The following is a 57,671-nucleotide window of genomic DNA, read 5'->3' on the forward strand; positions in this document are numbered from 1 at the left end:
GCCCGGTTACATTCCGAACCCGGAAGCTAAGCCTTACAGCGCCGATGGTACTGCAGGGGGGACCCTGTGGGAGAGTAGGACACCGCCGAACAAATATTAAAAAAGGCCCACACCTTACGGTGTGGGCCTTTTTGTTTTCTCAGACCAGATGAGGCTTGCCCCTCCGAGAGGGACATGCCTTACAGACGTCCCGCCGCTTTCAAGGCCAGATAGGCGTCCGCCAGCGCCGGCGCCAGGTCGTCCGGGGTCGTATCGACGATCGTTACTCCGTGACGGCGCAGCTGCTCGGCTGTGCGTTGCCGTTCTGCCTGGGCCTGTGCCGCTGCGGCGGCCTCGTACACGGCCTCTGGGTTTCCGCGTGCTTTGGTCATGCCGGCGATGTGCGGATCCGCGACCGATGCCACGAGGACCGTATGGCGCTGGGTGAGCTGGGGGAGTACAGGAAGCAGACCTTCTTCGACCGGCGCCGCGTCCAGGCTTGTCAGAAGGACGATCAGGGCGCGGCGCGGCGCCGTACGCAGTGCCGTGGCCGTGAGGCCGCGCGCGTCGGTTTCGATGAGTTCGGGTTCCAGGGTGGCCATCGCGTTGACCAGGGACGGGAGGACGTCTCCCGCCGTGCGGCCCTGGACGAGGGTGCGTACGCGGCGGTCGTATGCCAGGAGGTCCACGCGGTCGCCCGCTCGGGACGCGAGGGCGGCCAGGAGGAGGGCCGCGTCCATGGAGGCGTCCAGCCGGGGAGCGTCGCCCACACGTCCTGCTGAGGTTCTGCCGGTATCCAGGACCAGCAGGATGTGGCGATCTCGTTCGGGACGCCAGGTGCGGATGGCGACCGTGGACTGACGGGCTGTGGCGCGCCAGTCGATGGAGCGGGTGTCGTCACCGGGGACGTACTCGCGGAGGCTGTCGAACTCGGTGCCTTCGCCTCGGGTCAGGACGCTTGTTCGGCCGTCGAGTTCGCGTAGGCGGGCCAGTTTGGAGGGCAGGTGCTTGCGGCTGGTGAACGGGGGCAGGACCCGTACGGTCCAGGGAACCTTGTGGCTGCCCTGGCGGGCGAACAGGCCGAGCGGACCGTACGAGCGGATGGTGACGCGGTCAGCCTGGCGATCGCCCCGGCGCGTGGGGCGCAAACGGGTTGTGACGCGGCGGCGTTCGCCCGCGGGAATGGTGAGCTGGTGACGGGAGGCGGCCACCTCCGTGCCGGGCTGCCAACTGCTCGGAGGCCAGGCGTCGCGGAGGTGGGCGCGCAGGGGGCGGTTGGACGGGTTGGTGACGGTGAGAGTGACGTCCGCCGTTTCGCCCAGGCGTGCCGAAGTGTCGCCGGAGCGGGTCAGGCCGAGGCGGCGTACGGGCGCGGCGAGGGCGAAGTCGCAGGCGCACGCCAGGGCGAGCGGGGCGTTCACGGCGAGGATGCCCGCCCAGCTGGGTTCCCAGATGCCGACGGGGAGGGAGCCGAGAGCCGCGAGGAGCGCGGCGCGTCCGGTGAGTGCCATCAGCGGGGGACAGGGACGTGGGTGAGGATCGCGTTGATGACCGAGTCGGCGGTCACGCCTTCCATCTCGGCCTCCGGTCGGAGCTGGACGCGGTGGCGGAGGGTCGGCAGGGCGAGGGCCTTCACGTCGTCGGGGATGACGTAGTCCCGGCCGGTGAGCCAGGCCCAGGCGCGTGACGTCGCGAGGAGGGCCGTGGCGCCGCGCGGTGAGACCCCGAGGGTGAGAGAAGGGGATTCGCGGGTGGCGCGGCAGATGTCGACGACGTAGGCGGTGATCTCGGGGGAGACCGTGGTTTTGGCGACCGAGGCGCGGGCGGCTTCCAGATCGGCGGCGTTCGCTACGGGGCGTACGCCGGCGGCGCGCAGGTCGCGCGGATTGAAGCCTTCCGCGTGGCGGGTGAGGACGTTGATCTCGTCCTGGCGGGACGGGAGCGGGATCGTGAGCTTGAGGAGGAAACGGTCCAGCTGGGCCTCGGGGAGCGGGTATGTGCCCTCGTACTCGACGGGGTTCTGGGTCGCGGCGACCAGGAACGGCTCCGGCAGTGGACGTGGGGTGCCGTCGACGGTGACCTGACGTTCCTCCATGGCTTCCAGCAGGGACGACTGGGTCTTGGGCGGGGTGCGGTTGATCTCGTCGGCGAGGAGCAGGTTGGTGAAGACCGGGCCTGGCTGGAAGGAGAACTCGGCGGTGCGGGCGTCATAGACGAGAGACCCGGTGACGTCGCTCGGCATCAGGTCAGGGGTGAACTGGACGCGCTTGGTGTCGAGTTCGAGGGCGGACGCCAGGGTGCGGACGAGGAGTGTCTTGGCGACGCCGGGGACTCCTTCGAGGAGGACGTGGCCGCGGCAGAGCAGGGCGACGACAAGGCCGGTCACCGCGGGGTCCTGGCCGACCACGGCCTTGGCGATCTCGGCGCGCAGGGCTTCCAGGGAGGAGCGGGCGGCGCCCGGGTCCCCGGCGTACCCGGCGTTGTCAGTGGTCGGGTCCATCATGGACGGCGTACCTCTCTTTCGAGGGCGTCGAGTTGGTCGGCGAGGGCGGTCAGGCTTGCGTCGTCGCCGGGTGGTGGGCCGAAGAGGAGGGCGTGCAGGGCCTGTCCGTCTGCGTTGTCGAGGTGGGCGGACAGGGAGGGGAGCAGGGCCTCGGGCGTGTGCGCCTGGGCGAGGGGGACGCCTACGAGGGAGGCGAGGCGGGTGCGGGTGGTGGAGCGCAGGGCGGCGGACGCGCGGTCGCGGGCGTTGGCCTTGCGGTAGAGGCGGGCTCGTCCTTCGACGGTTTCGGAGGCGCGGATCGCGACGGGAAGGCGTTCGGGTACGAGGGGGCCGAGTCGGCGTGCCCTCCACAGGGCGGCCAGGGCGCCGGCGACGAAGAGCTGGAGTGTGCCCCAGAGCCAGCCCGAGGGGAGCAGGTCGAGGAAGCCGCGCTCGCCGTTTTCAGTGAGGGCGTCGTCGGACAGCGAGGGGAGGTACCAGACCAGATGGGGACGCGAGCCGAGGAGTTGGAGGGCGAGCGAGGCGTTGCCGTGCTCGTCGAGGCTGTCGTTGTAGAGGATGTCGCGGGCGCCGAGCACGATGGTGTCGCCGCCTCCCTGAGGTGCCGGCAGACGTACCAGGCTGGGCAGGCCGTCGCTGGGGTAGCAGGTGTCGGCGTCCGGGTCGGCCGTGCGGTAGCGGATGCCTCCCGTGTCGGCGGTACCCGCTCGGCGGGCTGCCGGGAGGTCGCAGCGCGGGGAGAGCGTCGAGTCGAGGCTTCGTGCCCGGTCGGCGCTCACACCGGGGGCGAGGGTACCGATGGAGGGGGTGTCGGGGGCGAGCAGGATCGTACGGCCGCCGGAGCTCCGGGTCGCCGCGTGGAGCTGGGTCTGTTGGCGGTCCGTCAGCAGGTCGGGGACGGCGACCAGGAGGGTGGTGTCGGGGCCGGCCGCGGCGCGGGCCTCGTCGAGGGTGGTGACCATGCGCGTGGACACACCCCGGTCGTCGAGGAGTTCGGCGATCGCGCGGCTGCCGTAGGGGTCGGCCGAGCGCGGGTCGAGCATGCCGTGCTGGGAGGTGGAGCGGACCGAGGCGATGGCGACGGCCGCCGCCAGGAGGAGGACCAGCGCGAGTACGACACCTCGCGCGCGGGTCCACACCTGGCGGGCGGTGGGCGAGGAGGAGGTGGAGTCCTCGGTGGTCGGGAGCGTGACCTCGGTGGTCATTCGGCGGCTCCCCGGCGTGCGCTGTCGGCCGTCTCGGTCGTCCTGGCCGTGCTGTGGGCGCTGTTGGTCAGCACGGGCTTGGTGCGCTCCAACTCGTCGTCGAGGGCAGTGAGACGGCGGTATGTTCCTTCCTCCGCCGACCTGCCACCGTATGTGACGTCGTCGAAGTCCCGGGCGGCCGCGCGCAGTCGTTCCGCGTGGGCGGGGAGCGCGCGGCCGGCTTCGGAGGCGGCCTCGTCGGCGGTGCGGCCGGGGCGTACGTCGAGCAGGGCGCGTTCCTCCAGGGAGCGCACGACGGCGCGCATGCGTTCCTGGACGGCCTGGTTCCAGTGGCCCTGCGCGGCGTGCGCCTCGGCGGTCGCGCGGTGCTCGGCGGCGCTGCGGGGGCGGTCGTCGAAGAGCGTGGCGGACGATGTGGGGGTGCGCTGGGGGGTCCCCAGGCGCCACCAGAGTGCGCCGAGGAGCGCGAGAACCACCAGGACGATGACGACGAGGCCGAGCGTGCCGCCGGGGGTGGCGGCGGACGCGGCGCCGAACAGCTTGTCGAGCCATTCCCAGAACGCGTCCAGGGCGCGCTGGAACCAGCTGGGGTCGTTCTCGTGGTACATCCGCTTCGACAGCTCCCGCCTGGCCGCCTCGCGGGCGGGGTCACGCGGTGTGGTGAGCGGCGGCGCGTCGTCGGACATCGGCAGCGCCAGGACCGCTGTGCGAACTCCCCCCGTCATGCCGTCAGCTCCCTGGAGTCGTGCCCGGCGAGTCGGTGCCGTAGGCGTTGATGCCGGCGGCGCGTGCCAGGTCGAGGTCGAGGGCCTCACGGCGGATGCGCTGGTCGATGTAGAGCAGCACGGTGACGCCCGCGGTGATGGGGAACGTGAGCATCGACCCGATCACCGAGCCGACTCCGCTGACGATGAGGAACGTCCAGCCGACCTCCCCGGTGCTGTCGAGGAAGCCGGAGAGGCCGCCTCCGCTGAGTGCCCCGGCGATGAAGGTGAACGGGATCACGATGATCGACGCGAGGATGTTGGCGATGAGCGCGGCGAGCAGTTGGATGCCGAAGACCCGCCACCAGGAGCCGCGCACCAGCTTCGCGGAGCGGCTCATCGACTTCAGGATTCCCTGCTTCTCCAGCATCAGGGCGGGCGAGGCGAGCGAGAAGCGGATCATCAGCCACAGGGCGACGATGCCGGCTGCGATTCCGCCGAGGACCGCAAGCGCGGCGCCTCCACCGCTTTCGCCCGCGGCGGCCACGAGGGCGCCGGGCAGGATGCCGACGCTGACGAGGGCGATGGCGATGAGGGGCAGCAGGAGGGTCAGGCCGAACAGCCTGGCCAGCTGGGGCCGGGCCTCGCGCCAGGCCTCCGCCGTGGTCACGGGCTTGCCGAGCACCGCGCGGCTGGTCACGGACGTGAGCAGGGCGGTGGCCACGATGGTGCCGAGCAGACTGATGAGCAGGACGACGGCCGAGCTGATCAGGGTGGTGCCCAGGGCGCGGGTCAGTTCGTCGAGCGAGGCGCTGGGGTCGTTGAGGGCCTCGGAGCCGGCGGTGTCGTTGAGGACGAGGCCCTGGAACAGGATGACCGCGATCTCCGTGACGACGGCGACAGTCAGCGAGATGCCGAGGACCGTGCGCCAGTAGGTGCGCATGGTGGAGACCGCGCCGTCGAGGATCTCGCCGACGCCGAGGGGGCGCAGCGGGATCACGCCGGGCTTGGCGGCGGGCGGGGGACCGCCCCATGCTCCGCCCCAGCCTCCGGGACCGCCGTATCCGGGCGGGCCCCAGCCGCCGTGACCGCCGCCCTGGCCTCCGTAGCCTCCGGGGCCGCCGGGCTGCTGGCCGCCCCAGCCCGGGCCGGGGGGAGGGGGTGGCGGAGCCTGGCCGGGGCTTTGCGGGCTGGGAGCGGACCACTGGCCGGGAGGAGGCTGGTCCTTGGACCACTTCGACGGGGGCTCCGACGGGTTCGAGCCACTCTGGTCCGGCTGCTCCGGGGGCTGGGCGGCGGCGGAGCCGGCGGGTTCCTGGCCGTCCGAGGGGGCGGATCCGGGCGAGGCCCAGCCCGGAGTGTCTTTCATCGTCGCTCCTTCACGATGCCCTTCCGCGGTCGCGGTGGCAGGTTGGCGCCCATCGTGCCACGGTGCGTCCGTCAAGTGACCAGGGGTGGTGCGGGCTGTGCACCTTCAATTGTCCGCCCGGTAGGGGGCAGACTGGACGGATGGCTGATCAGCAGGCGCAATCCAGCGACGACAACCGGCCGACGGAGATCCCCGCGATCCGTTGGGACGAGCCACCCGAAGGCCCCGTTCTGGTCCTGCTCGACCAGACCCGGCTGCCGGCCGAGGAGGTCGAGCTGGTGTGCACGGACGCGCCCGCGCTGGTGGAGGCGATCCGTACCCTCGCGGTCCGCGGGGCGCCGCTGCTGGGCATCGCGGGGGCGTACGGCGTCGCGCTCGCCGCCGCGCGTGGGTTCGACGTGGAGGATGCGGCCGCCGGGCTGGCGGGTGCCCGGCCGACCGCGGTGAACCTTGCTGTGGGTGTGCGCCGGGCCCGGGACGCGTACCGGGCCGCGCTCGCCCAGGGCGGGGACCAGAAGCGGGGCGCGGAGGCCGCGCTCACGGCGGCGCGGACGCTGCACCAGGAGGATGCCGAGGCGAGTGCCCGCATGGCCGGGCACGGGCTGGCGCTGCTCGACGAGTTGCTGCCGGGTGGCGGGCACAGGGTGCTCACGCACTGCAACACCGGTTCGCTGGTGTCGGGCGGGGAGGGCACGGCGTTCGCGGTGGCCCTCGCGGCGCACCGGGAGGGGCGGCTGCGCCGGCTGTGGGTGGACGAGACGCGGCCGTTGCTGCAGGGCGCCCGTCTGACGGCGTACGAAGCGGCGCGCAGCGGGATGGCGTACACGCTTCTCACGGACAATGCGGCGGGTTCGCTGTTCGCGGCGGGGGAGGTGGACGCGGTGCTGGTCGGAGCGGACCGGATCGCGGCCGACGGCTCGGTGGCGAACAAGGTGGGGACGTATCCGCTCGCGGTGCTGGCCCGGTATCACCATGTGCCGTTCATCGTGGTGGCGCCGGTGACGACGGTGGATCCGGACACCCCCGATGGCGCGTCCATCGAGGTGGAACAGCGGGCCGGGCACGAGGTGACGGAGATAGCGGCGCCCCAGGTGCCGGTGGCGGGAGCGGAGGCGGGCGGTGGGATTCCTGTGGCACCCCTGGGAACCCAGGCGTACAACCCGGCGTTCGACGTGACCCCGCCGGAGCTGGTGACGGCGATCGTCACCGAGGAGGGCGCTGTGTCGCCCGTGACCGCCGAGGCACTTGCCGAGCTGTGTGGCAGGTCACGCCAGGTAACGATCGAGTCAAGGGGATGATGCCGCGCTGACCGACGACGAAGGCCCCTCCACCTGCGACTATCCGCACGGAGGGGCCGTGACGTCCAAGCGCAGCTCCTGGCCAAGGCCGCTACGCCGACCTCAGCGGTACCCTCCGAGCCGGAGGGGTCATGGACATGCGAGCCGCTGCTAGAGCAACCCGTCGACAGCTGAGCCGGTTGCGGGGCCGATGGGGGATGCTGCTGCTCATCGCCAGTCAGCTCTACCTGTCGCGAGGGTTCTGGGCCCAGGCAGCGCACGGCAACCCCATCGCGCTGGGCAGCATGACCCTCGCAGCGGCCATCCTGGGATGGGCCATCTTGTACCGGATTCGGTGGGCCGAACGGTCACCGGAGCCCCCGACCCTTTCTGCCGACCAGGTGAGCGGCGAGTAGGTCCGGTGCGGGGCCGATGCCCCCTGCTTGGGCATGGAGGCTCCGTCGATCGTGTGGGCAGACTGACCAGGCGGACACCACCTGACGTCCGTTACTGACATCAACATCCACGCACACGGGCAGACACCGGCGGTTGCCTACGGCTAACGTCACAGGTCCGTGACCTCCCTCACCACCCGCTTCGGTCGCGTTATGAGAATGGGATGATGTCATTCATGAAGGGACGAGTCCTTGTCGTCGACGACGACACCGCACTGGCCGAGATGCTCGGCATCGTGCTGCGTGGTGAAGGTTTTGAGCCGTCTTTCGTAGCCGACGGCGACAAGGCGCTGGCGGCGTTCCGGGAGAGCAAGCCCGATCTGGTGCTGCTCGACCTGATGCTTCCCGGCCGGGACGGCATCGAGGTGTGCCGCCTGATCAGGGCCGAGTCCGGGGTGCCGATCGTGATGCTCACGGCCAAGAGCGACACGGTGGACGTGGTGGTCGGGCTGGAGTCCGGTGCCGATGACTACATCGTGAAGCCGTTCAAGCCGAAGGAGCTCGTGGCCCGTATCCGGGCGCGGCTGCGCAGGTCGGAGGAGCCGGCGCCGGAGCAGCTCGCCATCGGCGACCTCGTCATCGACGTGGCCGGGCACTCCGTGAAGCGGGACGGGCAGTCGATCGCGCTGACGCCGCTGGAGTTCGACCTGCTGGTCGCGCTGGCCCGCAAGCCGTGGCAGGTGTTCACGCGCGAGGTCCTGCTGGAGCAGGTCTGGGGCTACCGCCACGCGGCGGACACCCGTCTGGTCAACGTCCACGTGCAGAGGTTGCGGTCGAAGGTGGAGAAGGACCCGGAGCGGCCGGAGATCGTGGTGACCGTCCGGGGCGTCGGGTACAAGGCGGGGCCGAGCTGACATGAGCGGAGACAGTGCCGCTTCGGCGCCCGGCCAGCCGGGGACCCGCGCCGGGCGGCCTGTCGGCCGGAAGACGGCGGGGGCCGGCTGGGGGCGCCTCCTCGACGGCGGGCTGCTGCAGGGCGGGATCCACGGCAGCCCGGTTCTGCGTCTGTTCCTGCGCTGGGTGCGCCGTCCGCTGTTGCCGGTGATGCGGTTGTGGCGGCGCAACATCCAGCTCAGGGTGGTAGTGACGACCCTGCTGATGTCGCTGGGCGTGGTCCTGCTGCTGGGCTTCGTCGTCATCGGACAGGTGCGCAACGGACTGCTGGACGCCAAGGTGAAGGCGTCGCAGAGCCAGGCCACGGGCGGCTTCACGGCCGCCGCTCAGCGGGCCGACAGCGCGGCGACCGCGGCCGGGAACGACAGCCCCGCCCCGGACGGCGAAGCGGTGAGGAACGTCAGCGAATGGATGAGCACCCTCGTGAAGTCGCTCTCCAGTGGCGGCCAGGGCGCGTTCGACGTCGTGACGCTCAGCAGCAGCGGAGCCGGTGACGCCCGTGGGTTCGGTCCCCGTGCCTCCGGCGGGGTGGAGCCGACCCTCAGCGTGCCCGAGGACCTGCGCGATCGTGTGGACGACGGCGCGGGCGCGGCACAGAGCTACACGCGCGTCGTGTACGAGGTCGGCACCGGCAAGGAGTCGCAGCCCGCGCTGGTCATCGGCAAGCAGGTCAACGATCCGTACGGCAACCCGTACGAGCTGTACTACCTCTTCCCGCTCAGCCAGGAGGAGAAGTCGCTGAGCCTGGTCAAGGGGACGCTGGCGACGGCGGGACTGTTCGTCGTCGTGCTTCTGGGGGCCATCGCCTGGCTGGTGGTGCGCCAGGTCGTCACGCCCGTGCGGATGGCGGCCGGGATCGCCGAGCGGCTGTCCGCGGGCCGCCTTCAGGAACGTATGAAGGTCACCGGTGAGGACGACATCGCGCGGCTCGGTGAGGCCTTCAACAAGATGGCGCAGAACCTGCAGCTGAAGATCAACCAGCTGGAGGACCTGTCGCGGATGCAGCGGCGGTTCGTCTCCGATGTGTCGCATGAGCTGCGCACCCCGCTGACCACGGTCCGTATGGCCGCCGACGTCATCCACGAGGCGCGCGTCGACTTCGATCCGGTGACGGCGCGGTCGGCGGAGCTGCTCGCCGACCAGCTGGACCGGTTCGAGTCACTGCTCGCGGACCTGCTGGAGATCAGCCGGTTCGACGCGGGCGCGGCGGCCCTGGAGGCCGAGCCGATCGACCTCAGGGAGGTCGTGAGGCGGGTCGTCAGCGGTGCCGAACCGCTCGCCGAGCGCAAGGGCACGCGGATACGGGTCGTCGGCGATCAGCAGCCCATCGTGGCCGAGGCGGATGCCCGGCGCGTGGAGCGGGTGCTGCGCAATCTCGTCGTCAACGCCGTGGAGCACGGGGAGGGCAGGGACGTCGTGGTCAAGCTGGCCTCGGCGGGCGGCGCCGTGGCGGTCGCCGTACGTGACTACGGGGTCGGGCTCAAGCCGGGCGAGGCGACCCGGGTGTTCAGCCGCTTCTGGCGTGCGGACCCGGCACGCGCGCGTACCACCGGTGGTACGGGTCTGGGGCTGTCCATCGCCCTGGAGGACGCGCGGTTGCACGGTGGCTGGCTGCAGGCGTGGGGTGAGCCGGGCGGCGGTTCCCAGTTCCGGCTGACGCTGCCGCGGACCGCGGACGAGCCGCTGCGCGGATCCCCGATACCCCTCGAACCCAAGGACTCGCGGCGCAACCGGGGACTCGGCGAAGCCGGTCCGTCCCGTGGTGGTGGCAGCAAGCTCGCCACTGTCCCGCTGCAGTCCTCCGGGGAGAACGTCCAGGTGAGGGCGTCCATAGGGCTGCGGTCGACGGGGGCGACGCCCACCGTGGACCTGACGGCGCTGCCCGGCGACGGGGCACGTGTCGTGCCCCGGCCCACCGGGCCCGTCGACCGGCCGGCGGACCCGGCCGAGGGGACGGCGGGGGACAGCGAGGAACAGCCGCCGCAGGGCGGTGCGCAGGGACACGAGCAGGGGGAGGCATTCCGTGGGCGCTGACCGCGAGAAGCGCGGCCGTCGGCGGGGGATGCGCGTGGGGGTGTACGTCGGCTGCGGTGCCGTACTGCTGTCCGGGTGCGCCTCGATGCCGGACAGCGGGGACCTGCGCGGTGTCGAGTCCACGCCGCGACAGGACGCGCAGGTGCGGGTCTACGCGCTGCCGCCGCGCGAGGACGCCCGGCCCTCGGAGATCGTGCAGGGCTTCCTGGAGGCCCTCACCAGCGACGACCCGAACTACGAGACGGCCCGCATGTACCTGGCCGGCAGGGCACGCTCGGACTGGAAGCCGGGAGAGTCCACCACGGTCCTCGCCGAGGCGCCGAACGCCCTGGTCGAGCCCTCGGGGACCAGGGAGGCCGACGGTGACTTCCTCTACCGGCTGACCGGCCACGAGGTCGCCCGGGTGGACGCGCAGCACGCTTACGAGCCCGCCGACGCCGACTACAACGAGACCGTGCACCTGACCCAGGTGAAGGACTCCAAGGGCACCAAGCAGTGGCGCATCGACCGGCTGCCGCCGGGCGTGGTGATGGGCAGGTCGGACTTCCAGCGCACCTACGTGTCCGTGAACACGTACTACTTCACCTCGTCCGCGCAGTCCGGTCAGCTGGGTACCGTGGCCGATCCGGTCTATGTGCGCCGTGAGGTGGACCCCGTGACGCAGACGGTCCGGGCACTTCTGAAGGGCCCGACCAGCTGGCTGAACCCGGTGGCGCGGACGAGCTTCCCCTCGGGCACCGCCCTGAAGAAGGGCGTCAAGTCGCTCACGCCCGACGACCAGAACAAGCTCGTCGTCCCGCTGAACGGCAAGGCGGACCATGTCGGGCGGGGCAAGTGCGACGAGATGGCGGCGCAGCTGCTGTTCACGCTCCAGGACCTGATGCCCACGGGGGTGAACGAGGTGGAGCTGCAGCGGTCGGACGGTACGCAGCTGTGCGTGCTCGACGAGAGCAGCGCCTCGCGCGGCGCGGACAGGCCCTCCGAGTTCGAGTACTTCATCGACGGCGAGGGCAGGCTCGTCCGGATGCTCGCGAGCGGTGCCGACCGGGAGCCCGAGCCCGTTCCCGGCGCCCTGGGCGCCGGTGAGACACAGCTCCGGTCGGCTGCCGTGGAGCGCGACGAGGACCGGGCGGCCGGGGTGTCGAAGGACGGCAGCGCGCTGTACGTCGGGTCGCTCGCCTCGGGCGGTTCGCTCGGCGACCCGGTGGTGCGCAGCGAGGGGCCCTCCGAGGACGACCGGCTGACGACACCCAGCTGGGACGGAAGAGGCGATCTGTGGGTGGCCGACCGCGATCCGGACAACCAGCGGCTGCTGGTGCTGCACGACGGTGCGGGCGATCCGCTGAAGGTGACGACGCCGCAGCTCGACGGGCGCATCGAGGCGGTGCGCGTGGCCGCGGACGGGGTACGGATCGCGCTGATCGTGGAGAAGAGGGGCAAGCGGGCCCTGTACATAGGGCGGATCGAGCGGGAGTCCGACTCGGGTCGTGACACAGCGGTGTCGATCGTCGCGTTGCGTTCGGCCACCCCCCAGATGGAGGAGGTCACGGCCATGTCGTGGGCCGGGGACAGCCGGCTTGTGGTGGTGGGGCGTGAGTCCCGCGGTGTGCAGCAGGTGCGGTACGTGCAGGTCGACGGTTCCGTGCCGGACGGCCCTCAACCCGTGTCGCTCACAGGAGTGAAGGAGATCGCCGCTTCCGAGGACGAGCGGCTGCCACTGGTGGCCCATTCGGAGGACGGCATCGTGCGGCTGTCGTCCGGCGCGCAGTGGCAGAAGGTGGTCAGCGAGGGGTCGGCGCCGGTTTACCCGGGGTAGCGGCGGCTTGCGTACGTTCTCGGTCGCCGTGGCGGAGAGTTGTCCCGACGGTTGTCCACAGGCGGTTGTCCACAGGGGTGGCCGGGTCGCGCCGGGATTGGCACAGTGGTGGGCATGCGCGGGTGGTGGCAGGACCTCACCGACCTGGTGCTGCCGGCCGAGTGCGGAGGCTGCGGGACGCCTCGCACGGTGCTCTGCCCGGAGTGCCGAGCAGCTCTGAGCGGCGCCGCACCGCGCCGGGTGCGACCAGTGCCGGAACCGCCGGGGCTACCCGTCGTGCATGCGGCGGCCCGGTACGAGGACGAGGTACGGGCGGTGCTCCTCGCTCACAAGGAGCGGGGCGCGCTGACGCTCGCGGCGCCTCTCGGAGCGGCCTTGGCAGGGGCCGTACGGGCGGGGCTGGGCGAGGCGGACGGTGTGCCGGGGCGTGTGCTGCTCGTGCCCGTGCCGTCGGCGCGCACGGCAGTGCGATCACGCGGGCACGACCCCGCGCGGCGGATCGCGCTCGCAGCCGCAGGCGAGCTGCGGCGCACCGGGACGCCGTCCCGGGTGGTCGGTGTGCTGAGGCAGCGCAGGGCCGTGGCCGACCAGTCGGGCCTCAACGCGTCGCAGCGGCTGGACAACCTCACGGGCGCCCTGGAGGTGGCGGGCGGGGGAGGCCGGTTGCTGGCGGGGGGCCGGGTCGTGCTCGTCGACGACCTGATGACGACGGGCGCCTCGCTGAGGGAAGCGGCGCGTGCCGTACGGGCAGCGCTGGAGGAAACGGCTGTGTACGGCGGCGTGACAGGGGAAGTAAGAGCGCAACGGATCGCGGGTGCGACCGCGGCGACCCCCGTGAGGTCGGTGCGGTGGGCCGGCAGGGAGGCGGTGGACCACAGCCGAACAGCACCGGGAAAGGCGGCTGGGAACGGTGCCGTATACACGGTCCGTGCGGCGGTGGTCGCTGCCTCACCGGAATCTTTCCAATAATCCGGAACTGAGAGAGAACTTGCGTCGTTGCAGGTAACGAGAGGGTCAAATCACCTGAACGGAGGTACGTCGCAGTAGAGGGTGACGACATCCGTCCGGGCGAGATATGTTCGGTTGTGAGGGAAAGGCAGTGGCCGTTCCTCGCAAATCCGAATGCCGTGCTGCGGGTTTTCTGTAATCACCCGCGACGACAGGGTGGAGATCTCGTCCATGGGGGAGGAGGAGGTGGCAGTCACCAAGTCCGAGGCTCCGGGACGTACCGGGGCCTGGTGATGCACAAGGGAGACGCTCCGCACTGGCGCGGGGCGATCCGGGAACGGAGTTCTGCGTGGACATCGTCGTCAAGGGCCGCAAGACCGAGGTGCCCGAGCGGTTCCGCAAGCACGTGGCCGAAAAGCTGAAGCTGGAGAAGATCCAGAAGCTCGACGGCAAGGTGATCAGCCTCGACGTCGAGGTGTCCAAGGAGCCCAACCCCCGGCAGGCCGACCGGTCGGATCGAGTGGAGATCACGCTCCACTCCCGCGGTCCGGTGATCCGGGCGGAAGCCGCGGCCAGCGATCCGTATGCGGCGCTCGACCTGGCGGCGGAGAAGTTGGAAGCCCGGCTGCGCAGGCAGCACGACAAGCGTTTCACGCGCCGTGGAGCCCGACGGCTCACGGCAGCCGAGGTCGCCGACCATGTTCCGGGCGTGGCGACGCTGAACGGGAACGGCAAGGCCGTCCACGAGGAAGAGCAGCCGGACGACGTTCCCACCAAGAAGATCGGCTCGCTGGAGGTCAAGGGTGAAGGCCCCCTCGTCGTCCGCGAGAAGACCCACGTCGCGTCCCCGATGACTCTCGACCAGGCGCTCTACGAGATGGAGCTGGTCGGGCACGACTTTTATCTGTTCATCGACTCCGAGACCAAGGAACCCAGTGTCGTCTACCGGCGGCACGCCTACGACTACGGCGTCATCCACCTCAGCACCGACCCGATGGTGACCGAAGGGCGTTCGGCTGCCGCGGGTGGTGCGCTCGGCGGCTGATCTCGCCGGGTGACAGCCGATCCGGGTGCCCCTGGAGCGCGCGTGTGCGCCCCCGGGGGCACCCGTGTGCGACCCCTCGATGCACCGCTCTGTCACCGCTTCGCAGCCCAGGCATGAAATCATGGCTGAACCGGCCCCAACCGGTGGGCTGTTGCCTTTTGGTTGGCGATGGCACAGAAACACAGGCCACGGCCTTCTAGGGGGAGGAACGATGGCGGACAGCTTCGGACCGATGCGTGACGAGGATGCCGACGGCGGCGTCGTCGGCATGGGCCCGGAGGCGGGCTCCCCACGCAAGGAGCCCATCCGGGTGCTCGTCGTGGACGACCACGCGCTCTTCCGCCGCGGTCTGGAGATCGTGCTCGCGGCCGAGGAGGACATCCAGGTCGTGGGCGAGGCCGGTGACGGGGCGGAGGCGGTCGACAAGGCGGCCGACCTGCTGCCCGACATCGTGCTGATGGACGTGCGGATGCCCAAGCGCGGCGGGATCGAGGCGTGCACCTCCATCAAGGAGGTGGCCCCCAGCGCGAAGATCATCATGCTGACGATCAGTGACGAGGAGGCCGACCTCTACGACGCGATCAAGGCGGGCGCGACCGGCTATCTCCTCAAGGAGATCTCCACGGACGAGGTGGCCACGGCCATCCGCGCGGTCGCCGACGGGCAGTCGCAGATCAGTCCCTCCATGGCGTCGAAACTGCTCACCGAGTTCAAGTCCATGATCCAGCGGACCGATGAGCGCCGACTCGTGCCGGCGCCGCGGTTGACGGACCGGGAGCTCGAAGTCCTCAAACTCGTGGCGACCGGAATGAACAACCGTGATATCGCCAAGGAGTTGTTCATCTCCGAGAACACGGTGAAGAACCACGTGCGCAACATCCTGGAGAAACTGCAGCTGCACTCCAGGATGGAGGCCGTGGTGTATGCGATGCGGGAGAAGATCCTCGAGATCCGGTAGGAGTGCCGCGGTACCTGAGCGCGGTACCTGAGTACGGGGGTACCGGGGGTACGGGCCTCGGTGGGGGTCAGGCGAGGGCGCGGTCCAGTTCCCTTGTGAGGGGTTCGCGCAGCTCCGGGGTGTCCATCCGCTCCACGCGTACGTCCGTGCAGTCCACCCAGCTCGCTGCCTCTCGCAGGGCCTGGGCCACCGCGGGGACTGCTTTGGGGCCCACGAGGTTTATCTGCTTGGCGACCAGGGTGCGGCCGTCGCGAGCCGGATCGACACGGCCGACGAGCTGGCCTCCGGCGAGGACCGGCATCGCGAAGTAGCCGTGGACACGCTTCTGTTTGGGGACGTAGGCCTCCAGACGGTGGGTGAAGCCGAAGATGCGTTCGGTCCGGGCCCGCTCCCAGATCAGGGAGTCGAACGGGGACAGCAGCGTCGTACGGTGGCGGCCGCGCGGTGCCGTCTCCAGGGCAGCGGGATCGGCCCAGGCGGGCTTGCCCCAGCCCGCGACGGTCACCGGGACCAGGCCCGAGTCCGCGATCACCGCGTCGACCTGCTCGGCCTTGAGGCGGTGGTAGTCGGCGATGTCCGCCCGCGTGCCCACGCCCAGGGCCTGGCCGGCGAGGCGGACCAGGCGGCGCAGGCACTCGGTGTCGTCCAGCTCGTCGTGCAGCAACTCGTCCGGGATCGCGCGCTCGGCGAGGTCGTACACCCGCTTCCAGCCGCGGCGTTCGACGCAGACCACCTCGCCGTACATCAGGGCCCGCTCGACGGCGACCTTCTCGCCGGACCAGTCCCACCACTCGCTGGTCCGCTTCGCCCCGCCCAACTCCGTGGCGGTCAGGGGCCCTTCCGCGCGGAGCTGCTTGATGACGCGGTCGTACGCGCCGTCCGGCAACGCGTGGTTCCAGTGTGGGCGGGCGCGGTAGGCGCGGCGGCGGAACGCGAAGTGGGGCCACTCCTCGATGGGGAGGATGCAGGCGGCGTGCGACCAGTACTCGAAGGCGTGCGGGCGTGGCGGGGTCGCGCCTCCCGGTGCGGTCGACCAGTACGCCCTGTCCACCGTCTTCCGGCCCACCGCGCCGAGGCGGGCGTACGGGATGAGCTCGTGCGAGCGGGCCAGGACCGAGATGGTGTCGAGCTGGACCGCGCCCAGATGCCGCAGCACGCCCCGCACTCCGCCCTTGCGGTCGGGGGCGCCCAGGAAACCCTGGGCCCGCAGGGCGATGCGGCGGGCCTCGTCGGCGGAGAGTTCAGCGGTGGGGCGCGGCAGGGTCGTCATGGTCCCGCACGATAGGGGGTGCCACTGACAACGGGGCCCGAGCTCGGATTTCCCGGTGAGCAAGCCCACGAAAGCTACGACTGCCCCGGCACGTACGGTGCCGTCGACGGCAGGCCCAGGTCCGAGGGGAGGAGGGAGGCCACCCAGCAGTCGCGGCGTACGCCCTTGTTGTCGATCGCGGAGCGGAGGGTGCCCTCAAGGGTGAAGCCCGCCTTCTCGGCCACCGCGCGGGAGGCCGTGTTGCCGACCTCCGCGCGCCATTCCACGCGGTCGATGGCCGCGGCGGTGAAGGCCCAGCGGGAGACGGCGAGGGTGGCCTCGGTGATGTAGCCGTTGCCGCGGTGCTCCTTCGCCGCCCAGAAGCCGATCTCACCGGTGCCGAGCGAGCGCATGGTGAGGCCGAGCATGCCAGCCAGCTCCCCGGAGGGGAGGAAGACGCCGAACGTGTACATCGAGGAGTCCGCCCACCCGTCGGGCGCCATCCGGCCGACGAACTGTTCCGCGTGCTCGCGCAGGTACGGCGACGGGATCACGGTCCAGCGCTGGATCTCGGGGTCCTGCGCGGCCGCGTACACCGCGTCGGTGTCGTGCGGGCCCACCGTGCGCAGGAGGAGCCGGTCGGTGGTCAGGGTGACGGGGTCCATCGGGCGATTCTGGCCCGGTGGGCGGAGTGGCGCCATCCTTTTCGCCGTCGGGCCGGCCGATGTCGGGCCGGTCGTTTGTCGGGTAGGTCGATGCCGGGCGCGGTCGGCCCGTGCCCGGTCAGTCGGATCTCTTTTGATGCGCGCGTTGTTCGCGGTGTGTGAGGGACTGGTCACAATTCACGCATTTCGCGGACGGAACGCGGCACCATCCGTCTCGCGCGTCCGTTGTCCTGGTGGCTGTCACGGCCAGACCTCCCGGCACGGCCGGGTCCTCGCTTACGATGGCCGTTGCTCAACTGGTATTGAAGCTGTCATTGAAGCTGTCATTGGAAAACCGACCGTCCCAGGCCCGATCGGCAAGGAGACAAACCCCCGTGTCCGTCCTCTCGAAGATCATGCGTGCAGGCGAAGGCAAGATCCTGCGCAAGCTGCACCGCATCGCGGACCAGGTCAACTCCATCGAAGAGGATTTCGTCGACCTCTCCGACGCCGAGCTGCGGGCCCTCACCGATGAGTACAAGCAGCGCTACGCCGACGGCGAGAGCCTCGACGACCTGCTGCCCGAGGCCTTCGCGACCGTCCGCGAGGCGGCCAAGCGCGTCCTCGGCCAGCGGCACTACGACGTGCAGCTGATGGGCGGCGCCGCCCTCCACCTCGGCTACGTGGCCGAGATGAAGACCGGTGAGGGCAAGACCCTGGTGGGCACGCTGCCGGCGTATCTGAACGCGCTGTCCGGGGACGGCGTGCACCTGATCACGGTCAACGACTACCTGGCCGAGCGCGACTCCGAGATGATGGGCCGCGTCCACAAGTTCCTGGGCCTGAGCGTCGGCTGCATCCTCGCCAACATGACGCCGGCCCAGCGCCGCGAGCAGTACAACTGCGACATCACGTACGGCACGAACAACGAGTTCGGGTTCGACTACCTCCGCGACAACATGGCCTGGTCGAAGGACGAGCTCGTCCAGCGCGGCCACAACTTCGCGATCGTCGACGAGGTGGACTCCATCCTCGTCGACGAGGCCCGTACGCCGCTGATCATCTCCGGCCCGGCCGACCAGGCCACCAAGTGGTACGGCGACTTCGCCAAGCTGGTCACGCGCCTCAAGCGCGGCGAGGCCGGCAACCCGCTGAAGGGCGTCGAGGAGACCGGCGACTACGACGTCGACGAGAAGAAGCGCACGGTCGCCATCCACGAGTCCGGTGTCACCAAGGTCGAGGACTGGCTGGGCATCGACAACCTGTACGAGTCGGTGAACACGCCGCTGGTGGGCTACCTGAACAACGCCATCAAGGCGAAGGAGCTCTTCAAGAAGGACAAGGACTACGTCGTCATCGACGGCGAGGTCATGATCGTCGACGAGCACACGGGCCGTATCCTCGCCGGCCGCCGCTACAACGAGGGCATGCACCAGGCGATCGAGGCGAAGGAAGGGGTGGACATCAAGGACGAGAACCAGACGCTCGCCACGATCACCCTCCAGAACTTCTTCCGCCTCTACAACAAGCTCTCCGGCATGACCGGTACGGCGATGACCGAGGCCGCCGAGTTCCACCAGATCTACAAGCTCGGCGTCGTCCCGATCCCGACCAACAAGCCGATGATCCGCAAGGACCAGTCGGACCTGATCTACCGCACCGAGGTCGCCAAGTTCGACGCGGTGGTCGACGACATCGCCGAGAAGCACGAGAAGGGCCAGCCGATCCTCGTCGGTACGACGTCGGTCGAGAAGTCCGAGTACCTCTCGCAGCAGCTCTCCAAGCGAGGCATCCAGCACGAGGTGCTGAACGCCAAGCAGCACGACCGTGAGGCGACGATCGTCGCCCAGGCCGGCCGCAAGGGCGCCGTGACGGTCGCCACGAACATGGCCGGCCGTGGTACGGACATCAAGCTCGGCGGCAACCCCGAGGACCTCGCCGAGGCGGAGCTGCGCCAGCGCGGCCTCGACCCCGAGGAGCACATCGAGGAGTGGGCCCACGCCCTGCCCGACGCCCTGGAGCGGGCCGAGCAGGCCGTGAAGGCCGAGAAGGAAGAGGTCGAGGAGCTCGGCGGGCTCTACGTGCTGGGCACCGAGCGGCACGAGTCGCGCCGTATCGACAACCAGCTGCGCGGTCGTTCCGGCCGTCAGGGCGACCCCGGCGAGTCCCGCTTCTACCTCTCCCTGGGCGACGACCTGATGCGGCTGTTCAAGGCCCAGATGGTCGAGCGCGTGATGTCGATGGCGAACGTCCCGGACGACGTGCCGATCGAGAACAAGATGGTCACGCGCGCGATCGCCTCCGCCCAGTCGCAGGTCGAGCAGCAGAACTTCGAGACCCGTAAGAACGTCCTGAAGTACGACGAGGTCCTCAACCGCCAGCGCGAGGTCATCTACGGCGAGCGGCGCCGCGTCCTCGAGGGCGAGGATCTGGACGAGCAGATCAAGCACTTCATGGACGACACGATCGACGCGTACATCAGCGCCGAGACCGCCGAGGGCTTCGCCGAGGAGTGGGACCTCGACCGGCTGTGGGGCGCCTTCAAGCAGCTCTACCCGGTGAAGGTGACCATCGACGAGCTGGAGGAGGCGGCCGGCGACCGCGCCGGGCTGACCGCCGAGTTCATCGCCGAGTCCATCAAGGACGACATCCACGAGCAGTACGCGGCGCGTGAGGCGCAGCTCGGCTCCGAGATCATGCGCGAGCTGGAGCGCCGGGTGGTCCTGTCGGTCCTGGACCGCAAGTGGCGTGAGCACCTCTACGAGATGGACTACCTCCAGGAGGGCATCGGCCTGCGCGCGATGGCCCAGAAGGACCCGCTGGTCGAGTACCAGCGCGAGGGCTTCGACATGTTCCAGGCCATGATGGAGGGCATCAAGGAGGAGTCCGTCGGCTACCTGTTCAACCTGGAGGTCCAGGTCGAGCAGCAGGTCGAGGAGGTTCCGGTCGAGGACGCGAAGCCGTCGCTGGAGAAGAAGGAGGACGCGGTGCCGGCCCAGGCGGGTGCCCGTCCCGAGATCCGCGCCAAGGGCCTGGAGGCCCCGCAGCGCAGGGAGCGGCTGCACTTCTCCGCGCCCACCGTGGACGGTGAGGGCGGCATCGTCGAGGGCGACTTCGCCGAGGACGAGCCCGTCCGCTCCGAGGCCGACGGCCTCACGCGCGCGGAGCGCCGCAAGCAGGCCAAGGGCGGGCGGCGCCGCAAGAAGTAGCGGATACGCTCGGCGGGACAGCCGTGTGGAGGGCTGGGCACTTGAGGGTGCCCGGCCCTTTTGCGTGCGCGCGGGTGGTCGGTGGCCGGTGGTCGGTGGTCGTGTGGTCGGTGGCCGGTGGTCCGTGGTCGTGTGGTCGGTGGTCGTGCGGTGGGTGGCCGTGTGGTCAGTCGTCGTCCGTGTCGGGCATCCTCGGGCCGCCCAGTTCCACGGCTGCGCAGCGCCAGCGGTTGTCGGGTCCGTGTTCCAGGCGGAAGGCCATGGCGCGGAGCTGGTCACCGGCGCCGATGCGGGCGAAGACCTCGAGGGCGCCGGGGCGGGGCTCGAAGTAGCCGATGTCACGGACGACCGGGCGGGTGCCGCGGGTCGTGCGCAGGGGGCCGCGCTCGGCGAGCCAGGCCAGTTCGTCGTACGCGCGGCCGACGGTGTGGCGCAGCATGCTGTGGACCGGACGCTGACCGCTCAGGACCGCCAGCAGGAGTTCGGCGAAGTGGTCGGTGGGGCGCAGCTGGGGAGGGACGGGCCGGAGTGGGGCCGCGCCGGGTGGCGTGGAGCGGACGCGGCTGCCGAGGAGCGCCGCGCCGGCCGCCGCGGCGGAGCCCGCGCCGGGGGCCGTGGAGGGGCGGCTGCGGCCCGGAGCCGTGCGGGTCGGGGTGCCGCCGGGGCGGCGGGTGTCGTGCCGGACGGGCGGGCGGGTGCCGGTGTGACGCCGAGTCCTGGTCATGACCTTGTTCATGGGAGTCCCCGATCCGTTCCGTGCGCCGACCGCTTCTTGGTACCGGTCGGTAACTTCGCTGTCGGGGATCTTGTACGGGGTCGGAGGAGGGCGCCGCAACGAAGACGGGGCTGTGTCGGGGCGGCCGGAATCTTCACCTATCAGGGTGGTTCGCAGGGGCGGAACCCTTGGGCGTACGGGGGTGCACCGGGTGATCCGGGAGCGGTGGGTGGACGCCGTGGACGACCCGGGTGGGAACCCGATGGGGGACACCCGCACGTATCCTGGGGTGACTCACCGGAGGTGCGGGACCACGGACCGGTCCTGCCGGAGCCTCCCCCGTGCCCTTCCGGTGGCCGTTCCTGACCACTCCCGCCTTTTCCCGACTACGAAAGCGGCTCGTCATGCGCGTCTACGTCCCCCTGACCCTTCCCGGTCTCGCCGAGGCGTACAAGACGGGTGAGCTGGGAGAGGGGCTGTTCGCCGCGTACGCCGTCACGCCCGCTCTGCGCGAGTGGTACCTCTCCGACGACATCGAGGAACTGGAGTACGCGGCCCTCAGCCGTGCCGCCCTCGCCTCGCTGCGGCTCCTCGCGGTGGAGCCCGGGGTGGCCCGGCGGCGGGTGGTCGTCGCCGTCGACGTCGCAGACGGGGCCGCCGTGGCCGATCCCGACCGAGGTCTCGATCCGGCGGCGCTCGGGGAGGTACGGGTCGCCGGTCCGGTCCCGCTGGCCAAAGCGGCGGCCGTGCATGTCGACTCCGACGAGGCGGAGACCGATGTGGCCGCCGCCGCGGACGCGCTGGGCGCGGCCGATCAGGGTGACGACGACGCCCAGTTCGTCGTGGACGGCGCCGAGGACCACGAGCTGCTGTGGTTCGCCACGCAGGAGATCGCCAGCCTGGTGGGACTGGGGGACTGACCTGCGGCGACCGGTCCGCTGGTTCGACCGGACCGGTCCTGCGCACCGGCGTGAGGCAGCCACACACCGGCGTGCGGTGTGTGGTCACGGTGCGTTGTCAGTCGTGCCGGGTACGTTCTTGGTATGGGGAAGCACGGAGCAGCGCACATCGTCTGGGACTGGAACGGGACCCTGTTCCACGACAACGAGGCGATCATCGGGGCGACGAACGCGGCGTTCGCGGAGCTGGGCATCGAGCCGCTCACGCTGGAGCAGTACCGGGCGTTGTACTGCGTACCGGTGCCGAAGTTCTACGAGCGGCTGATAGGGCGGCTGCCGACGGACGAGGAGTGGGAGATCATGGACGAGGTCTTCCACCGGTACTACGCGGAGCACCGCACGGCCTGCGGGCTGACCGCTGGTGTGCCGACGCTGCTCGCGGACTGGCAGTCGGCGGGGCGCAGTCAGTCGATCCTCAGCATGTACGGGCATGAGGAGCTGGTCCCGTTGGTGCGGGGGTTCGGGATCGAGCCGCACTTCCTGCGCGTCGACGGACGGACCGGGCCGTCCGGGGGCAGCAAGGCCGAGCACATGGTCCGGCACGTGGGCGCGCTCACCGGTGTGGAGCCGGCCAGGGTGGTCGTGATCGGGGACGCGGCCGACGACGCGGTGTCCGCGCGGCACGTGGGCGCGCAGGCGGTGCTGTACACCGGGGGCTCCCACAGTCGCGCCAGCCTCGAGGTGGTGGGGGTGCCCGTGGTGGACACCTTGGAGGAGGCGGTCGCGGAGGCCGAGCGGTTGGCGGCCTGACGGCTGTCGGCCGGGTGGCCGTTGGCCTCCGTGCGGCTCGTCATCAAACGCCGGGCGGTTTTCGGTGGGGGCCGGGCGTTTTCTCCCTCCGGGCCCGCCCCCTGCCCCTGGCGTCCTCCAGGTTCCGCCGAGGGCCCCGGAGCGCCGGGCCGCGGGACGGTGCGGAACCCGTGGCTGTCGGAGTGGGTGGGGCGGTGGCCTTGGTGAGGTGTGCAGAACGTCAAACTTTCAGCCCCGGTTTTGTACACATACGGCTCATGACGGGGCACCCGTCCAGAGCGATAGCCTTGTGGCGTGATCAGCGCGATATCTCGCGGGGGCCTCGTCGTCCCTGCCTTGCGCCCGGAGAGCACGGTCGACAGCCGTGACCGGGCGGCGGTCGCTGGTCTTCGCGGGCGGGGCGGGACATCGAGGTTTCCCGGGACGCCGAGCACTTCCTCGACCGTGACGCCTCCGAGAGCAGCGTCACACCCGTCGGGGAGCTCAAAAATGGCTCAGAAACCCCCGCACATCTCCCCTTGCGGCATAGCGTCGGATCAGGACCGGACACCCCGCGTCACGGCGTCACGTCGGCAGGGAAGGGACCGTACTTCCTTCTACGTCACGCAACGGCGCGCGACAGGAGCCAGAGGACAATGCAGACCAAGCTGGACGAAGCCAAGGCCGAGTTGCTGGAGAGGGCCGCTCGGGTAGCTGAGAACAGCCCGGTCGGGGGGCACCTACCCACCGGGACGACGGGCGAGGGCACTCCCGGCACCTCGGACCGGGACACCATGCTCGCGTTCCTGCAGCGCTACTACCTGCACACCGCCCCGGAGGACCTGGCCGACCGCGACCCGGTCGACATCATCGGGGCAGCCTTCTCCCACTACCGGCTGGCCGAGAACCGCCCCCAGGGCACGGCCAACGTGCGGGTCCACACCCCGACCGTCGAGGAGAACGGCTGGACCTGCAGCCACTCTGTCGTCGAAGTCGTCACGGACGACATGCCCTTCCTCGTCGACTCCGTCACCAATGAGTTGTCGCGGCAGGGGCGCGGCATCCATGTCGTCATCCACCCGCAGGTCATCGTGCGGCGTGACGTCACCGGCAAGCTCATCGAGGTGCTCCCCACGCCGTCCGTCGGCGAGTTGCCGCACGACGCGCACACCGAGTCGTGGATTCATGTCGAGATCGACCGTGAGACCGACCGGGCCGATCTGAAGCAGATCACCCATGACCTGCTGCGTGTGCTGTCCGACGTGCGGGAGGCCGTCGAGGACTGGGAGAAGATGCGCGACGCGGCGGTCCGTATCGCCGACGAGCTGCCCGCCGAGCCCACCGCGGACGACCTGCGGGGCGACGAGGTCGAGGAGGCCCGCGAGCTGCTGCGCTGGCTGTCGGACGACCACTTCACCTTCCTCGGGTACCGGGAGTACGAGCTGCGGGAGGACGACTCGCTGGCCGCCGTTCCGGGGACCGGTCTCGGCATCCTGCGGTCCGACCCGCAGCACCACGCCGAGGAGAGCCATCCCGTCAGCCCCTCCTTCGAGCGCCTCCCCGCCGACGCCCGCGCCAAGGCCCGCGAGCACAAGCTGCTCGTCCTCACCAAGGCCAACAGCCGCGCCACCGTCCACCGGCCGAGCTACCTCGACTACGTGGGCGTGAAGAAGTTCGACGAGGACGGGAACGTGGTCGGGGAGCGGCGGTTCCTCGGGCTCTTCTCCTCGGCCGCCTACACCGAGTCCGTCCGGCGGGTGCCCGTCATCCGCCGCAAGGTGGACGAGGTGCTGGCCCGCGCCGGGTTCTCGCCCAACAGCCACGACGGGCGCGACCTGCTGCAGATCCTGGAGACCTACCCGCGCGACGAGCTGTTCCAGACACCCGTCGACGAGCTGCAGTCCATCGTCACCTCCGTGCTCTACCTGCAGGAGCGGCGCAAGCTGCGGCTCTACCTGCGCCAGGACGAGTACGGGCGTTATTACTCGGCCCTCGTCTACCTGCCCCGCGACCGGTACACGACCGGCGTACGGCTGCGCATCATCGACATCCTCAAGGAGGAACTCGGCGGCACCAGCGTCGACTTCACGGCCTGGAACACCGAGTCGATCCTCTCCCGCCTGCACTTCGTGGTCCGCGTTCCACAGGGCACCGAGTTGCCCCAGCTCAGCGACGCCGACAAGGAGCGCATCCAGGACCGGCTGGTGGAGGCCGCGCGTTCCTGGTCCGACGGGTTCTCCGAGGCGCTGAACGCCGAGCTCGGCGAGGAGCGGGCCGCCGAGCTCCTGCGCCGCTACGGCAACGCCCTCCCCGAGGGATACAAGGCCGATCACAGCCCGCGCGCAGCCGTCGCCGACCTCGTCCACCTGGAGAAGCTCGGTGACGGAGAGAAGGGCGGCAAGGACTTCGCGCTCAGCCTGTACGAGCCCGTGGGCGCCGGTCCCGGCGAGCGGCGGTTCAAGATCTACCGCCGGGGCGAGTCCGTCTCCCTCTCCGCGGTGCTGCCGGTCCTGCAGCGGCTCGGTGTCGAGGTCGTCGACGAGCGGCCGTACGAGCTGCGCTGCGAGGACCGCAGCAATGCCTGGATCTACGACTTCGGGCTGCGCCTGCCCAAGTCGCTGAGCGGCACCGGCGACGTCCTGGGCGACGACGGGCGCGAGCGGTTCCAGGAGGCGTTCGCGGCGACCTGGACCGGGCAGGCCGAGAACGACGGCTTCAACGCGCTGGTGCTGAGCGCCGGGCTCACCTGGCGCGAGGCCATGGTGCTGCGGGCGTACGCGAAGTACCTGCGCCAGGCGGGCTCCACCTTCAGCCAGGACTACATGGAGGACACCCTCCGCAACAACGTCCACACGACCCGCCTGCTCGTGAACCTGTTCGAGGCGCGGATGTCGCCGGAGCGGCAGCGGGCCGGTCTCGAGCTCGTCGACGCGCTCTTCGAGGAGCTGGACAGCGCGCTCGACCAGGTGGCCAGCCTCGACGAGGACCGGATCCTGCGGTCCTTCCTGACCGTCATCAAGGCGACCCTGCGCACGAATTTCTTCCAGGAGACGCACGGCGGGAAGTGGCACGAGTACGTGTCCATGAAGTTCGACCCGCAGGCCATCCCGGACCTTCCGGCGCCGCGCCCGGCGTTCGAGATCTGGGTGTACTCGCCGCGGGTGGAGGGCGTGCACCTCAGGTTCGGCAAGGTCGCGCGCGGTGGCCTGCGCTGGTCCGACCGGCGTGAGGACTTCCGCACCGAGATCCTCGGCCTGGTCAAGGCGCAGATGGTGAAGAACACCGTCATCGTGCCCGTCGGCGCCAAGGGCGGCTTCGTCGCCAAGCAGCTGCCGGACCCGGCCGTGGACCGCGACGCGTGGATGGCGGAGGGGATCAGGAGCTACCGGACCTTCATCTCCGCGCTGCTCGACATCACCGACAACATGGTGGCCGGCGAGGTCGTGCCGCCCGCCGACGTCGTACGGCACGACGAGGACGACACCTACCTGGTGGTCGCCGCCGACAAGGGCACGGCGACGTTCTCGGACATCGCCAACGAGGTCGCGAACAGCTACAACTTCTGGCTCGGGGACGCCTTCGCGTCGGGTGGCTCGGCCGGCTACGACCACAAGGGCATGGGCATCACCGCCCGCGGTGCCTGGGAGTCCGTGAAGCGGCACTTCCGGGAGCTGGGCGTGGACACCCAGACCGAGGACTTCACGGTCGTCGGCATCGGCGACATGTCCGGTGACGTGTTCGGCAACGGCATGCTGCTGAGCGAGCACATCCGTCTGGTCGCCGCCTTCGACCACCGGCACATCTTCATCGACCCGAACCCGGACGCGGCCACTTCCTACGCCGAGCGGCGCCGCATCTTCGAGCTGCCGCGCTCCTCCTGGGAGGACTACGACACCGAGCTGATCTCCGCCGGCGGTGGCGTGTTCCCCCGTACGGCCAAGGCGATCACGGTCAACAGCCACATCCGTGAGGCCCTCGGCATCGAGGGCAAGGTCTCCAAGATGACCCCGGCCGACCTGATGAAGGCGATCCTCAAGGCACCGGTCGACCTGCTGTGGAACGGCGGCATCGGCACGTACGTCAAGGCGTCCACCGAGACGCACGCCGACGTCGGCGACAAGGCCAACGACGCCATCCGGGTCGACGGCGGGGACCTCCGGGTCCAGGTCGTCGGCGAGGGCGGCAACCTCGGCCTGACCCAGCTCGGCCGGATCGAGTTCGCGCAGCGTGGCGGGAAGATCAACACCGACGCCATCGACAACAGCGCGGGCGTGGACACCTCCGACCACGAGGTGAACATCAAGATCCTGCTCAACGGACTGGTCACCGAGGGCGACATGACCGTCAAGCAGCGCAACAAGCTGCTCGCCGAGATGACCGACGAGGTCGGCCATCTGGTGCTGCGCAACAACTACGCGCAGAACACGGCGATCGCCAACGCCCTCGCCCAGTCCAAGGACATGCTCCACGCCCAGCAGCGCTTCATGCGCCACCTGGTGCGCGAGGGCCACCTCGACCGGGCGCTGGAGTTCCTGCCCACCGACCGGCAGATCCGCGAGCGGCTCAGCGCCGGGCACGGGCTCACCGGCCCGGAGACGGCCGTCCTCCTCGCCTACACGAAGATCACGGTCGCCGAGGAGCTGCTGCACACCTCGCTGCCCGACGACCCGTACCTGGCCGGCCTGCTGTACGCGTACTTCCCGACCGCGCTGCGCGAACAGTTCCCGGAGAACATCGACAGCCACCCGCTGCGCCGCGAGATCGTCACGACGGTCCTGGTCAACGACACGGTCAACACGGGCGGTACGAGCTTCCTGCACCGTCTGCGGGAGGAGACGGGAGCCTCCCTGGAGGAGATCGTCCGGGCACAGACCGCGGCCCGCGCGATCTTCAACTCCAGCGCGGTGTGGGACGCGGTGGAGGCGCTCGACAACAAGGTCGACGCCGCCGTCCAGACCCGTATCCGGCTGCACTCCCGCCGGCTCGTGGAACGCGGCACGCGCTGGCTGCTCAACAACCGGCCGCAGCCACTGGAGCTCACCGGGACCATCGCGTTCTTCAAGGACGGCGTGGAGCGGGTCTGGGCCGAGCTGGCCAAGCTGCTGCGCGGCGCCGACCTGGAGTGGTACCAGAAGATCTACGACGAGCTGACCGACGCGGGCGTCCCGGCCGAGCTCGCCACGCGGGTCGCCGGGTTCTCCTCGGCCTTCCCGACGCTCGACATCGTCGCCGTGGCCGACCGCGTGGGCCGGGAGCCGCTGGAGGTCGCCGAGGTGTACTACGACCTCGCCGACCGGCTGCGGATCACCCAGCTCATGGACCGCATCATCGAGCTGCCCCGCGCCGACCGCTGGCAGTCCATGGCCCGCGCGGCCATCCGCGAGGACCTCTACGCGGCCCACGCGGCGGTCACGGCCGACGTCCTGGCCGTGGGCGACGGCGAGGCCACGCCCGAGCAGCGCTACAAGGGCTGGGAGCAGAAGAACGCGGCGATCCTGGGCCGGGCGCGGCTGACGCTGGAGGAGATCCAGAGCTCCGACACGTTCGATCTGGCGAATCTGTCGGTGGCGATGCGGACGATGAGGACGTTGCTGCGCACGCATTCGTAGGGTGCGCTCCCGTCGAGGGTGGCTCATGTTGGTTTCGCGGCTGCGGGCCCGTGGGGGTCGCTCGCGCAGTTCTCCGCGCCCCTTCAAGGGGCGCGGAGAACTGCGCGAGCAGCCACGAACGACCCGCAGCCGCGAAACGGACCCGGCTACCCCTTCGGAAGCGCAGCGCGGAAGCAACCCACCCAGCTCTCGTGACATCTACCCAAGTGGCCCTCAGATGGACCGCACGTGGACTACTCCACGTAGTCGATCTAAACCGGTATGTCTACGATTAATGGGATGAACGTGGATCGCAGCTCACCCGAGCCCGAGGCACCGCCCGCCGCCGCACCGCCCGCCGTGTCCGTCGTCGTGATCGTCTACAACGACGAGGCCCGGCTTCCCACGGCGGTGCGCTCCGTGCTGGACCAGACGCTGCGCAGCGTGGAGGTCGTCATCGTCGACGACCGGAGCACGGACGGCTCGTACGAGGTCGCCCAGCGCCTCGCCGCCGAGTACCCGGGACGCGTACAGGCCCACCGGCTGCCGGAGAACAGCGGCGGCTGCGGCGCCCCCCGCAACCACGGCATCCAGCAGGCCCGCGGCGACTACGTGCTGTTCCTCGACAGCGACGACGTGCTGGAGCGCAACGCCTGCCGCAACATGCTGGAGGCCGCCGAGACCACCGGCGCCGACCTCGTCTCCGGGCTCTGCGTCCGCGTCCACGTGGACTCGCGCGGTGGCAAGGAGGTCAAGTGGTACCCCTGGCTGTACGCGGCCACCCGCACCCTGGAGTCGATCTCCGAGCTCCCCGACCTGCTGGTCTTCGACACGCTGTCGACGAACAAGTGCTACCGGCGTGACTTCCTGCTGGAGAACGGCCTGGAGTTCCCCGTCGGCATCCACTACGAGGACCTGCTGTTCTCGGCACAGGCGTACACCGCTGCCCGCCGCATCACGCTCATCCCGAACCGGGTCTACGACTGGAACGTCGTCGACAAGGCGGTCACGAAGTCGATCAGCAACCGGCGTGCCGAGATCGCCAACTTCACCCACCGCATGGAGATCCACCGCCGGGTCGACCAGCTGCTCGTCGAGCGGGGACTGGAGCAGCTGAAGTTCCACAAGGACGTCAAGTTCCTCAAGCACGACCTCGTGCTGCACCTGCGGGACCTGCCGTTCCGGGACGCCGCCTACCGGCAGGAGTTCGCCGCGATCGCCCGGGAGTACCTGGAGTCGATCGACCCGGCCGCGTACGACGAGACCGAGCCGATCCACGCCATCTGCGCCTATCTGCTGCGCAAGAGCGACTGGGACAACCTGCTGCCCGCCGTGGACACGCTCACCAACCGGAACAAGGTCTCCGCGCCGCTCGTCGAGCGCGACGGCCGGATCTACTGGTGCGCCGAGCACCTGGACGACCCCGCCGACGGGGACTTCGCCCGCCGCGTCCTGGACGTCACCGAGCTCGGCTACCACACCAAGCCGGTCGAGAAGCTGTTCCTGCGCAACGAGCTGACCGAGTACCAGGGCGCATACGGCGGCGCCGGCGGCACGGTCCGCCTCGCCGGGCGCATCACCAACCCGCTGGGTGTGGTCCCGCCGGGCGCCCGTCTCACCGGCGAGCTGGAGTTCGGCGCCCGCCGCAAGGGCGTCCGTTTCCAGGTCTTCCGCTTTCCTGTGGCGGACCTGCGGCACGAGGGCGAGTTCATCGCCTGGGAGGCGGTCGCCGACCTCACGCGGGAGCTCAGGCCCGTCGGCATCGTGGACGCGGTGTGGGACGTACGGCTCCACCTCGGCGTCGACGGCGTGCGCACCACGACCCGGCTCACGGCCTCCGAACCGGGCCTCGCCACCGGGCAGTTGCCCGTCCGTCCCCGGCTCACCCGGCTGGTCGCCGACCGCATCGAACCGCAGATCTCCTCCCGCGGGCACCTCGCCTTCCGGCTCGTCCCCGACAAGAAGGCGAACGCCCTCGTCGAGCGCGGCATCCACGGCGCCCCCGGACGGCTCGCCAAGTCCGGCTACCGCAAGGCCAAGAAGGTGCGCAAGACGCTCGCCTCCGGGGACACCAAAATCCGCCTCTACCACGAGGCGTTCAGCCGGCTGCCCGTGAAGAAGCGCCTGGTGGTCTTCGAGAGCCACCTCGGCCGGCAGTACAGCGACAGCCCCCGCGCCCTCTACGAGGAGATGCGCCGCCAGGGACTGGACTTCGAAGCGGTGTGGGCGTACGCGGACAAGCCGGAGGGCTTCCCGAAGGACGCCGTCCTGGTCCGCCGCTGGTCGATGCCGTACCTGAAGGCACTGGCCCGCGCCGAGTTCTGGATCGACAACCAGAGCTACCCGCTCAAGCTCACCAAGCGTCCCGAGACGACGTACATCCAGACCTGGCACGGTTCCGCGCTCAAGCGGATGGGGTTCGACGAGCCCGAGTGGAAGCTCCGCTCCCGCACCGAGCAGGCCGAACAGCAGCGCGTCCTGGACCGCTTCGACCGTTTCCTGGTCCGCTCCGAGCACGACGTCCGCACCCTCGCGCGCGCCTTCCGCCTGAAGGAGAAGACGCTGCTGAGGGTGGGCTACCCGCGCAACGACGCGCTCGTACGGGCCCGGGAGTCCTCGGAGCGCCCGCCCCTCGCCGCCGAACTGGGCATCCCGCAGGACAAGAAGGTCCTCCTGTACGCGCCCACCTTCCGTCAGCGCGGGCAGCGGCGCTTCGAGCTGCCCTTCGACGTGGAGCGCTTCGCCGACACCTTCGGTGACCGGTACGTCCTCCTCGTCCGTTCCCACTACCTCAACCACGTCGTGCTCCCGCCGTCCGTCCGGGGCCGCGTCATCGACGTGTCGTCCCACCACGACGTGACCCCGCTGCTGGCCCTCGCCGACGGACTGATCACCGACTACTCGTCCGTGATGTTCGACTACGCGCTCCTCGACCGGCCGATGTTCTTCTTCACGTACGACTACGAGGAGTACGTGCACGAGGGCCGCGGCACCTACTTCGACCTGCTCGAACGTGCTCCCGGCCCCGTCGTCCGCACCGAGGACGACCTGTACGCGGCGCTCGGCTCCCTGGAGGAGCAGTCGGCCAAGCACTCCGGAGCGCGCGAGCGGTTCCTCGCGGACTTCGGCGAGTACGACAAGGGGCATGCCGCCCGGAGCATCGTCGACCAGTTCTTCGCTCAGTGGAGGCGAGCGTGACCCCGTACCCGTACCCGTCGAGGGACGTCTTCCTCGTCGCCAACAGCGTCAACGAGCTGGGCGGAGTGGCCAGCTGGACGCACCAGATGGCCCGGCTGTTCAGCGAGCGCGGGCACCGCGTCCACGTCGTCGGCATCACTCCGCCCGAGGTCCCCATGGAGCTGGGCGACCTCCCGTACCCGACCACGACGCTGTACGAAGGGCAGCCCCCGCGCCCCGGCCGTGCCCGGGACGCGAGCATGCGGGAGAAGGCCGCCCACCTGACCTCCCTCTTCAGGGGCGCGCGCCCCGGCGGGATCGTGATCGTCACGCAGGTGTGGGCGATGGAGTGGGTGGAACTCGCCGACACGACCGGCCTGACCGTCATCGGGATGAGCCACGAGTCGTTCGAGTACAGCAAGAGGAGCTCGCGCTTCCGGCGCGTACTGAAGCACTACCAGGACGTCGACCGCATGCTCGTCCTCACCCGCGAGGACGCCGACCTGTGGATCAACCAGGGCCTCAACAACACATCCTTCATGCCGAACCCGCTGCCGTTCATACCCGCCGAACCCTCGCCGCGCACCGAGAAGGCCGTCGTCAGCATCGGCCGGCTGCACGACCAGAAGGGCATCGACATGCTCCTCGACGCCTGGGCGGAGGTCGCACCGCGCCACCCCGACTGGACCCTGCGGATCTACGGCTCCGGCGAGGACGAGGAGATGCTGCGCAAGCAGTGCACCGAGCTGGGCCTCGACGACTCGGTGGAGTGGATGGGCCGCACCAGCGACGTGCCCGGCGCCCTGCGCGGCGGTTCCGTCTTCGTCCAGTCGTCCCGGGGCGAGGGCTTCCCCCTGGCCCTGATGGAGGCCATGGCCACCGCCGTCCCGTGCGCGGCCTTCGACTGCGCCCCCGGCGTCCACGAGATCATCCACGACGGCGAGGACGGCCTGCTGGCCGCCCCCGGCAACACGGGCGAACTGGCCCGCAAACTGGACGTGCTGATGTCGGACAAGCACCTGCGGGACCGCATGGGCGACACGGCCCGCACCAACATCCAGCGCTACACGACGGACGAGATCGTCCGCCGCTGGGAGGAGCTGTTCGCGTTCCTGGAGAGGTGACGTCTCAAGGCCGGGGGGTGCGCCCCTGCCAAGGGGCGCGGGGCTGTAGCGATGTGCGGCTCCGCCGCGTGGGCGCGAGCAACCACGAACAACCCGCACCGCCAGGACGACAGCTCCCCCGAGCTCTCGGGCGCCCCTACTTCTTCCCGCCTGTGAACCTCTCGTACTCCTCCAGAACCTCCCCGGTCGCCCCGTCCATGCGGAGCTCACCCCGCTCAAGCCACAGCACCCGATCGCACGTGTCCCGGATCGACTTGTTGTTGTGGCTCACCAGGAACACCGTCCCCGCATGCTTGCGCAGCTCACGGATCCGGGACTCGGACCGCTTCTGGAAGGAGCGGTCCCCCGTCGCCAGGGCCTCATCGATGAGCAGCACGTCATGGTCCTTGGCGGCCGCGATGGAGAACCGCAGCCGCGCCGCCATCCCGGAGGAGTACGTCCGCATCGGCAGCGTGATGAAGTCGCCCTTCTCGTTGATGCCGGAGAAGTCGACGATCTCCTGATAGCGCTCCTTGACCTGCTCGCGGGACATGCCCATCGCGAGGCCGCCGAGGTGGACGTTGCGCTCACCGGTGAGGTCGTTCATCAGGGCGGCGTTGACGCCGAGGAGGGAGGGCTGGCCGTCGGTGTAGATGCGGCCGTTCTCGACGGGGAGCAGCCCGGCCACGGCCTTCAGCAGCGTGGACTTGCCGGAGCCGTTCGTGCCGATGAGCCCGATGGCCTCGCCCCGGTACGCCGTGAAGGACACGTTCTTCACGGCGTGCACCTTGCGGACGCCCGCCGCCTTCTCGGTCTGCCTGCGGCGCAGGATGCGGTTGAGCGCGGCGGTGGCACTGCCGCGGCCCGCGCCCGTGCCGTTGACCCGGTAGACGATGTCGACGCGGTCGGCGATGACGGTGGGAACGCGCTCGGCGGGGGCGTCGGCCCGCGCCATGGCCTCAGGGGTCAGGGTGATGTCAGCCACGGCCGTACGTCTCCTCAGCCTTCCAGAAGTAGATGAACCCGCCGATGCCGGCGAGCAGCGCCCAGCCGAGGGCGTAGGCCCACACGTGGTGGGGGAGCTCGCTCGCGTGGAAGCTGTCGATCAGTGCGAACCGCATGAGGTCGATGTAGACGGCGGCGGGGTTGGACTCCAGCAGGACGCGCGACCAGTGGGGCAGGTCGCTGTGGTCGAGCACCCTGCTGATGCTGAACATCACGCCCGACATGTACATCCAGGTGCGCAGCACGAACGGCATCAGCTGGGAGATGTCGGGGGTTTTGGCGCCCCACCGGGCCATGATCATCGCGACGCCGGCGTTGAAGACGAACTGCAGTGTGAGCACGGGCACGATCAGCAGCCAGGACGCGGTGACCGGCACCCCGAAGCCGAGCAGGATCACGACCAGGGCCGCCATCGAGAACAGCAACTGCTGGAGCTGCTGGAGCGCGTACGAGATCGGGAGCGCGGCGCGCGGGAAGTGCAGCGCGCGGACCAGTCCGAGGCTGCCGGAGATGGCCCGCGTCCCCGCCATGATCGAGCTCTGGGTGAACGTCCACACGAAGACACCGGTCACCAGGAACGGGATGTAGTCCGGCACGCCCCGGCTGGTGCCCATCAGGACGCCGAAGATGAAGTAGTAGACCGCCGCGTTGAGCAGCGGGTTGGCCACCTGCCAGATCTGGCCCAGCTTCGCCTGGCTGTACTGGGCGGTGAGCTTGGCCGTGGCGAACGCCGTGATGAAGTGCCGGCGCGCCCACAGCTGCCGTACGTACTCGGGCAGGGAGGGGCGGGCGCCGCTGACGCTCAGGCCGTACCGCGCGGCGAGCATCGCGGGGGACTCGCCCGCCGGTGCCTGGGGGAGGGGCGTGGTGGGTGGCGGTGTGTGGAGTACCTGGCTGCTCACATCCGCTGCTTTCGGCTAGGGGGGTGGCGTCCCGTTTCGTCGGGGGCTGCGGCTTGGGGGTGCCTTTGCCCTGCTCTTGCCTTGCCCTTACGTCGGGACGGGACCGTATCGTCGTAACGCGAGCGTAGGCCGAAGATACGTCGGAACGCAACCGTCTCGTCGTAACGCCCCTATGCTGGTCCGTATGACTTCGAACGCCGACGCCCCCGCAGCGCGGTCGACGCGGCCGCCCTCGCAGCCGACACGGCAGCCGCGCCGCCGGGCCCCCGCCGGGGCGGCCGTGCTCCGCGAGGACGTGACCGAGGCCATCCGGGCGGCGGTCTTCGAGGAGCTCGCGGCCGTCGGCTACGGCCGTATGTCCATCGAGGGCATCGCCCGGCGCGCGGGAGTCGGCAAGACGGCGGTCTACCGCCGCTGGCGCTCGAAGCTGCACCTGGTCCTCGACCTGGTCTCCGCCGTCGCGGTCCAGGGCCTGCCGATGCCGGACACCGGCTCGTTGGAGGGCGACCTCCGCCTGCTCTACGAGGTCACGTCCCGCGCCCTGCGCCACCCGGTGGCCGGCCAGATCATCCCCGACCTCCAGGCCGAGGCGGCCCGCAACCCCGAGATCGCCGAGGCCATGCAGAAGGCGTTGCGCGAGGGCCAGCAGAGCGTGGCGAGCGGCATCGTCGCGGCGGCGGTCGCCCGCGGGGAGGTACGGGACGGGATCGACGAGGACCTGACCCTGGACCTGATCTCCGGCCCGCTGTACTGGCGGGCGGTGGTCGTACGGGGCCCGAAGCTGCCGAAGGAGTACCTGGGGAGCCTGGCACGGGCGACGGCGGCGGCGCTGCGGGCGCTGTAGGCCTGGTCAGGGGGTGCTCAGCCGCCGGGCGCGGCCCGCGGGGCGAGGAGCTCGGGCGCGAGTACCCGCACGAACAGCGTCGGAGGTCGTTGTCGCACTCCTGCACGGTCTGACCGCGGAGCGTCAACGCGTCCCGCCACTGGGCAGGCAGCGCAGCATTACCCCAAGCAGCCTCGTCCCTCCGAGGCATGATCGCATCCGTGCAGTCGCACACCCGGCCCGTACCACCACTGCGCTGTTGCTGCCCGAGCCGAGGCCGAAGCAGGTGGAGGGCCGGCTGCGGGGCCCAGATCAGTCACGCACCTCGGTCGCGATCGGGCAGATCATCGAATGCGAGTCTTCCGGGCACCATTGGCCAGGCGGCCCCTTCCACCGGATCTACCTCCATCACGGGCTCGGATCACGGGCTCAGCCTGGGTACGCCACGTTGTCGAAGCGACTGTCCGGGACACCCGTCCAGGTCCACGTCGCCCCGGAACTGGTGCAGTTTCGCCCTCATCTGCCGGGGACCGAGCAGCACGCACCGTAATGCGGACTTCGCGACACTGGGCGTCCGGTCGTGCCGATGTGCGGACAGCCAGGAAGCCACGGAAGCGATCGCCCACCGGGGGGCGGCGGTGCAGAGCGTCCGCCGACGGGCCGCCACATCATCGCTGCGGTTGTACGACCACTGTTCGAGGTCGACGATTGTTACAGCCCTGCAATCGGAAGGAGGGCCATGAGCGAGCCGACGACCAATGCCCCGCCGATCGTGCTGATCCACGGGCTTTGGATGACCGCCCGAAGCTGGGATCGCTGGGCGCAGCACTACCGGGCGAAGGGCTACGAGGTGGTCGTGCCGACGTACCCGGGGTTCGAGATCGAGGTGGAGGCGCTGCGCGAAAGGCCCGAGATCATCGCCGCGGCATCCGTCCCCGAAACCCTCGACCATCTCAGCGACGTGGTCGAGAACCTGGGCCGTCCGCCCATCATCATGGGCCACTCCTTCGGCGGGACCTTTACCCAACTCCTGGTCAACCGAGGGTTGGGCGCCGCCGCCGTGACGATCGACTCGGCGCCACCCGAGGGTGTGCGGGTGAACCCGCCGTCCCAGATCAAGTCCCTGTTCCCGATCCTCGCCAACCCAGCCAACCGGCACCGCGCGGTGGGCTTCACCAAGGAGCAGTTCCACTACGCGTTCGCCAACACCTGCAGCCGGGAGGAGTCCGACGCGGCCTACGACCGCCTCCACATCCCGGCGCCCGGCAGCTGGGTGTGGGCCTACGGCCTGATAGCCAACTGGAAGCCGGGCCACCAGGAGACCTGGATCGACTACGACCTGGACGACCGGGCGCCGCTGCTGTTCATCATGGGCGGGAAGGACCACCTGATGCCGCCCTCGGTGATCCGCTCAAACGCGAAGAAGTACCGCAACTCCGAGGCGCTGACCGAGATCTACGAGTTCCCGGACCGCTCACACTTCACCGGTGTCGAGCCCGGCTGGGAACAGGTAGCCGATTACGCGCTCGAATGGGCGACCAGCCACGCCCGGACCCCGTCGAGCTGACAAACCGCCAACAACGCTATTCACGGCGCCTTGTCGCCGCCCGGCGACCTGACGCGAAGCGATCGGACTGGATGGCCGCGCCACCGCAGTTGATCCCCCGTACCTCACTCCCTCAACGGACGACGTGAAGAAGTTCGCCGAAGCCGCGCCACCCCCCCCACAGGGTTGCCCGGTCTCAGCGGCGGCCGGATGCCCGGCGAACGGGAAGGTTTGCCATGAAGATCTGGCGCCGACGCTCATGGAGGTGGTGTTCGCCACGACCGGCGGGAGCGAGAGAGGCCCGGTGACATGGTCGATGAGCACCATGGCAAGCGGGGTCGTGAACGCACCGAGGATCGCGCCGGTGAACAGGTTCGTCCAGCCGTGGCCGTAGACCAGGACCACGGAGGTGGCGACACACACGAAGGGGACGAAGGTCGGCTGCCAACCGCTGTCGAGGCTGCCGCCGAACAGGACGTTGGACAGCATCAGGCTGAGGCCGGCCGCGCCGCGTATCCACGGCCACAGCCCGGTGCCGTAGGCGATGGGCTCCTCGGCCCACCGCTTCTTCGCCCGCAGGGCCCACCAGCCGGCGGTGGCTCCCGCCAGCAGGCCGAGTGAGGCGATCCAGGACTTGTAGAACTGCGGTTCGGTGACGTCTCCGAGAGCCCACTGCAGTCGCGCGACCCAGCTCGTGGGGGACTTCCGAGGTCCAGTACGGGTAGTCGGGCAGGGCCTTGTGGCCGGACGGTACCGCGTTCAGGACGGCCAGCAGGGCCGCGAAGGCCCCAACGGTCAGCGCTCCGCCGAGCAGGAGCCCGGGTAGCGCCAGTTCACGTCGGTTCTCGGTCGTGCGGGTCGAGTGTGTCGGAGACGGGAGTTGGGCCGGAATCGTCATCGTGGATCCGCTCGGAGGGTCTGCTGGTGTTCGATGGGTGGAGATGCCTGCTCGGCTGCCGGTTCAACGGACTGCGGGGTTACCGCCGGTGTAGCCGAGCAGGAGCGGCGTGCGCGTCGGATCCTCCGACACCGTCGAGCGGATTCGCAGGATCGCCGAAGAACTCGGGTTCTCCCGCAACCTTCATGCGGCCGGGCTGCGGACGCAGCGCACGTCACTTGCCGGGGTCCTGGTCCCGCGCCTCACCGATCTCGTGCTCGCGACGATCTACGAAGGCCTGGACGAAGAGGCGCGCCGCCGCGGCTACCAGACGTTCGTGGCCAACACCAACGACGACGATGCCGCACGCGCCTCCAAGCTCGCCATGCTGCTGGCCCGCCAGGTCGACGGGATCGTGCTCGGCGACGCGCGCGTCGACCAGGACGAAATCATCGAACAACTCCAGGCTCGCCGCGTGCCGTTCGTCCTGGTCAGCCGACGGTCTCAGCACCATCCGAGCGTGACCTGCGACGACTACGCGGGCGGCCGCCTCGCCGCCCGGTACCTCCTCGAACTGGGACACCGCAGGGTCGCGGTCATCGCCGGGGAGCAGTACGCCAGTACCGCCCTCGACCGCATGCGCGGATTCGCCGGCACCTATCGCGAAGCCGGCCATCCCCTGGCGCCCGAACTCGTCGTCCCGTCCCGCTTCGACGTCGCCGGAGGACGGCGCGCATGTCAACAGATCCTGAACACGTCCGGCGCCGCGCCCACAGGCATCTTCGTCGTCAACGACTTCGCCGCCATCGGCGCACTGGGAGCGCTCCGGTCGGCGGGTGTGACCGCGGGGAGAGACGTCGCCGTGATCGGGTACAACGACATCTCGCTGGCCAGTGAACTGCCCCTGCCGCTGAGTTCGGTCAGATCGCCGCTTCACGACATGGGAACCGAGGCCATGAGTCTCCTGCTCGCAGGAATGGACGGAGCGGAGATGACTGCCAAGATGCTCGAGCCCACCCTGGCGGCCCGTGAGAGCACCTTGGGAGTGAGTGCTCCGGCCTAGGACCGTCAAGTGGCTCCGGAGTCTCAGCGACACGCCGTGCAGGCGGTGTGTCGGTAAGACTCAGAAGCCAATTGCCCTCTCCCTGGCGGGATGAGGGGGGCGGGACGGAAGTGGGCAGGGGCGAGGGGCTCAGGCGGGTGAGCCTGCCTCGGGGTGCCTGCTCAGCCAGCCCTCCCACGCCGAGGAGATCATGTCGTCCACGTCGTAGCGGGCCTTCCAGCCGAGCTCGGTGGCGATGCGGTCCGCGGACGCGACCACGCGGGCCGGGTCGCCGGGGCGGCGGGGGGTGACGGACGGGGGCAGGTCGTGGCCGGTGAGGGTGGTGATGCGGTCGATCATCTCGCGGACCGAGACTCCCTCGCCACGCCCGATGTTGAGGGTGAGGTCCGTACCGGGGGCGGCCCGCAGGCGCCGGGCCGTCGCCACGTGGGCCTCGGCCAGGTCCACCACGTGGATGTAGTCCCGCACGCACGTGCCGTCGGGTGTCGGGTAGTCGTCCCCGAAGATCCGCGGCGGCGCGCCCTCGGTCAGCTTCTCGAAGACCATGGGGACCAGGTTGAAGACGCCGACGTCCGCCAGTTCGGGCGAGGCCGCCCCCGCCACGTTGAAGTAGCGGAGAGACGCCGTGGACAGGCCGGTCGCCCGGCCCGTGGCCCGCACCAGCCATTCGCCCGCGAGCTTGGTCTCGCCGTACGGGCTCATCGGCACGCAGGGCGTCTCCTCCGTCACCAGGTTCACGTCCGGCATGCCGTACACCGCCGCCGAGGAGGAGAAGACGAAGGACGGGACCTTCGCGTCGGTGACGGCGGAGAGCAGGACCCGCAGACCCTCCACGTTCTCCCGGTAGTAGTGCAGCGGCTGTTCGACCGATTCGCCGACCTGCTTCTTCGCCGCGAGGTGGACCACGCCGGTGACGGTGTGCCGGGCCAGGGTGCGCGACAGCAGGTCGCCGTCCAGGGTGGAGCCCACGACCAGGGGCACCCCCTCGGGCACACGCTCGGCGATCCCCGTCGACAGGTCGTCGTAGACCACCACGCGCTCGCCCGCCTCGCGCATCGCGCGGACGACGTGCGCCCCGATGTAGCCGGCGCCGCCGGTGATCAGCCAGGTCATGGACTGCTGTCCCTTCATGGTCGTGGTTGCGCTCACCTGTGCAGCAGACGTTTGACGCGTCGGCTCACCACATCTGTCAATCCTCGCCAACCCGGCGCGAGCCGCACCGCGAGCGCCCCCGAGTGGGTCGCGTAAGGCTGCACGAGGAGGAGCCCGTGGCGTGCGCTCGGCACGGCGGTGCGCCGCAGCAGGCCGGGCCCTGTGAGCGCGCGGGGCGTGGTCTCCCGGCTGGTGCCGTCACGGAAGCGCAGCCGCAGCCGCAGGTCCCAGGTGCCCGAGCCCAGCTCGCCGAATTCGAACGGCACGTCGGCCGACCAGCTCTCGGACTCGGGCTCGGCCGTCAGGGAGGCCGTGCGGGTCAGCCCCACTCGGCCGGTGTCCCGGTGCGTGCACTCCACGTCCACCGTGTGGGGCCCCGCCTGCTCCATCCGGCCGTACAGCTCGTGCAGGCGCAGCCGGAGCAGGGTGGTGCGCGCGCGGGGGCGCAGCTCGGCGTCGACGGTCGCGGGCAGCAGGTGCACGGGACGTTCGAGGACGTGGTCCAGCTCCACCTCGGGCAGGTCCGCGGACCACACCGGGGTGCCGTCGGCGGCGCGCGCGTACGGAGGGGTCAGCCGGGCCGGACGGGCCGCGAGCTCCTTGAGGCGGGAGATGTCGCGTGGCTCGGGGGAGGCCAGGATCACGCGCGCCACCACACGCCCCGGCGCGGGCGCCAGCGCGAAGTCGGCCGCGTCGAAGGTCTGAAGATACGCGCGGGTGAGGGTCCACCACTCGCGCCGGTAGCCGTCTCCGCGCTGGTCGAGTTCGCGCGCGTACATCCGCAGCGAGTGTTCGAGGAACCTCGCGCGCGCGGCCCGCGCCAGCTGCTTCTCGCCGGCGCCGAGCAGGATGTCGTACGACAGTCGGTGCGCCTCGGTCCGTGCCCGCCAGTTGTCGATGCCCGCGCGGTCGAGGGAGATGGACAGCCGGGTCGCGGAGCGCCGTACGTGCCAGACGTAGACCGTGTCCGGGACGACGGCCATGCGCGGGGCGGCGGCCAGCACGCGCGCGGTGAACACGAAGTCTTCGTACGGGAAGCGGCCGTCGGGGAAGCGGATGCCGTGCTCGCGCAGGAAGTCGGTGCGGTAGAGCTTGTTGACGCACAGCGTGTCGTGGACGAGGCGGGTGAGCCGGGACGGGCGGGCGATCACGGCCGGCTTCGTGTACAGCTCGGGCTGCCACGGCGTCTCCCGCCCGGACGGCAGCTCCCGGCGCACGCACAGCCCCGCCGCGACCTGCGCCTCGTGCTCGACCGCCGCGCGCAGTAACGCGTCCACCGCGCCGGGCGGCAGCACGTCGTCGCTGTCCAGGAACATCACGTACGGGGCGTCGGCGGCCTCTATGCCGTCGTTGCGCGGAGTGCCGCAGCCGCCGCTGTTGACCTGGCGACGGATGACCCGCAGCCGCGGTTCGCCCACTGCTATTCGCTCCAGCAACTCCGCGCTGCCGTCCGTCGAGCAGTCGTCGACCGCGATCACCTCACGGACGGCCGGGCCCTGCGCGAGCGCCGAGCGGACCGCGTCCGCCACGTGCGCGGCGTCGTCGTACCCGATGACGACGACGCTGACCTGCGAGGGGTGAGGATGATCCATGGCTCCCACGAGTCGGAATAGTAGGTCTTCTTATTAATTTACCGTTTAGAGGCACTTGGGCTCCCCGTGTGGAAGATGGCAGGAATGGGCTCCGGGTTCCGTTCGAAGTTGTTGGATTCGGAGCCGTTCGGTTGAGGGTGCCCCTGAGGGCGGTGTCGACACCGGTGCCGTGTGCCCGTTACGGGACGCAGCCCGGCTGCCCCTCCAGCTCCGCCTCGTCCAGGGCGGTCGTCAGGCGGTCCAGGCGGGTGCGCAGGTCGCGCAGCTCGTCCAGGTCGAAACCCGTCGCGGTCGCGATCCGGCGCGGCACCTCCAGCGCCCGCTCGCGCAGGGCCCGGCCCTCCCCGGTCAGCCGTACCTCCACCGACCGCTCGTCGCGTGTGCTGCGCTCGCGCCGCACCAGGCCGGCCGCCTCCAGACGCTTCAGCAGCGGTGACAGCGTGCCGGAGTCGAGGCGCAGGTGTTCGCCCAGCTTCTTCACGGGCAGCTCGCCCTGCTCCCACAGCACCAGCATCACGAGGTACTGCGGGTAGGTGAGGCCGAGGTCCTTCAGGAGTACCCGGTAGACGCCGTTGAAGGCGCGCGAGGCCGCGTGCAGTGAGAAGCAGATCTGGCGGTCGAGGCGCAGGAGGTCGTTGTCGCGGACGCCGTCGAGGATGCCGTCGCGGGTGCCGTCGCGGGTGCCGGTGTCGGTGCCGTCGCGGGTGCCGGTGCCGGTGCGGGTGCCAGTGCCGGTGTCAGTGTCGGCGTGGGTGTCCGTGTGGGCGCCTGCCGCCGCGGTCGAGGTCGAGTCGCTGGCTGGAGTCGGGGTCGGGGTCATGGGGCCAGGGTACCTCCGTGCGCCATTCAGTTGTGCACAATTGAATTGTGTGCTCTAATCGTGGCGTGCGGCGGCCGGACCCGGCCGCCGGCTGTGAACTCGAGAGGGATGGTCTCCATGGACGCGCTCTACACCGCTGTCGCCACCGCCACCCACGGTCGTGAGGGCCGTGCCGTCACCTCCGACGGCAAGATCGACCTCGCGCTGGCCATGCCGGTGGAGCTGGGCGGCAACGGCCAGGGCACGAACCCGGAACAGCTCTTCGCCGCCGGATACGCCGCCTGCTTCGGCAGCGCCCTGGGTCTGGTCGGCCGCCAGGCGAAGGTCGACGTCAGCGACGCCGCGGTGACCGCCGAGGTCGGCATAGGCAAGCAGGGCGAGGGTTTCGCCCTGAAGGTGACGCTGCGCGTGGAGCTCCCGGACTCCGTGGACGAGGCGACCGGCCGTAAGCTGGTCGAGCAGGCCCACGAGGTCTGCCCCTACTCCAACGCCACCCGCGGCAACGTCCCGGTCGAGCTCGTCGTCGAGTAAACGCACCCAGCAAGGGCACCCGGCAAGGACACGTCTCCCGGGACACCTCCCCGCACGCCGAGCCCCCGTACGCGCCACCGGGCCGTACACGGGGCTCGGCCCGTGGGAAGGCTCTTTCGGGAGCCGGTCCGGGAGCCGGTCCGGGAGCCGGTCCGAGAGCCGGTCCGAGAGCCCGCGCGAGGTCGTCCGACGGACCCGAAGCCGCCCGCACCCCGTACCCGCGGCGGCCCCGCACTCAGCGGCCGAGCCGCGCCAGCACCTCGCCCGTCCGCCGGCTCCAGTCCACGACCACCGCCTCCTCGGGCACCCTCCGCCCCGGCGTCAGCAGCAGCCACCGCACCTGGTACCGGCGAGCGATCGCGGAGCGCCGCGCACGGGTGGACGCCGGGTCGAGGTAGGCGCGGACGTCGGCGAGGCGGCGCGCCCGCTCCCGCTCGTCCAGGGCGGGGTCGGGCCAGATGGGTGCGGCGAGGTTCGGCCCGTACCCGGCGATGGCGTGACCGGATTCGTACCCGTCGGCGATCACCACCTCGCCGGGGCCGATGTGCCGAGCCGCCCACCCGTACCCCGGCCAGCGCGGCGGCTGCGCGAACCCCACCGGGTCCAGCGAACGCGGCACCACGGCCCCGGCCTGTACGACGAACCCCACACCTGCCCCGGCCACGGCCGCCGCGCCCAGCGCCCGCCTCGCCCACCTCCACGGCCGGGGCGCCGACAACTCCACGGCCAGCGCGAACTGCGCGGGCACCGCCGTGAGCCCCAGGATCCTGCCGTAGGTGTAGTGGCCGCTCGCCCAGCCGTACCCCAGCACCAGGCAGTCCAGCGCGAACATCAGCACCAGCGGGTCCCGCCCCGCCCGCCACCAGTGCCCGCCCGCCGCGCGCCGGGCACGTGCCCACAGCGCGGGCACCCCGAGCAGCGCCAGCCAGAGGTGGTCGCCCACTCGCTCGTACAGGCGCCGGTGGATGGCGTCGACGGCCGGGTTCCCCGGCAGCGCCAGCACGTCGTAGTACGGCCACGCCACGGCGACCGCGACAGCGGCCGCCGCCGTCAGGGCCCACCGCCCCACGGCCGGCCACCGCCACCCCCGCTGCCCCGCCACCACGATCGCGACGGCCCCGGTCGTCGACGCGACCGCGGTGATCGGATGGACGAGCACGATCAGGCCGTACAGGACGCCGAGCCCGGCGTACCTCCACCACCCCCGTCGTCCCCGCGCGTGGGTGCCTGTCAGTGCCCACGCCCAGAAGGTCAGCCCGATGGCGAACGACGACGGATAGCCCAGGTTCGTCGTCATCGACATCAGCCCGAGGTAGCCGCTCCACAGCACCCGCTCGGTGCCCCACAGCAGCGTCATGAACAGCACGGCGAGGACCGGCGCCCACGGGCGGGGCGTCAGCGTCCGTACGAAGCGGCCGATCCCTGTCAGCAGCACCGCCAGGTTCACCGGACCGGCGAGTCTGACCGCCTCCCAGCCCGTCAGCCCGGTCAGCCGCGCGAAGGCGCCCTGCACGACGGTGTACGGCGAGTAGTACGGGCTGCCCGCGCCCGGCAGGTCCGCCATCGGGTGGGCGGGGTGCAGCAGGTCGGCCTTGAGGCGCTCCACGACCGCCGCGTGCTGCCCGGCGTCGCAGCACAGCGGGATCCGCCAGTACGCCAGCGTCATCACCAGCCAGAACAGGCCGCCGAGGACGGCGTACGGACCCGGCCGCCAGGCGCGGCCGCCGCGCAGCGCCGTGGCGCCGCGCGTGAGGTGCCGCACGCCCGCGGGGGTGCCTGAACCCGCGGGGATGTCGGGCTGCCCGGGTTGCGCTGTTTGCGACATTTGCCGTCTATTCCCGTGGGGCGCCGACGGCTTAGCCCACCGTCACCTCATCGGGCGACAGACGTGTCCCGCCTGGACGGATCCGGCACCGCCACGGCACCCACCGCCGACGCGCCCGCCAACCGCTCCAGCAGCAGCGGCAGCCCGATCACCGGCAGCAGCCACGCCAGCACGATCAGCCGGCCGCCCCAGATGTTGATGTCGGGATGCGCCGCATGGGTGAGGAACCCCGTGCCGGCCGCCGCGAACAGGAACCCCGCGAAGCCCGGCCGCTGCCGCACCGCACCCCACGCCCCCGCCACGAGCGCCGCCAGGAACAGCGGCTCCCGGAACTGCCGGCGCAGCCACTCCACCCAGAAGTTGACCTCCAGCTCCCAGAACTCCGGCCACGGCCGGGCCCGGTCGGGCAGGCGGAAGTGATCGGTGAGCAGGTCCTGGAGGCTTTCGGAGGCGGACGGGAAGCGCAGCAGCCACGCCAGCAGGGCGGTCACCAGGGCCCCGCCGCCCGCCACGGCCCCGACCAGCAGCAGCGGCCGGTCGAGCCGCCCCCGGCGGCGTACGGCGATGGCGGCGCACACCCCCGCGAGGCACACCGCGAGGAACAGCGCCTGCGAGTGCTTCACCGCGAACAGCAGCCCCAGCGAACCCCCGACGAGGGCGGCCCCCTCCCGTGCTCTCCCGCCGACGGCCAGCGCGCACCCCCACAGGGCGGCCAGCGTCAGCGCCAGCAGCAGCCCCTCCGTCATGGGGCGCATCGCGGTCGTGCCGCACGGCAGGACATAGAAGAGGGCCTGACCGGTGAGCGCGACCACCGGGGGAGCGCCCAGAGTCCGCAGCACCAGGAACGCCAGGACGCCACCGGCCGCCGCCACGAGCACGCTCGCCAGCCAGACCCCCCACGTCACGCCGAGCACCGTGACGAACGGCACCAGCAGCGCCGGATAGCCGGGCCGCGCCTCGAAGATCCGCATGAACCGCTCGGACAGGAACGGCGCGGTGTACCCGCCCGTCTGCCCGGCCCGCAGCCGCCGGTCCACCCCCCGCCACAGCCCGACCCGGCACTTCTCCGCCACCCGCGCGGCCGTGTCCGGCGCACGGAAGCGCACGACGTGCACGCTCTGCTCGCGCCGCGCGACGGACGCCTCGCCCGCGCACACCCAGTCGATGGCGGCGCCCGCGGCCTCCCGCTTGCCGTCACCGCGCAGAGCGAGCGCGTACGACACGTAGTTCCTGCTGTCGGGCGTGTCCCGGCCGGTGACGTTGGCGAGCTGGAGGAGCGCGAAGACGGCGGCCAGGGCCAGCACCCAGGTGCGCGGCCTCACAGAACGCGGACCCGGCCGCCGGGTGCCGGAACCGTGGTGAGCGGGGACGGCACGAGGGACGACGGCGGGAGATCGCTCAGGGACCGGTTGCGCCGCGCCGCGGCCGACGGCACCGGGTGGCGCTCGGCGAGAGGCACGAAGGGCGGCAGGCCGCCGGTCTCTCCCAGCACCACACGCCGTACGACCCGCTCGGCGGCACGCCCGTCGTCGTACGGGCAGAAACGCTCCCGGAACGCGGCCCGCAGCTGGGTGGAGCGCGAGCCGCGCCAGTGACCGGAGGCGAAGATGTCGATCAGCTCGTCCTCGCTGCGCGCGACCGCACCCGGCGGGAAGGAGCGCAGGTCGAAGTAGGTGCCGCGAGCCGCCTCGTACGCCGCCCAGTCGTCGTCGGCGGCGTGGATCACGATCGGCCGGTCCAGGTTGGCGTAGTCGAACATCAGGGACGAGTAGTCGGTGACCAGCGCGTCCGAGGCCAGGCACAGGTGCCCCACGTTCGGGTGGCCGGTGACGTCGACGACCCGTCCGCCGGGGGACTCGACCAGCGGGGCGCCGTCCGCGTCGTGGGCGCGGGCCAGCAGCACGAAGCGGGGGCCGAGGCGGCGCAGCACGCGCTCCAGGTCCAGGGCCGTGCCCCGGGCGCGGCGGTAGTCGCGGTGCGTCGGCGCGTACAGGACCGCGATTGCGCCCTCGGGGATGCCCAGCGAGGCGCGCAGCCGGTCCACGTCCAGCGACGTGGCGCGCTGGAACACGTCGTCGCGCGGCTGGCCGTACTCCAGCGTCTCGTACCGGGCCGGGAAGACCCGGTTCCAGACCAGCGTGGAGTGGCGGTTGCCGGACAGCACGTAGTCCCACTGGTCGGCGCCGCGCAGCTGCCGGGCGAAGTCCGTGCACCCGGCGGCGGCCGGGCGGTCCTGGAGGTCGAGGCCCATGCGCTTCAGCGGGGTGCCCGCCCGCGTCTGCACCAGCACCTGGCCCCTGCGCCGGACCAGCCGGGCGTCGAAGTCGGTGTTGGCGACCAGGTACGTGGAGCGGGCCAGCGCCGTGAAGTACGCGAGCGAGCCGGGCGTCACCCGTCGGGTGGCCGTCGGGAGCGTGTGGTGGTGTTCGGGACGGGCCACCCACGCGGTGCGCATCCGGGGGACGAACGAGCGGAACGCGTCCTCCAGCGCGGCCGGGTTGCACTCGTAGCCCCGTCCCCCGTGGGAGGAGAACAGCGCACAGTCCTCGCGCAGGGGGAGCAGACGCTGGACGCGGTAGTGGACGCGGAGCGCCGCCCACCGACTCCCCCGCGCCAGAAGGGAGACGAACCGGCCCGTGCGCCGCAGCGCCCACCTCCCGGCCGACAGCACCCGGTACACGCGGTGGCTGCCCAGCCGGACGAGCGCGTGCCGCAGCCGGTTCCCGCGGCGCACCGGGCCGCCGGGCGTCCGGTACCGGGCGTAGTGGGCGCGGGCCCGGCGCAGGAACTCGGCGCGGGTGCCGAGCGGCAGCCGGCCGCGCCGGGCGTACACGGCCGCGAGGTGGTCGACCATGCGCCCGAACAGCACCGGACGCCAGTGGGCCAGTGCGGGACGGGAGTCGAGATACGCGAACAGCCGGTCGTACTGCTCGAACACGTCGAAGTGGCGGCGGCTCGTCGTGCGGGAGATACCGCCCAGGCGGCGCCGGCGGTGGTGGACGCAGACCCGGTCGAGGGTGGCGATCGACTCGGCGGCCATCAGGACCGGGTAGGTCCAGGGCGTGTCCTCGTAGCAGCCGGTCGGGAAGGTGAAGCCCTCACGGTCGAGGAACTCACGCCGGTACGCCTTGTTCCACGCCACCTCCATGACCGACAGCAGTCCCGGCCGCTCGTCGAGGCGGAACGGCGCCGGGGCCTCCTCGGTGAGTTCGAGGGCGTGCTCGTCGCGGCGGGTCTCGCCGGACCAGAAGGCGCGCGCGTGGTCGTAGACGAGGACGTCGGGGCCGTCGGTCTCCTTGAGGCGGTCGGCGATCGCCTGGAGGGCACCCGGGGTGAGGGTGTCGTCGCCGTCCAGGAAGACCACGTAGTCACCGGTGGCGAGGCGCAGCCCGGCGTTGCGGGCGGGGCCGGGACCCCCGTTGTCCGGCAGGTGGACGGCCCGCACGCGGGCGTCACGGGCGGCGAACTCGTCGGCGATCGCACCGCACCCGTCCGGCGAGTGGTCGTCGACGACGATCAGCTCCAGATCGGGGAAGGACTGGGCGAGAACGGAGTCCAGGCACTCGTGCAGGTACGCCTGGACCTCGTGAGCGGGGACGATGACACTGAACCTGGGCACAGGGGACATCCATGGGTCGGCGCGGGCATACTGCCCGGAAACGCGCCGCCGAGCGTTCGGGTTACGCCGGACGTGCCATACGGGGGAAGCGGGATGAACTGAGGTGAACGGGGGGAGGGGGCGAGCCGGAAGCGGCCCGCCCCCTCCGATCGAGTGACGTAACTGCCCTGCGTGCGGGCCTACTTCACCGCACCCGCCATCACCCCGGACACGAACTGCCGCTGGAACGCGAAGAACACGGCCAGCGGGATCACCATCGAGATGAAGGCGCCCGGGGCGAGGATCTCGATGTTGCTGCCGAACTGCCGCACCTGCTGCTGCAGGGCGACCGTGAGCGGCTGGGAGCCCGAGTCGGAGAACACCAGGGCGACCAGCATGTCGTTCCACACCCACAGGAACTGGAAGATCCCCAGCGACGCGATCGCCGGCGCGCCCAGCGGCAGGACGACCGTCAGGAACAGCCGGGCCTCCCCGGCGCCGTCCAGCCGCGCCGCCTCCAGGAGCTCCCGGGGGATCTCCGCGAAGAAGTTGCGCAACAGGAAGATCGCGAACGGCAGTCCGAAGCCGACGTGGAACAGGATGACGCCGATGATGTCGCCGAAGATCCCCAGGTCGCGGAAGAGACCGGACAGGGGGATGAGGGCCACCTGCACCGGCACCACCAGCAGCCCCACCACGACCATGAACCACCAGTCGCGGCCCTTGAAGTCCATCCACGCGAACGCGTACCCGGCCATCGCGCCGACGAGGATCACCAGGAGCGTCGACGGCACCGTGATCCAGATCGTGTTGAACAGGGAGTGGGTGATGTCGTCGTTCTCGAGCAGCGACTCGTAGCTCTTCGCGGTCAGTTGGGCGGGCGCCGAGAAGACCTTCCACCAGCCCGAGGAGGCGATGTCGGTCGGCTCACGGAACGAGGAGACCAGCAGGCCGAGCGTCGGCACCAGCCAGAACAGGGCCACCAGCAGCAGGAAGACGCGCAGCGCGCCGCCCGCCGCACCGCTCGCCACCCGGGAGGCGAGCGACCGCCTGGCCTGTACGGCGGTGCCGGGCACGGGAGCTTTGGGCGCAGGAGTGCCCGACGCGGGTGTGTCGAGAGCGGTCACCGCTGACGCTCCTTCCTCAGGCGCCGGATGTTGACCCACATCACCGGCAGGACGAGCAGCAGTAGGACGACACCGAGCGCGCTGCCCAGGCCCTCGTTGCCGCCGCCGCCGAACGACACGAGATACAGCTGCAGCGCGAGGACGGTCGCGTCGTCCTGACTGGGCTGCGGCGCGATGATGTAGACGAGGTCGAAGATCTTCATCACGTTGATCATCAGCGTGACGAGGACGACGACCAGGACCGGTGCCAGCAGCGGCACGGTGACCCTGCGGAACACCTGCCACTCGTTGGCGCCGTCCACGCGGGCCGCCTCCAGCAGGTTGCGGTCCACGCCGGCGAGCCCCGCCGCGATCAGCACCATCGCGAAGCCCGCCCACATCCACACGTACGCGCCCATGATGGCCGGGGTCACGAGGGTCGGGCCGAGCCAGTCGATGCCGTTGTACGGCGCCGCGAAGTTCGAGCCGGGGAGCCGGAGTTTCGCTCCGTCCGCGGACTCGGGGAGTCGGAAGGTGCCGTCGGCGCCGCTGGTCGCGGAGGCGACGACCTTGCCGTCCTTCACCGCCTCGACCTTGACGCCCTTCAGCGCCTTCTCGCCCGGGTCGATCCTGCCCTTCTCCCCGCCGCCGCCCAGCTTGAAGTCCAGCCAGACGGTGCCGGTGACGCCGTCGCCCGTCGCCGCCCTGGCGTCCTCAGGGGTGCCGGGCAGCTTGTTGGGCGCGATGCCGACCAGCGGGAGCAGGGCCGGGGTGCCCGCCGTGACCGTGCCGGTCGAGGTGAACGAGCCGCCGCCCGACGCCTTCAGGTCGCTGACCTGCGCGTTGGGGCGTGCTTTCGGATACACCGACGAGTCGGCGAACACGTCGTGCACGGACGTGACCACCGCGTTCGCCACGCCCTGGTCCGGGTCCGCCTCGTAGACCAGCCGGAAGATGATGCCCGCGGCGAGCATCGAGATCGCCATCGGCATGAAGATGATCAGCTTGAACGCCGTTCCCCAGCGCACCCGTTCGGTGAGGACGGCGAAGATCAGACCGAGCGCGGTGACGATCGCCGGGGCGACGGCCACCCAGATCGCCGTGTTCCGCAGGGCTTTCAGATTTGAGTCGTCGGAGAAGATGTCGACGTAGTTGTCGAGCCCGACGAAGCCCGAGCCGTCCGCGTCGAACAGGCTGCGCCAGACCGAGTACCCGATCGGGTAGACCACGAGCGCCCCGAGCAGCACCAGCGCGGGCAGCAGGAACAGCACCGCCACCCACAGCCGGGTGCCCGTCACGCTCTTGCGCGGGGGGACGGGGGGCGTCGGCAGCACGCCGGCGCCCTCCGTCGACTTCGCAACGGCTTCCGCCATGCCGGGTTGTCAGCCGTTCCCGTAGGCCTTGGCCGCGTCCGCCTCCAGCTTGCGCTGGGCGCCCGCCACGTCCTTGGGGTTGCGCAGGAAGTCCTGCAGGTCCTTCCACTCGCCGACACCCTGGGTGCCGCCGAACGCCGCCGGAGCCTGGTCGGACATGTCGAAGCGGAAGTCGTCGCCCGCCGCGAGCAGCGCCTTGGCGATGTCACGGGTGACGTCGTCCTTGTAGGCCCCCTGGTCCATCTCCTTGTTGGGGGAGAGAAAACCGCCCTGCGCCGCCCAGATCTCCGCCGCGTCCGTCGACGCCAGGAACGTCAGCAGGGCCTGCGCGCCCTTGCTGTCCTTCAGCGCCACCGCCGCGTCGCCGCCGCTGACCACGGGGGAGTCGGAGCCGACCGCCGGGAACGGGAACACCTTGGCGTCCGTGCCCACCTTCGCCTTGGTGTCGGCGTTGATGTTCGCGGTCACGAAGTCACCCTCGAAGACCATCCCGGCCGGGGTGTCACCGGAGAACGTCTGGATGACCGACTTCGGGAACTCCGTCCCCAGCGCGCCCTTGCGGCCGCCCGCGATCAGTTCGTCCTTGCCCCACAGCTCGCCCAGCGTGGTCAGGGCATCCTTCACCGAGGGGTCCGTCCACTTGATCTTGTGCTGGGCCAGCTGGTCGTACTTCTCCGGTCCCGCCTGCGAGAGGTAGACGTTCTCGAACCAGTCGGTGAGCGTCCAGCCGTCCGCGCCGCCGATGGACACCGCGGGAGAGCCCGCGTCGGACAGCGTCTGCGCCGTCTGCAGGAACTCGTCCCAGGTCTTGGGGGTCTCGGTGATCCCCGCCGCCTCGAACGCCTGGGTGTTGTACCAGACCAGCGACTTGTTCGCGGCCTTCACATACGCCCCGTACTGCTTGCCCTTGTACGCCCCGAGGTCCACCCAGCCCTTCGAGAAGTTCTTCTCCAGCTGCTCCTGGGCCGCGCTGCCCAGCGGCTTGACCCAGCCCTTCTCGGCGAACTGGTGCAGCACGCCGACCTGGGGCAGGAACGCGACGTCCGGCGGCTTGCCGCCCTCGATCTTGGTACCGAGGAACGTGGAGGTGTTGTTGCCCGTCGGCACGAAGGTGACCGTGGCTCCCGTGCGCTTCTCGAACTCGTCCAGGACCTTGGTGAAGTTCTCCTGCTCCGGGCCCGTCCAGACCGCCGCGACCTCGAGCTTCTGACCGTCCAGCTTGGGCAGTTGGACGGTGACCTTGCTGTCGCTGTCGTTGCCCGTGCCGCCGCCGTCCTTGCCGCCTCCGTCGTCGTCACCGCCGCACGCGGTGAGGGAGAGGGCGAGAACGCCCGCCGCGAGGGCGGCAACGGCCTTGGCGGCTCCGGGTCTTCCGGGTTTCCTGTGTGGTGGCGTGTGCTTGAGCGACTTACGTGTCCGAAGAGTGCTGCGCATCACTGCCCCGTTCTTCGTTCTTCGTCGAACGTCCGAGCGCTGTCCCGTGGCACTGGTCTACGCCGGGTCACTGGGGGCGGCAAGAGCGCCTGCCGAGTCAAGTCGGTGATCGTAACCGCCTCGTGACGTGGAATCAGGCGGGGTGCGTCGATCACGGACGTGGTGTGCAGCCTGTCCCCCGCAGCCGAGCGATGGTGGATCAGCCGGTCACGGAAACGTCGCTCGCGGCCGTTACAGCAGTGAAGGCACCTCCGTCGCCGAGACCTCGCGGGCCGCGCGCTCCAGGGCGCTGGCCAGGAGGGCCAGGTCCGTCGGGCCGTTGCCCAGCTCGCGGACCGGGCGGCGGGTCGGGGGGTCGCCCATGCGGGTCCAGTCCAGGGGGACGACCGTGGGGCGGAGCGTGGCCGTGCGGGGAATGCGGCCCGTGACCCGGCCGGCCTGGAAGGGCGTGGCGCGGTCGGGGGCTGGGTGACCAGGGGAGGGGTGGCCGGGGTGTCCGTTGTCCCGGATCGTCAGTCTGCCGCGTCCCGGTGCCGGTTCGTCCGGGCCCTGCGAGGGTGCCTCCAGGGTGACGTGGAGTGTGGCCGCGCGGGCGAGGTCGGTCTCCGCCGTACGGGTGCCGCCGGAGGTGGTGGCGACCAGGTGCACACCGAGGCGGGCACCCTCGCGGGCCACGGCCTCCAGGGCCCTCATGACGGAACCGGCCGCGGGGCGGCCCGGCGAACCGAGCGGCGGCGACAGCAGCGCGTCGAGGTCGTCCACGATCACCACCAGGCGGGCGAGCGGCGGACCGGGGTCGGTGCGCTCACGGGACGCGGGCGGGCGCAGTCGCAGAGTGGAACTGGGAGGTGTGTCCAGGTCGTCGGCACCGGACGAGGCACCGGCACCGGGGGAGACGCCGGACGGGCCGGTGGACGGCGCCTCCGGCGCGCTCGCCGTCGCCGTGCCCTTCGCCGAGCGCTGGGCGACCACGCGGCCCGACGCTCCCCGCTGGGTGTGCCACGCCATGAAGTCGAGACGGCCGAGCAGCTCCGCACGGCGTTTGAGCTCGGCGCTCAGGGACTGCGCGAACTCCCGCATACGGACCGGGTCGTGGGCCGCCAGATACGTGCCGACGTGCGGGAGGTCGGTGCACACGCCCAGCCCGTCACCCGGGCGGGGGCCGTGGCCGCTGCCGCTGCTGTCCCGTCCGTCCACGAGGGCGATGCCGAGCCGGTCGGGGCGCTCGGCGGCGGCCAGCGAGGCGGCGATGGAGCGCAGCAGCTCCGTGCGGCCGCTGCCGGACGGGCCCTCGATCAGCAGGTGGGGGCCATCGGCGGCGAGGTCCGCGCACACGGGCCCGCGCGGACCGGCGCCGAGCACGGCCCAGGCCCGCCCGCCGACCGTCTGCGCGTCGTCGGCCGCGTCGGCCCAACGCGCCATCAGGGACGCCGGAGTGGCCCGCGCCAGCCCCAACTCGTCCAGCAGCCGCGCCGACTGGGGCAACGGCGCCGACACGCGCGGGTGCCGCTCCGAGAGGGCGCCGTCCGACCGCAACGGCGCCAGCGCCCGCGCGAACCGCTCGGCCCACGCCGCCGAGACCGCGTCGACCGCGGCCACGGTGCCGGGGGATATGGGGCCGGAGGGAGAGGGACCACCGGCGGGGTGACGGGTGCCGGTGGCCGCAGGGGGGCGCTCGGCCGGGTCCGGGCGCCTGGCGTCGGCGGTGTCGGCGGGCAGGTGGCCCATCAGGTTGAGGTGGGTGCGGCTCCCGTGCTCGGTGGGGGCACGGCTCGCCATGGCCGACGGTGTGTGGTCGGTGGCGCGTGTGGGCGTGTGGGCGGGGTCGGACACGCGCGCGTGGTGCTGCGGGGGCTCGGGGTGTGCCTGCCGCGCGGGCTCTCCCGCCGTGTGCGCTGCGGAACGGGCCGGAGCGACCCGCATCAGCCGCAGCGCCGTGGCGACGTCCCCGCTCAGCAGGGCGACGGCCCCGCACTCGCGGAACGCGGGCGACACCCCGCACGCGGCCTCGTACGTCTCCGACACCGGCGACGCGGGCGACGCGGCCTCCGTCTCGGCGAGGCACACGACGTGGATGCCCGCCACCGGTCCCCGCACCGCCAGCCTCGCGACGGCCTTCCGTACGTCGGCTCCGCCCGGGTCGCCGTCCACGATCACCACCGTGTACGGCCCGGGGAAGCCGGCGTCCGCCGGGTCGTCGTCCCGCGCCCAGGAGGGCCGGCGCACCGGGCGCCTGCCGGGGGCGTCGTCACTCTCGCCGCCCGGGTCGCCGATGCCCGTCGCGCCGTACGGGCTGTACGAGCCGTTTCCGCCGTACGTGCCGTTTCCGCTGTACGCGCCGTTCGGGCCGGTCGTGCCGCGCGCGCCCGCCGCATCGACCCCGTGTGCTCCCGTGTCCGCCAGGTGGTCCTCCAGGCGGCGCAACAGCTCGTCGGTGCGCGCGGTGGCCTGGTCGCGGTCGTACGCCAGGAGCAGGCGGCAGTCCTGGCCGTGCCCCGGGCGGACGTGGGGGAGCCAGCCGAGCCAGGACCAGTCGGCCGTGCGCTCGTCGGCGGGGCGGGAGCGGTCCGCGCTGATCAGGACCAGCTCCAGGGCGTCGGGCGAGTGCAGCGCGGCGAGCTGTGCCACTACCGCTCGGGCCAGGCCCAGCAGCCGCGCGCGTGGCCCGGCGAGTCCCAGTGCGCCGACCTCGCGCAACCCGGCGGTCACCGGCACCGCGGGCAGCAGTCCCGAGCCGTCGGGCGCCGCCCGGTCGGCCGTGCCCAGCCGGACCGTCAGCGCCTCCGGGTGCTCCGGACCCCGCTCCCACAGCCGGGGGCCCGGGCCGAGCGCCGTGAGCAGCAGCGCGGCGGGGTCCGGCCACTTCTCCGGGGCCTGCGTCACCGCGGCGGGGGGCTCCTCGGAAAAGTCGTCCTCGTCCGTCTCGTACGGGTCGGTCCCCTCGCCCGTCTGGTCGCCGCGTCCGCCGGCCAGCCGGCGGGCCCAGGCCGAGAGGCCGCCGCGCTTGCGGGGCTCCCGCGGCAGGTCCGTACCTCGCACGGGGGTGCCCTTTCGGGTGCCGCCCGGCCCGGGGACGTCGTCGGGCCGGACCGGGGGCCGGGTGCCGGGGGCCGCCGTACCGCCCTGAGACGCCGTACCGCTCACCGGGGTGGAGCTGCCCAGGGCCGCCGGGCTGCCGGGAACCGTCGCGCGCCCGGTGGACGCCCGCCCTTCCGGGGAGGCCACGCCCTCCGGGGACCGCGGACCTCCCTGAGTCGTCGAACGGGCGGCTCCGGGGGGCGTGGAGCGGTCCGCGGGCGTGGTGCCCTGGCCGGTCCCCGCCGCGCCGCCCCCACCACGAGCGCTGCTCTCGATCCGGGGCGCCCCGCCCTGCCCCGGGACCACCGGCCCGCTGCCACCGCCGGCCGCGCCGCCGCTGATCACCCGCACGTGCCCTTCCCCGTCGGGCGCCGTCCCCGGCGCCCCGGAGCAGGCACCGATGCCGCCGGGCGGCGTCAGCCGCAGGGCCGACTCGCCGATGCGCAGCAGCGCGCCCGGAGTGAGGCGCACCGGGCGGTCGCCCACACGGGCGCCGTCGAGCGTCGTGCCGTTCGTGGAGCCGAGGTCGGTGACCGAGACGCGGCCGTCCTCGGCGACCGTCACCGCGCAGTGCAGGCGGGAGACGTCCGGGTCGTCGAGAGGGACGTCCGCGTCGGCGGAGCGGCCGATCCGGATCCTGCCGCCGTGCAGGAAGTGGACGCCGCCCGCGTCCGGGCCCGCCACCACGTGCAGCCGGGGCGCCGACTCGTCCACCTCGGGTCCGGGCTCCGGGGCGCCCAGGGACAGCACGGCGCCGTCGACCAACGGGGGCTCGCCCAGCGTGCAGCGCTGGGTGTCCAGCCGCTCCGCGCCCGCGTACAGCACGACGGTCCCGCCGCCGTGGTCCCGGCCGCGCTCCGGCTGGGCGGAGGAGGAGCCCCCGTCCCCGCCGGCCGCCGACGCGAGACCGGACGCCACCGCCGCCAGCGCGGTCCCCGCCGGTGCCGTCACCAGCACATCGCAGGCCGTGGCACGTCCCCGCGGCTCCGAGGACGGCCCCAGCGGGTCTACGACGGTCAGCCGGATCTGCATCGCCGTCAGCGGTCCCTTCCGCGCGGGCACCCGCGGCGGGGACGGACGAGCCTGCGCGGTCCCCACCGCAGACTTCCCCCACCCCACACGGGCACATCGGCCAGTACTGAAGGCATCCTCGCACCTGCCACTGACAACGTGCCCGCCTTCGAGGGGCAAGTGATCTTGATTGGTCGGCTCTGCCCGCAAAAGTGCCTGACCAGTGGACAGCGGATGCCCGCTCGGTGCCCGCTTGAGATCGGTCACGTTCGCCCGGTGGCAACCAACGGCCCGCCGGAGAGCGTCTTTCTGTCGAACACGTACGGGAATGCCGTCGAACGCGCTGGGGAAGGCGTACGTACTCGCAGGCGGCGCGCGCACCGTCGTCCGAGCAGGTGCGTGCGGCAGAGCACAGAGCCACGACACCCCGGTTCGCCGGACGGCGGCACTACAGTGGGGCGGAACACCCGAATCCCCGGCAGGACCGGTGGAATCACCAGCAGACAAGCGACACCGACCAGGCAAGCAAGCAACAGGGAGCCCATGACGTGCGGCCGGTAGGGAGCAAGTACCTCCTGGAGGAGCCGCTGGGACGCGGCGCCACAGGCACAGTCTGGCGCGCCCGCCAGCGGGAGACCGCGGGGGCCGAGGCGGCCGTCCCGGGCCACCCCGGGGAGACCGTGGCGATCAAGGTCCTCAAGGAGGAGCTCGCGGGCGACGCGGACATCGTGATGCGGTTCCTGCGGGAGCGCTCCGTGCTGCTCCGCCTCACGCACCCGAACATCGTGCGGGTGCGGGACCTCGTCGTCGAGGGTGATCTGCTGGCGCTGGTCATGGACCTCGTCGACGGCCCGGACCTGCACCGCTACCTGCGTGAGAACGGCCCGTTCTCGCCCGTCGCCGCCGCCCTGCTCACCGCCCAGATCGCCGACGCGCTCGCCGCCAGCCACGCCGACGGTGTGGTCCACCGCGACCTGAAGCCCGCGAACGTCCTGCTGAAGCAGGAGGGCGGTCAGATGCACCCGATGCTGACCGACTTCGGCATCGCGCGCCTCGCCGACTCCCCGGGTCTGACCAGGACCAGCGAGTTCGTCGGCACGCCCGCGTACGTCGCCCCCGAGGGCGCCGAGGGCCGTCCCCAGACGTCCGCCGTCGACATCTACGGCGCCGGGATCATGATGTACGAGCTGGTCACCGGGCGTCCGCCGTTCGGCGGCGGCTCCGCGCTCGAAGTGCTGCACCAGCACCTCAGCGCCGAGCCGCGCCGCCCGTCCACCGTCCCGGACCCGCTGTGGACGGTCATCGAGCGCTGCCTGCGCAAGAGCCCGGAGGAGCGGCCCAGCGCCGAGAGCCTCGCGCGCGGGCTGCGGGTCGT

40 protein-coding genes and 1 rRNA gene (1 of these 41 running past the window's edge) are annotated in these 57,671 nt (G+C 71.1%); 20 read left to right on the plus strand and 21 right to left on the minus strand.

Annotated elements, in window-relative coordinates; all coding sequences use genetic code 11:
• Positions 1 to 91: ribosomal RNA gene (gene rrf, locus ACZ49J_RS32915) — 5S ribosomal RNA — on the plus strand; the annotation flags it as partial.
• 88 nt (positions 92 to 179) lie between these two features.
• Here rrf and ACZ49J_RS32920 read toward each other — a convergent pair.
• The 5 genes from ACZ49J_RS32920 to ACZ49J_RS32940 are packed head-to-tail and all read right to left on the minus strand — an operon-like array spanning position 180 to position 5,760.
• A complete protein-coding gene (locus tag ACZ49J_RS32920; RefSeq protein WP_467450242.1) occupies positions 180 to 1,490 on the minus strand; it encodes a DUF58 domain-containing protein in 1,311 nt (436 codons plus the stop codon).
• Positions 1,490 to 2,479, minus strand: coding sequence for an AAA family ATPase (locus ACZ49J_RS32925; RefSeq protein ID WP_467450620.1), 990 nt, complete (start codon positions 2,477 to 2,479; stop codon positions 1,490 to 1,492). Before ACZ49J_RS32925 ends, ACZ49J_RS32920 begins: the two co-directional genes overlap by 1 nt.
• On the minus strand, positions 2,479 to 3,687 hold the full coding sequence (locus tag ACZ49J_RS32930; RefSeq protein ID WP_467450244.1) for a DUF4350 domain-containing protein: 1,209 nt from the start codon (positions 3,685 to 3,687) through the stop codon (positions 2,479 to 2,481). The genes ACZ49J_RS32925 and ACZ49J_RS32930 overlap by 1 nt, the downstream gene beginning before the upstream one ends.
• A complete protein-coding gene (locus ACZ49J_RS32935; protein ID WP_467450245.1) occupies positions 3,684 to 4,412 on the minus strand; it encodes a DUF4129 domain-containing protein in 729 nt (242 codons plus the stop codon). Before ACZ49J_RS32935 ends, ACZ49J_RS32930 begins: the two co-directional genes overlap by 4 nt.
• A 4-nt stretch (positions 4,413 to 4,416) precedes the next feature.
• Positions 4,417 to 5,760 (minus strand): DUF7847 domain-containing protein, encoded by a 1,344-nt coding sequence (locus ACZ49J_RS32940; RefSeq protein WP_467450247.1) that lies wholly within the window; start codon positions 5,758 to 5,760, stop codon positions 4,417 to 4,419.
• 140 nt (positions 5,761 to 5,900) lie between these two features.
• Between ACZ49J_RS32940 and mtnA the strand changes: the two genes are divergently transcribed.
• The 8 genes from mtnA (at position 5,901) to ACZ49J_RS32980 (ending at position 15,187) form a co-directional block, all read left to right on the plus strand.
• Positions 5,901 to 7,058, plus strand: a complete 1,158-nt coding sequence (gene mtnA, locus ACZ49J_RS32945) for an S-methyl-5-thioribose-1-phosphate isomerase (RefSeq protein ID WP_467450249.1) — start codon at positions 5,901 to 5,903, stop codon at positions 7,056 to 7,058.
• A gap of 197 nt (positions 7,059 to 7,255) precedes the next feature.
• Positions 7,256 to 7,453, plus strand: coding sequence for a hypothetical protein (locus tag ACZ49J_RS32950; protein ID WP_467450251.1), 198 nt, complete (start codon positions 7,256 to 7,258; stop codon positions 7,451 to 7,453).
• Positions 7,454 to 7,656: 203 nt separating this feature from the next.
• Positions 7,657 to 8,346, plus strand: a complete 690-nt coding sequence (mtrA, locus tag ACZ49J_RS32955; RefSeq protein ID WP_187284748.1) for a two-component system response regulator MtrA — start codon at positions 7,657 to 7,659, stop codon at positions 8,344 to 8,346.
• A 1-nt stretch (position 8,347) separates the two neighbouring features.
• Positions 8,348 to 10,420: an MtrAB system histidine kinase MtrB gene (gene mtrB / locus ACZ49J_RS32960; RefSeq protein WP_467450255.1), complete on the plus strand. Its 2,073-nt coding sequence runs from the start codon at positions 8,348 to 8,350 to the stop codon at positions 10,418 to 10,420.
• Positions 10,410 to 12,236 (plus strand): LpqB family beta-propeller domain-containing protein, encoded by a 1,827-nt coding sequence (locus ACZ49J_RS32965; RefSeq protein WP_467450256.1) that lies wholly within the window; start codon positions 10,410 to 10,412, stop codon positions 12,234 to 12,236. Before mtrB ends, ACZ49J_RS32965 begins: the two co-directional genes overlap by 11 nt.
• Before the next feature lie 114 nt (positions 12,237 to 12,350).
• Positions 12,351 to 13,205, plus strand: a complete 855-nt coding sequence (locus ACZ49J_RS32970) for a ComF family protein (RefSeq protein ID WP_467450258.1) — start codon at positions 12,351 to 12,353, stop codon at positions 13,203 to 13,205.
• Between the two features lie 328 nt (positions 13,206 to 13,533).
• Positions 13,534 to 14,229, plus strand: coding sequence for a ribosome hibernation-promoting factor, HPF/YfiA family (gene hpf / locus ACZ49J_RS32975; RefSeq protein WP_467450259.1), 696 nt, complete (start codon positions 13,534 to 13,536; stop codon positions 14,227 to 14,229).
• Positions 14,230 to 14,440: 211 nt separating this feature from the next.
• Positions 14,441 to 15,187: a response regulator gene (locus tag ACZ49J_RS32980; RefSeq protein ID WP_152790099.1), complete on the plus strand. Its 747-nt coding sequence runs from the start codon at positions 14,441 to 14,443 to the stop codon at positions 15,185 to 15,187.
• A 67-nt stretch (positions 15,188 to 15,254) separates the two neighbouring features.
• Here ACZ49J_RS32980 and ACZ49J_RS32985 read toward each other — a convergent pair whose 3' ends face one another.
• Positions 15,255 to 16,457, minus strand: a complete 1,203-nt coding sequence (locus ACZ49J_RS32985) for a winged helix-turn-helix domain-containing protein (protein ID WP_467450262.1) — start codon at positions 16,455 to 16,457, stop codon at positions 15,255 to 15,257.
• 74 nt (positions 16,458 to 16,531) lie between these two features.
• A complete protein-coding gene (locus tag ACZ49J_RS32990; RefSeq protein WP_467450263.1) occupies positions 16,532 to 17,101 on the minus strand; it encodes a GNAT family N-acetyltransferase in 570 nt (189 codons plus the stop codon).
• Positions 17,102 to 17,475: 374 nt separating this feature from the next.
• Between ACZ49J_RS32990 and secA the strand changes: the two genes are divergently transcribed.
• Positions 17,476 to 20,289 carry a preprotein translocase subunit SecA gene (gene secA, locus ACZ49J_RS32995; protein WP_467450264.1) on the plus strand — a complete coding sequence of 938 codons (2,814 nt, stop codon included), beginning with the start codon at positions 17,476 to 17,478 and terminating at the stop codon, positions 20,287 to 20,289.
• Positions 20,290 to 20,455: 166 nt separating this feature from the next.
• Here the strand turns inward: secA and ACZ49J_RS33000 are convergent, their stop codons facing one another.
• On the minus strand, positions 20,456 to 21,025 hold the full coding sequence (locus ACZ49J_RS33000; protein ID WP_467450265.1) for an Rv3235 family protein: 570 nt from the start codon (positions 21,023 to 21,025) through the stop codon (positions 20,456 to 20,458).
• A gap of 383 nt (positions 21,026 to 21,408) precedes the next feature.
• Here ACZ49J_RS33000 and ACZ49J_RS33005 point away from each other — a divergent pair, with 383 nt between their 5' ends.
• The 5 genes from ACZ49J_RS33005 to ACZ49J_RS33025 all read left to right on the plus strand — a co-directional run bounded on the left by ACZ49J_RS33005 (position 21,409) and on the right by ACZ49J_RS33025 (position 32,581).
• Positions 21,409 to 21,924, plus strand: a complete 516-nt coding sequence (locus ACZ49J_RS33005) for a DUF6912 family protein (protein ID WP_467450267.1) — start codon at positions 21,409 to 21,411, stop codon at positions 21,922 to 21,924.
• A gap of 123 nt (positions 21,925 to 22,047) precedes the next feature.
• On the plus strand, positions 22,048 to 22,713 hold the full coding sequence (locus ACZ49J_RS33010; RefSeq protein WP_467450269.1) for an HAD family hydrolase: 666 nt from the start codon (positions 22,048 to 22,050) through the stop codon (positions 22,711 to 22,713).
• Positions 22,714 to 23,348: 635 nt separating this feature from the next.
• On the plus strand, positions 23,349 to 28,301 hold the full coding sequence (locus tag ACZ49J_RS33015) for an NAD-glutamate dehydrogenase (RefSeq protein WP_467450271.1): 4,953 nt from the start codon (positions 23,349 to 23,351) through the stop codon (positions 28,299 to 28,301).
• 279 nt (positions 28,302 to 28,580) lie between these two features.
• Positions 28,581 to 31,478, plus strand: coding sequence for a bifunctional glycosyltransferase/CDP-glycerol:glycerophosphate glycerophosphotransferase (locus ACZ49J_RS33020; RefSeq protein ID WP_467450272.1), 2,898 nt, complete (start codon positions 28,581 to 28,583; stop codon positions 31,476 to 31,478).
• Positions 31,475 to 32,581, plus strand: a complete 1,107-nt coding sequence (locus ACZ49J_RS33025; protein WP_467450274.1) for a glycosyltransferase — start codon at positions 31,475 to 31,477, stop codon at positions 32,579 to 32,581. Before ACZ49J_RS33020 ends, ACZ49J_RS33025 begins: the two co-directional genes overlap by 4 nt.
• Positions 32,582 to 32,717: 136 nt before the next feature.
• Here the strand turns inward: ACZ49J_RS33025 and ACZ49J_RS33030 are convergent, their stop codons facing one another.
• A complete protein-coding gene (locus ACZ49J_RS33030; protein ID WP_467450621.1) occupies positions 32,718 to 33,515 on the minus strand; it encodes an ABC transporter ATP-binding protein in 798 nt (265 codons plus the stop codon).
• Between the two features lie 22 nt (positions 33,516 to 33,537).
• Positions 33,538 to 34,467, minus strand: coding sequence for an ABC transporter permease (locus ACZ49J_RS33035; RefSeq protein ID WP_467450275.1), 930 nt, complete (start codon positions 34,465 to 34,467; stop codon positions 33,538 to 33,540).
• 184 nt (positions 34,468 to 34,651) lie between these two features.
• Here ACZ49J_RS33035 and ACZ49J_RS33040 point away from each other — a divergent pair, with 184 nt between their 5' ends.
• Entirely contained in the window at positions 34,652 to 35,311 is a 660-nt protein-coding gene (locus ACZ49J_RS33040) for a TetR/AcrR family transcriptional regulator (protein ID WP_467450278.1), read from the plus strand.
• Positions 35,312 to 36,029: 718 nt separating this feature from the next.
• Complete coding sequence (locus tag ACZ49J_RS33045) at positions 36,030 to 36,857, plus strand: alpha/beta hydrolase (protein WP_467450279.1); 828 nt, start codon at positions 36,030 to 36,032, stop codon at positions 36,855 to 36,857.
• Here the strand turns inward: ACZ49J_RS33045 and ACZ49J_RS33050 are convergent.
• Positions 36,765 to 37,325: a hypothetical protein gene (locus tag ACZ49J_RS33050; RefSeq protein ID WP_467450280.1), complete on the minus strand. Its 561-nt coding sequence runs from the start codon at positions 37,323 to 37,325 to the stop codon at positions 36,765 to 36,767. The two genes, ACZ49J_RS33045 and ACZ49J_RS33050, sit on opposite strands and share 93 nt — an antisense overlap.
• A 518-nt stretch (positions 37,326 to 37,843) precedes the next feature.
• Here ACZ49J_RS33050 and ACZ49J_RS33055 point away from each other — a divergent pair.
• The gene (locus ACZ49J_RS33055; RefSeq protein WP_467450281.1) at positions 37,844 to 38,776 is read left to right on the plus strand and encodes a LacI family DNA-binding transcriptional regulator; all 933 of its coding nucleotides are present in this window, start codon (positions 37,844 to 37,846) and stop codon (positions 38,774 to 38,776) included.
• 129 nt (positions 38,777 to 38,905) lie between these two features.
• Here the strand turns inward: ACZ49J_RS33055 and galE are convergent, their stop codons facing one another.
• The 3 genes from galE to ACZ49J_RS33070 form a co-directional block, all read right to left on the minus strand.
• Positions 38,906 to 39,889: a UDP-glucose 4-epimerase GalE gene (galE, locus tag ACZ49J_RS33060; protein WP_467450623.1), complete on the minus strand. Its 984-nt coding sequence runs from the start codon at positions 39,887 to 39,889 to the stop codon at positions 38,906 to 38,908.
• A gap of 32 nt (positions 39,890 to 39,921) precedes the next feature.
• Positions 39,922 to 41,520 carry a glycosyltransferase family 2 protein gene (locus tag ACZ49J_RS33065; RefSeq protein ID WP_467450282.1) on the minus strand — a complete coding sequence of 533 codons (1,599 nt, stop codon included), beginning with the start codon at positions 41,518 to 41,520 and terminating at the stop codon, positions 39,922 to 39,924.
• Between the two features lie 178 nt (positions 41,521 to 41,698).
• Positions 41,699 to 42,178, minus strand: a complete 480-nt coding sequence (locus ACZ49J_RS33070) for a MarR family winged helix-turn-helix transcriptional regulator (RefSeq protein WP_467450624.1) — start codon at positions 42,176 to 42,178, stop codon at positions 41,699 to 41,701.
• Positions 42,179 to 42,457: 279 nt separating this feature from the next.
• Between ACZ49J_RS33070 and ACZ49J_RS33075 the strand changes: the two genes are divergently transcribed.
• Positions 42,458 to 42,871, plus strand: coding sequence for an organic hydroperoxide resistance protein (locus ACZ49J_RS33075; protein WP_467450283.1), 414 nt, complete (start codon positions 42,458 to 42,460; stop codon positions 42,869 to 42,871).
• A gap of 235 nt (positions 42,872 to 43,106) precedes the next feature.
• Here ACZ49J_RS33075 and ACZ49J_RS33080 read toward each other — a convergent pair whose 3' ends face one another.
• The 7 genes from ACZ49J_RS33080 to ACZ49J_RS33110 all read right to left on the minus strand — a co-directional run bounded on the left by ACZ49J_RS33080 (position 43,107) and on the right by ACZ49J_RS33110 (position 56,317).
• Positions 43,107 to 44,696, minus strand: coding sequence for a hypothetical protein (locus ACZ49J_RS33080; protein ID WP_467450284.1), 1,590 nt, complete (start codon positions 44,694 to 44,696; stop codon positions 43,107 to 43,109).
• 47 nt (positions 44,697 to 44,743) lie between these two features.
• Positions 44,744 to 46,018, minus strand: a complete 1,275-nt coding sequence (locus ACZ49J_RS33085; protein ID WP_467450286.1) for a hypothetical protein — start codon at positions 46,016 to 46,018, stop codon at positions 44,744 to 44,746.
• The gene (locus tag ACZ49J_RS33090) at positions 46,015 to 48,315 is read right to left on the minus strand and encodes a bifunctional glycosyltransferase/CDP-glycerol:glycerophosphate glycerophosphotransferase (protein ID WP_467450287.1); all 2,301 of its coding nucleotides are present in this window, start codon (positions 48,313 to 48,315) and stop codon (positions 46,015 to 46,017) included. Before ACZ49J_RS33090 ends, ACZ49J_RS33085 begins: the two co-directional genes overlap by 4 nt.
• Before the next feature lie 179 nt (positions 48,316 to 48,494).
• A complete protein-coding gene (locus ACZ49J_RS33095) occupies positions 48,495 to 49,421 on the minus strand; it encodes a carbohydrate ABC transporter permease (RefSeq protein ID WP_467450289.1) in 927 nt (308 codons plus the stop codon).
• The gene (locus ACZ49J_RS33100; RefSeq protein ID WP_467450291.1) at positions 49,418 to 50,773 is read right to left on the minus strand and encodes a carbohydrate ABC transporter permease; all 1,356 of its coding nucleotides are present in this window, start codon (positions 50,771 to 50,773) and stop codon (positions 49,418 to 49,420) included. The genes ACZ49J_RS33095 and ACZ49J_RS33100 overlap by 4 nt, the downstream gene beginning before the upstream one ends.
• Positions 50,774 to 50,782: 9 nt before the next feature.
• On the minus strand, positions 50,783 to 52,207 hold the full coding sequence (locus tag ACZ49J_RS33105) for an ABC transporter substrate-binding protein (RefSeq protein ID WP_467450294.1): 1,425 nt from the start codon (positions 52,205 to 52,207) through the stop codon (positions 50,783 to 50,785).
• A 231-nt stretch (positions 52,208 to 52,438) separates the two neighbouring features.
• Positions 52,439 to 56,317: an FHA domain-containing protein gene (locus ACZ49J_RS33110; protein WP_467450296.1), complete on the minus strand. Its 3,879-nt coding sequence runs from the start codon at positions 56,315 to 56,317 to the stop codon at positions 52,439 to 52,441.
• 527 nt (positions 56,318 to 56,844) lie between these two features.
• Here ACZ49J_RS33110 and ACZ49J_RS33115 point away from each other — a divergent pair.
• A protein-coding gene (locus ACZ49J_RS33115) for a serine/threonine-protein kinase (RefSeq protein WP_467450298.1) crosses the window boundary here: on the plus strand, positions 56,845 to 57,671 show its beginning. Its footprint extends 910 nt past the window's final position; 827 of the gene's 1,737 nt are visible here — the first part of the coding sequence; its start codon is at positions 56,845 to 56,847; its stop codon lies beyond the right edge, outside the window.

The sequence above is a fragment of the Streptomyces sp. NPDC030840 genome (genome assembly GCF_055572015.1).

Excerpts from the sequence above, each read along its gene's own strand:
- mtrA (WP_187284748.1), top strand. The coding sequence starts at position 7,657 with ATGATGTCATTCATGAAGGGACGAGTCCTTGTCGTCGACGACGACACC.
- ACZ49J_RS33000 (WP_467450265.1), bottom strand. The coding sequence starts at position 21,025 with ATGAACAAGGTCATGACCAGGACTCGGCGTCACACCGGCACCCGCCCG.
- ACZ49J_RS32950 (WP_467450251.1), top strand. The coding sequence starts at position 7,256 with ATGCTGCTGCTCATCGCCAGTCAGCTCTACCTGTCGCGAGGGTTCTGG.
- ACZ49J_RS33020 (WP_467450272.1), top strand. The coding sequence starts at position 28,581 with ATGAACGTGGATCGCAGCTCACCCGAGCCCGAGGCACCGCCCGCCGCC.
- ACZ49J_RS33040 (WP_467450278.1), top strand. The coding sequence starts at position 34,652 with ATGACTTCGAACGCCGACGCCCCCGCAGCGCGGTCGACGCGGCCGCCC.
- ACZ49J_RS33030 (WP_467450621.1), bottom strand. The coding sequence starts at position 33,515 with ATGGCGCGGGCCGACGCCCCCGCCGAGCGCGTTCCCACCGTCATCGCC.
- ACZ49J_RS33075 (WP_467450283.1), top strand. The coding sequence starts at position 42,458 with ATGGACGCGCTCTACACCGCTGTCGCCACCGCCACCCACGGTCGTGAG.
- ACZ49J_RS33065 (WP_467450282.1), bottom strand. The coding sequence starts at position 41,520 with ATGGATCATCCTCACCCCTCGCAGGTCAGCGTCGTCGTCATCGGGTAC.
- ACZ49J_RS32980 (WP_152790099.1), top strand. The coding sequence starts at position 14,441 with ATGGCGGACAGCTTCGGACCGATGCGTGACGAGGATGCCGACGGCGGC.
- ACZ49J_RS32920 (WP_467450242.1), bottom strand. The coding sequence starts at position 1,490 with ATGGCACTCACCGGACGCGCCGCGCTCCTCGCGGCTCTCGGCTCCCTC.
- mtrB (WP_467450255.1), top strand. The coding sequence starts at position 8,348 with ATGAGCGGAGACAGTGCCGCTTCGGCGCCCGGCCAGCCGGGGACCCGC.
- galE (WP_467450623.1), bottom strand. The coding sequence starts at position 39,889 with ATGACCTGGCTGATCACCGGCGGCGCCGGCTACATCGGGGCGCACGTC.
- ACZ49J_RS33050 (WP_467450280.1), bottom strand. The coding sequence starts at position 37,325 with ATGCTGTCCAACGTCCTGTTCGGCGGCAGCCTCGACAGCGGTTGGCAG.
- ACZ49J_RS33045 (WP_467450279.1), top strand. The coding sequence starts at position 36,030 with ATGAGCGAGCCGACGACCAATGCCCCGCCGATCGTGCTGATCCACGGG.
- ACZ49J_RS33110 (WP_467450296.1), bottom strand. The coding sequence starts at position 56,317 with ATGCAGATCCGGCTGACCGTCGTAGACCCGCTGGGGCCGTCCTCGGAG.
- ACZ49J_RS33100 (WP_467450291.1), bottom strand. The coding sequence starts at position 50,773 with ATGGCGGAAGCCGTTGCGAAGTCGACGGAGGGCGCCGGCGTGCTGCCG.
- mtnA (WP_467450249.1), top strand. The coding sequence starts at position 5,901 with ATGGCTGATCAGCAGGCGCAATCCAGCGACGACAACCGGCCGACGGAG.
- ACZ49J_RS33005 (WP_467450267.1), top strand. The coding sequence starts at position 21,409 with ATGCGCGTCTACGTCCCCCTGACCCTTCCCGGTCTCGCCGAGGCGTAC.
- ACZ49J_RS33015 (WP_467450271.1), top strand. The coding sequence starts at position 23,349 with ATGCAGACCAAGCTGGACGAAGCCAAGGCCGAGTTGCTGGAGAGGGCC.
- ACZ49J_RS32985 (WP_467450262.1), bottom strand. The coding sequence starts at position 16,457 with ATGACGACCCTGCCGCGCCCCACCGCTGAACTCTCCGCCGACGAGGCC.
- ACZ49J_RS32990 (WP_467450263.1), bottom strand. The coding sequence starts at position 17,101 with ATGGACCCCGTCACCCTGACCACCGACCGGCTCCTCCTGCGCACGGTG.
- ACZ49J_RS32935 (WP_467450245.1), bottom strand. The coding sequence starts at position 4,412 with ATGACGGGGGGAGTTCGCACAGCGGTCCTGGCGCTGCCGATGTCCGAC.
- ACZ49J_RS33010 (WP_467450269.1), top strand. The coding sequence starts at position 22,048 with ATGGGGAAGCACGGAGCAGCGCACATCGTCTGGGACTGGAACGGGACC.
- ACZ49J_RS32940 (WP_467450247.1), bottom strand. The coding sequence starts at position 5,760 with ATGAAAGACACTCCGGGCTGGGCCTCGCCCGGATCCGCCCCCTCGGAC.
- ACZ49J_RS33105 (WP_467450294.1), bottom strand. The coding sequence starts at position 52,207 with ATGCGCAGCACTCTTCGGACACGTAAGTCGCTCAAGCACACGCCACCA.
- ACZ49J_RS32970 (WP_467450258.1), top strand. The coding sequence starts at position 12,351 with ATGCGCGGGTGGTGGCAGGACCTCACCGACCTGGTGCTGCCGGCCGAG.
- ACZ49J_RS32925 (WP_467450620.1), bottom strand. The coding sequence starts at position 2,479 with ATGGACCCGACCACTGACAACGCCGGGTACGCCGGGGACCCGGGCGCC.
- ACZ49J_RS33080 (WP_467450284.1), bottom strand. The coding sequence starts at position 44,696 with ATGTCGCAAACAGCGCAACCCGGGCAGCCCGACATCCCCGCGGGTTCA.
- ACZ49J_RS32930 (WP_467450244.1), bottom strand. The coding sequence starts at position 3,687 with ATGACCACCGAGGTCACGCTCCCGACCACCGAGGACTCCACCTCCTCC.